General features: G+C 63.8%; 55 protein-coding genes (1 of these 55 cut by a window edge). 25 read left to right on the top strand and 30 right to left on the bottom strand.

All coding sequences use genetic code 11. The annotated features are described in order from the left end of the window. On the bottom strand, positions 1–266 hold the 5' portion of the coding sequence (locus tag HX613_RS09285) for an acetate--CoA ligase (RefSeq protein ID WP_235345064.1). Its footprint begins 1,666 nt before the window's first position; 266 of the gene's 1,932 nt are visible here — the first part of the coding sequence; the start codon lies at positions 264–266; its stop codon lies beyond the left edge, outside the window. A gap of 297 nt (positions 267–563) precedes the next feature. On the opposite strand from HX613_RS09285, the gene HX613_RS09280 reads away from it, so the two are divergent. Next, positions 564–1,418: a hypothetical protein gene (locus tag HX613_RS09280; RefSeq protein WP_235345063.1), complete on the top strand. Its 855-nt coding sequence runs from the start codon at positions 564–566 to the stop codon at positions 1,416–1,418. Positions 1,419–1,425: 7 nt separating this feature from the next. On the opposite strand, the gene HX613_RS09275 is transcribed toward HX613_RS09280, so the two are convergent. The 4 genes from HX613_RS09275 to HX613_RS09260 all read right to left on the bottom strand — a co-directional run bounded on the left by HX613_RS09275 (position 1,426) and on the right by HX613_RS09260 (position 7,415). Beyond that, positions 1,426–2,394, bottom strand: coding sequence for an NAD-dependent epimerase/dehydratase family protein (locus tag HX613_RS09275; RefSeq protein ID WP_235345062.1), 969 nt, complete (start codon positions 2,392–2,394; stop codon positions 1,426–1,428). 24 nt (positions 2,395–2,418) lie between these two features. Then, on the bottom strand, positions 2,419–5,157 hold the full coding sequence (locus HX613_RS09270; RefSeq protein ID WP_235345061.1) for an alpha/beta fold hydrolase: 2,739 nt from the start codon (positions 5,155–5,157) through the stop codon (positions 2,419–2,421). Positions 5,158–5,164: 7 nt separating this feature from the next. Next, complete coding sequence (locus HX613_RS09265; protein ID WP_235345060.1) at positions 5,165–6,193, bottom strand: 3-oxoacyl-ACP synthase III; 1,029 nt, start codon at positions 6,191–6,193, stop codon at positions 5,165–5,167. Between the two features lie 127 nt (positions 6,194–6,320). Next, positions 6,321–7,415, bottom strand: a complete 1,095-nt coding sequence (locus HX613_RS09260) for a hypothetical protein (RefSeq protein ID WP_235345059.1) — start codon at positions 7,413–7,415, stop codon at positions 6,321–6,323. A 214-nt stretch (positions 7,416–7,629) separates the two neighbouring features. On the opposite strand from HX613_RS09260, the gene HX613_RS09255 reads away from it, so the two are divergent. Then, positions 7,630–8,433, top strand: coding sequence for a 3-oxoacyl-ACP reductase (locus tag HX613_RS09255; RefSeq protein ID WP_222103671.1), 804 nt, complete (start codon positions 7,630–7,632; stop codon positions 8,431–8,433). A 125-nt stretch (positions 8,434–8,558) separates the two neighbouring features. Here the strand turns inward: HX613_RS09255 and HX613_RS09250 are convergent, their stop codons facing one another. The 4 genes from HX613_RS09250 to HX613_RS09235 form a co-directional block, all read right to left on the bottom strand. Continuing rightward, positions 8,559–9,482 carry a hypothetical protein gene (locus tag HX613_RS09250; protein ID WP_235345058.1) on the bottom strand — a complete coding sequence of 308 codons (924 nt, stop codon included), beginning with the start codon at positions 9,480–9,482 and terminating at the stop codon, positions 8,559–8,561. 371 nt (positions 9,483–9,853) lie between these two features. Then, positions 9,854–10,423, bottom strand: coding sequence for a dienelactone hydrolase family protein (locus HX613_RS09245; RefSeq protein WP_235345057.1), 570 nt, complete (start codon positions 10,421–10,423; stop codon positions 9,854–9,856). A 55-nt stretch (positions 10,424–10,478) separates the two neighbouring features. Continuing rightward, positions 10,479–12,044: an FMN-binding glutamate synthase family protein gene (locus tag HX613_RS09240; RefSeq protein WP_235345056.1), complete on the bottom strand. Its 1,566-nt coding sequence runs from the start codon at positions 12,042–12,044 to the stop codon at positions 10,479–10,481. A gap of 107 nt (positions 12,045–12,151) precedes the next feature. Beyond that, positions 12,152–12,592, bottom strand: a complete 441-nt coding sequence (locus HX613_RS09235) for a TM2 domain-containing protein (protein WP_235345055.1) — start codon at positions 12,590–12,592, stop codon at positions 12,152–12,154. 174 nt (positions 12,593–12,766) lie between these two features. Here HX613_RS09235 and HX613_RS09230 point away from each other — a divergent pair, with 174 nt between their 5' ends. Both HX613_RS09230 and HX613_RS09225 read left to right on the top strand, forming a co-directional pair. Beyond that, on the top strand, positions 12,767–14,068 hold the full coding sequence (locus HX613_RS09230; RefSeq protein ID WP_235345054.1) for an MFS transporter: 1,302 nt from the start codon (positions 12,767–12,769) through the stop codon (positions 14,066–14,068). A 32-nt stretch (positions 14,069–14,100) separates the two neighbouring features. Further along, positions 14,101–14,955, top strand: coding sequence for an enoyl-CoA hydratase-related protein (locus HX613_RS09225; protein WP_235345053.1), 855 nt, complete (start codon positions 14,101–14,103; stop codon positions 14,953–14,955). Between the two features lie 79 nt (positions 14,956–15,034). Here the strand turns inward: HX613_RS09225 and HX613_RS09220 are convergent, their stop codons facing one another. Next, positions 15,035–15,841 (bottom strand): NUDIX hydrolase, encoded by an 807-nt coding sequence (locus HX613_RS09220; protein WP_235345052.1) that lies wholly within the window; start codon positions 15,839–15,841, stop codon positions 15,035–15,037. A gap of 126 nt (positions 15,842–15,967) precedes the next feature. Here HX613_RS09220 and cls point away from each other — a divergent pair, with 126 nt between their 5' ends. After that, positions 15,968–17,464 (top strand): cardiolipin synthase, encoded by a 1,497-nt coding sequence (gene cls, locus HX613_RS09215; protein WP_235345051.1) that lies wholly within the window; start codon positions 15,968–15,970, stop codon positions 17,462–17,464. Between the two features lie 91 nt (positions 17,465–17,555). On the opposite strand, the gene HX613_RS09210 is transcribed toward cls, so the two are convergent. Then, positions 17,556–17,960 carry a YtxH domain-containing protein gene (locus tag HX613_RS09210; protein ID WP_235345050.1) on the bottom strand — a complete coding sequence of 135 codons (405 nt, stop codon included), beginning with the start codon at positions 17,958–17,960 and terminating at the stop codon, positions 17,556–17,558. A 182-nt stretch (positions 17,961–18,142) separates the two neighbouring features. Then, positions 18,143–19,165, bottom strand: a complete 1,023-nt coding sequence (locus tag HX613_RS09205; protein ID WP_235345049.1) for an agmatine deiminase family protein — start codon at positions 19,163–19,165, stop codon at positions 18,143–18,145. Between the two features lie 259 nt (positions 19,166–19,424). Between HX613_RS09205 and HX613_RS09200 the strand changes: the two genes are divergently transcribed. The 3 genes from HX613_RS09200 (at position 19,425) to HX613_RS09190 (ending at position 22,826) form a co-directional block, all read left to right on the top strand. Further along, complete coding sequence (locus tag HX613_RS09200) at positions 19,425–20,600, top strand: CaiB/BaiF CoA transferase family protein (RefSeq protein WP_235345048.1); 1,176 nt, start codon at positions 19,425–19,427, stop codon at positions 20,598–20,600. Between the two features lie 287 nt (positions 20,601–20,887). Next, entirely contained in the window at positions 20,888–21,679 is a 792-nt protein-coding gene (locus HX613_RS09195; protein ID WP_235345047.1) for a DUF5819 family protein, read from the top strand. Continuing rightward, entirely contained in the window at positions 21,669–22,826 is a 1,158-nt protein-coding gene (locus tag HX613_RS09190) for an HTTM domain-containing protein (protein ID WP_235345046.1), read from the top strand. The genes HX613_RS09195 and HX613_RS09190 overlap by 11 nt, the downstream gene beginning before the upstream one ends. 165 nt (positions 22,827–22,991) lie before the next feature. On the opposite strand, the gene clpB is transcribed toward HX613_RS09190, so the two are convergent. Together clpB and HX613_RS09180 are read right to left on the bottom strand one after the other, a co-directional pair. Continuing rightward, the gene (gene clpB, locus HX613_RS09185) at positions 22,992–25,592 is read right to left on the bottom strand and encodes an ATP-dependent chaperone ClpB (protein ID WP_235345045.1); all 2,601 of its coding nucleotides are present in this window, start codon (positions 25,590–25,592) and stop codon (positions 22,992–22,994) included. Between the two features lie 122 nt (positions 25,593–25,714). After that, positions 25,715–27,292, bottom strand: coding sequence for a Na+/H+ antiporter (locus tag HX613_RS09180; RefSeq protein ID WP_235345044.1), 1,578 nt, complete (start codon positions 27,290–27,292; stop codon positions 25,715–25,717). Positions 27,293–27,449: 157 nt separating this feature from the next. On the opposite strand from HX613_RS09180, the gene HX613_RS09175 reads away from it, so the two are divergent. Together HX613_RS09175 and HX613_RS09170 are read left to right on the top strand one after the other, a co-directional pair. Next, a complete protein-coding gene (locus HX613_RS09175; protein ID WP_235345043.1) occupies positions 27,450–28,229 on the top strand; it encodes an enoyl-CoA hydratase in 780 nt (259 codons plus the stop codon). A 77-nt stretch (positions 28,230–28,306) separates the two neighbouring features. Further along, positions 28,307–29,239, top strand: a complete 933-nt coding sequence (locus tag HX613_RS09170) for an NAD-dependent epimerase/dehydratase family protein (RefSeq protein WP_235345042.1) — start codon at positions 28,307–28,309, stop codon at positions 29,237–29,239. A 141-nt stretch (positions 29,240–29,380) separates the two neighbouring features. Here the strand turns inward: HX613_RS09170 and HX613_RS09165 are convergent, their stop codons facing one another. The 8 genes from HX613_RS09165 to HX613_RS09130 all read right to left on the bottom strand — a co-directional run bounded on the left by HX613_RS09165 (position 29,381) and on the right by HX613_RS09130 (position 39,678). Next, the gene (locus HX613_RS09165; protein ID WP_235345041.1) at positions 29,381–30,193 is read right to left on the bottom strand and encodes an SDR family oxidoreductase; all 813 of its coding nucleotides are present in this window, start codon (positions 30,191–30,193) and stop codon (positions 29,381–29,383) included. Between the two features lie 2 nt (positions 30,194–30,195). Continuing rightward, positions 30,196–32,013 carry an FAD-binding dehydrogenase gene (locus HX613_RS09160; protein WP_235345040.1) on the bottom strand — a complete coding sequence of 606 codons (1,818 nt, stop codon included), beginning with the start codon at positions 32,011–32,013 and terminating at the stop codon, positions 30,196–30,198. Between the two features lie 227 nt (positions 32,014–32,240). After that, positions 32,241–33,179, bottom strand: a complete 939-nt coding sequence (gene pheA / locus HX613_RS09155) for a prephenate dehydratase (RefSeq protein WP_235345039.1) — start codon at positions 33,177–33,179, stop codon at positions 32,241–32,243. After that, a complete protein-coding gene (locus tag HX613_RS09150; RefSeq protein ID WP_235345038.1) occupies positions 33,176–33,976 on the bottom strand; it encodes a glycosyltransferase family 2 protein in 801 nt (266 codons plus the stop codon). The genes pheA and HX613_RS09150 overlap by 4 nt, the downstream gene beginning before the upstream one ends. Before the next feature lie 75 nt (positions 33,977–34,051). After that, positions 34,052–34,930 (bottom strand): DUF5926 family protein, encoded by an 879-nt coding sequence (locus HX613_RS09145; protein ID WP_235345037.1) that lies wholly within the window; start codon positions 34,928–34,930, stop codon positions 34,052–34,054. A gap of 57 nt (positions 34,931–34,987) precedes the next feature. After that, complete coding sequence (locus tag HX613_RS09140; protein ID WP_235345036.1) at positions 34,988–35,905, bottom strand: GTP pyrophosphokinase; 918 nt, start codon at positions 35,903–35,905, stop codon at positions 34,988–34,990. A 120-nt stretch (positions 35,906–36,025) separates the two neighbouring features. Next, entirely contained in the window at positions 36,026–38,506 is a 2,481-nt protein-coding gene (locus tag HX613_RS09135) for a response regulator transcription factor (RefSeq protein ID WP_235345035.1), read from the bottom strand. A gap of 377 nt (positions 38,507–38,883) precedes the next feature. Further along, positions 38,884–39,678 carry an exodeoxyribonuclease III gene (locus tag HX613_RS09130; protein ID WP_235345034.1) on the bottom strand — a complete coding sequence of 265 codons (795 nt, stop codon included), beginning with the start codon at positions 39,676–39,678 and terminating at the stop codon, positions 38,884–38,886. Between the two features lie 117 nt (positions 39,679–39,795). On the opposite strand from HX613_RS09130, the gene HX613_RS09125 reads away from it, so the two are divergent. Further along, positions 39,796–40,620 carry a thioesterase family protein gene (locus tag HX613_RS09125; protein WP_235345033.1) on the top strand — a complete coding sequence of 275 codons (825 nt, stop codon included), beginning with the start codon at positions 39,796–39,798 and terminating at the stop codon, positions 40,618–40,620. Next, complete coding sequence (locus HX613_RS09120; RefSeq protein WP_235345032.1) at positions 40,617–41,390, top strand: SDR family NAD(P)-dependent oxidoreductase; 774 nt, start codon at positions 40,617–40,619, stop codon at positions 41,388–41,390. The genes HX613_RS09125 and HX613_RS09120 overlap by 4 nt, the downstream gene beginning before the upstream one ends. A gap of 294 nt (positions 41,391–41,684) precedes the next feature. Here the strand turns inward: HX613_RS09120 and amaP are convergent, their stop codons facing one another. Genes amaP through HX613_RS09095 form a run of 5 tightly spaced genes read right to left on the bottom strand, consistent with a single transcriptional unit; the run spans position 41,685 to position 43,878 of the window. Further along, positions 41,685–42,278 carry an alkaline shock response membrane anchor protein AmaP gene (amaP, locus tag HX613_RS09115; RefSeq protein ID WP_235345031.1) on the bottom strand — a complete coding sequence of 198 codons (594 nt, stop codon included), beginning with the start codon at positions 42,276–42,278 and terminating at the stop codon, positions 41,685–41,687. Further along, on the bottom strand, positions 42,275–42,844 hold the full coding sequence (locus HX613_RS09110) for a DUF6286 domain-containing protein (protein ID WP_235345030.1): 570 nt from the start codon (positions 42,842–42,844) through the stop codon (positions 42,275–42,277). Before HX613_RS09110 ends, amaP begins: the two co-directional genes overlap by 4 nt. After that, the gene (locus tag HX613_RS09105; RefSeq protein WP_235345029.1) at positions 42,841–43,185 is read right to left on the bottom strand and encodes an Asp23/Gls24 family envelope stress response protein; all 345 of its coding nucleotides are present in this window, start codon (positions 43,183–43,185) and stop codon (positions 42,841–42,843) included. The genes HX613_RS09110 and HX613_RS09105 overlap by 4 nt, the downstream gene beginning before the upstream one ends. Positions 43,186–43,213: 28 nt before the next feature. Then, a complete protein-coding gene (locus tag HX613_RS09100; protein ID WP_143920952.1) occupies positions 43,214–43,396 on the bottom strand; it encodes a DUF2273 domain-containing protein in 183 nt (60 codons plus the stop codon). Between the two features lie 14 nt (positions 43,397–43,410). Further along, positions 43,411–43,878 carry an Asp23/Gls24 family envelope stress response protein gene (locus HX613_RS09095; RefSeq protein WP_204233413.1) on the bottom strand — a complete coding sequence of 156 codons (468 nt, stop codon included), beginning with the start codon at positions 43,876–43,878 and terminating at the stop codon, positions 43,411–43,413. A gap of 194 nt (positions 43,879–44,072) precedes the next feature. Here HX613_RS09095 and HX613_RS09090 point away from each other — a divergent pair, with 194 nt between their 5' ends. The 3 genes from HX613_RS09090 to HX613_RS09080 are packed head-to-tail and all read left to right on the top strand — an operon-like array spanning position 44,073 to position 45,533. Then, positions 44,073–44,636, top strand: coding sequence for an RNA polymerase sigma factor (locus HX613_RS09090; protein ID WP_235345028.1), 564 nt, complete (start codon positions 44,073–44,075; stop codon positions 44,634–44,636). After that, a complete protein-coding gene (locus HX613_RS09085; RefSeq protein WP_235345027.1) occupies positions 44,633–45,127 on the top strand; it encodes a hypothetical protein in 495 nt (164 codons plus the stop codon). Before HX613_RS09090 ends, HX613_RS09085 begins: the two co-directional genes overlap by 4 nt. Then, positions 45,120–45,533 carry a hypothetical protein gene (locus HX613_RS09080; RefSeq protein WP_235345026.1) on the top strand — a complete coding sequence of 138 codons (414 nt, stop codon included), beginning with the start codon at positions 45,120–45,122 and terminating at the stop codon, positions 45,531–45,533. Before HX613_RS09085 ends, HX613_RS09080 begins: the two co-directional genes overlap by 8 nt. A 166-nt stretch (positions 45,534–45,699) precedes the next feature. On the opposite strand, the gene HX613_RS09075 is transcribed toward HX613_RS09080, so the two are convergent. Continuing rightward, positions 45,700–45,978, bottom strand: a complete 279-nt coding sequence (locus HX613_RS09075; protein WP_143920947.1) for a GlsB/YeaQ/YmgE family stress response membrane protein — start codon at positions 45,976–45,978, stop codon at positions 45,700–45,702. Positions 45,979–46,334: 356 nt separating this feature from the next. Here HX613_RS09075 and pyrE point away from each other — a divergent pair, with 356 nt between their 5' ends. The 4 genes from pyrE (at position 46,335) to HX613_RS09055 (ending at position 50,219) form a co-directional block, all read left to right on the top strand. Next, positions 46,335–46,901, top strand: coding sequence for an orotate phosphoribosyltransferase (gene pyrE / locus HX613_RS09070; RefSeq protein WP_235345025.1), 567 nt, complete (start codon positions 46,335–46,337; stop codon positions 46,899–46,901). Positions 46,902–47,068: 167 nt separating this feature from the next. Beyond that, positions 47,069–47,950 carry an ABC transporter ATP-binding protein gene (locus HX613_RS09065; RefSeq protein WP_235345024.1) on the top strand — a complete coding sequence of 294 codons (882 nt, stop codon included), beginning with the start codon at positions 47,069–47,071 and terminating at the stop codon, positions 47,948–47,950. After that, a complete protein-coding gene (locus tag HX613_RS09060) occupies positions 47,950–49,578 on the top strand; it encodes an ABC transporter permease (RefSeq protein ID WP_235345386.1) in 1,629 nt (542 codons plus the stop codon). The genes HX613_RS09065 and HX613_RS09060 overlap by 1 nt, the downstream gene beginning before the upstream one ends. Continuing rightward, positions 49,575–50,219 (top strand): TrmH family RNA methyltransferase, encoded by a 645-nt coding sequence (locus HX613_RS09055; protein WP_235345023.1) that lies wholly within the window; start codon positions 49,575–49,577, stop codon positions 50,217–50,219. Before HX613_RS09060 ends, HX613_RS09055 begins: the two co-directional genes overlap by 4 nt. A 448-nt stretch (positions 50,220–50,667) precedes the next feature. Here the strand turns inward: HX613_RS09055 and HX613_RS09050 are convergent, their stop codons facing one another. Further along, positions 50,668–51,816: an acyl-CoA dehydrogenase family protein gene (locus HX613_RS09050; protein WP_235345022.1), complete on the bottom strand. Its 1,149-nt coding sequence runs from the start codon at positions 51,814–51,816 to the stop codon at positions 50,668–50,670. A 39-nt stretch (positions 51,817–51,855) separates the two neighbouring features. Further along, positions 51,856–53,049 carry an acyl-CoA dehydrogenase family protein gene (locus HX613_RS09045; protein WP_235345021.1) on the bottom strand — a complete coding sequence of 398 codons (1,194 nt, stop codon included), beginning with the start codon at positions 53,047–53,049 and terminating at the stop codon, positions 51,856–51,858. A gap of 962 nt (positions 53,050–54,011) precedes the next feature. Between HX613_RS09045 and HX613_RS22160 the strand changes: the two genes are divergently transcribed. Genes HX613_RS22160 through HX613_RS09025 form a run of 6 tightly spaced genes read left to right on the top strand, consistent with a single transcriptional unit; the run spans position 54,012 to position 56,391 of the window. Beyond that, complete coding sequence (locus HX613_RS22160) at positions 54,012–54,437, top strand: acyl-CoA dehydrogenase family protein (RefSeq protein WP_268826739.1); 426 nt, start codon at positions 54,012–54,014, stop codon at positions 54,435–54,437. Then, positions 54,341–54,817: an acyl-CoA dehydrogenase family protein gene (locus tag HX613_RS22155; RefSeq protein WP_328284944.1), complete on the top strand. Its 477-nt coding sequence runs from the start codon at positions 54,341–54,343 to the stop codon at positions 54,815–54,817. The genes HX613_RS22160 and HX613_RS22155 overlap by 97 nt, the downstream gene beginning before the upstream one ends. Next, positions 54,804–55,208: an acyl-CoA dehydrogenase family protein gene (locus tag HX613_RS22150; protein WP_328284943.1), complete on the top strand. Its 405-nt coding sequence runs from the start codon at positions 54,804–54,806 to the stop codon at positions 55,206–55,208. The genes HX613_RS22155 and HX613_RS22150 overlap by 14 nt, the downstream gene beginning before the upstream one ends. Before the next feature lie 39 nt (positions 55,209–55,247). After that, positions 55,248–55,985 carry a hypothetical protein gene (locus HX613_RS23045; RefSeq protein WP_442862599.1) on the top strand — a complete coding sequence of 246 codons (738 nt, stop codon included), beginning with the start codon at positions 55,248–55,250 and terminating at the stop codon, positions 55,983–55,985. After that, positions 55,949–56,254 carry a hypothetical protein gene (locus tag HX613_RS09030; protein ID WP_328284937.1) on the top strand — a complete coding sequence of 102 codons (306 nt, stop codon included), beginning with the start codon at positions 55,949–55,951 and terminating at the stop codon, positions 56,252–56,254. Before HX613_RS23045 ends, HX613_RS09030 begins: the two co-directional genes overlap by 37 nt. Further along, complete coding sequence (locus tag HX613_RS09025; RefSeq protein ID WP_235345020.1) at positions 56,233–56,391, top strand: hypothetical protein; 159 nt, start codon at positions 56,233–56,235, stop codon at positions 56,389–56,391. The genes HX613_RS09030 and HX613_RS09025 overlap by 22 nt, the downstream gene beginning before the upstream one ends. Positions 56,392–56,983: the final 592 nt, after the last annotated feature.

Below are 56,983 nucleotides of genomic sequence, written 5' to 3'. Positions count from 1 at the left end.
GTGACAGGCGAGTCATAGATGATGGCCGCCTGATCTCCGCGTCCGGCCGCCACATGGCGGTCGACGGCGTTGAAGCACACATTGAGCTCGCCGTCGGGGAACCAGCGGTAGATGGGGGCGTTCGCGTTGTCGACGGCGTGAGTCGGTTCGGTGACCCAGTCGATGTGTCTCTTAGCCTGGTCGAGCCAGAATTCTTCAGGATCGGCATCGATGCGTGCGATGACATCGTCGTAGCTGGGGGATTGGTCCTGTGCGATCGTGTTCATGGTTCCATTGTGACCCATGGCACAGATCCGCACAGGGGTGGGGCGGGTCGATTTGGTGGTCCCCGATGGTTGCGCGCGAGTCGTTGAAGGGCTATGACGACAGCGTTTCCTGGCTGTGAGAGCGCCTCCCGAGCTTCGTCCGGAATCGGCGCGGCCACAGCCGCAGCGCTCGCGCAGGACGGCTGGCAGGTCATCGTCGCTGCTCGCCGCTCAGAATTCGTGCGAACTCGCACTCATCACGATAGGTATTGTGCCGACATCACCTGATTGCGTTCGCAGACAAGGCACAATGGGAACATGAGATATCTTGTTGCTCTGATCATCGGCATCGGCGCTCTTTTCGGCATCAACGCCTTCGCCGGCCTCTTCTCGATGCCGCGTCCGTGGGGTTCGCTGCTGATGGGCGCCACCGTCGGAATCACGATGGTCGTCGTTCTCCTGATCTGGGAGCTCGTCAAGCCCAGCAATAAAGGTGGCGCTCCGGCGAAGCCGGCGATGAGTGAGGAGGAGCGTGCGAAGGCACGCGCTGAACGTCGCTCCCAATTGGCCGCCGAGGCGGGTGTGAGTCTCGATGACACCGAAGCCGGCAACACCGAGGCGGGGGACACCGAAGCTGGCGACACCGAAGACGGCGACACCGAAGACGGCAACACCGTCGCGCCGCCGGAGACAGAAGACAAGGACACCGGGACGAAGGGTGACTTCAAGGCCGCCGAGTCGAACGAGTCGAAGACTGAAGGTCACACCGCTGTGCCAGCTGCGCAGCCAGCCGATGACACTCCTGTGGCATCGGCCCCTCCGATGCGCTCGGCGGGCGAGGACGACACGGCACCGGAGGCCGATGAGTCCTCGATCGAGGCAGAGCCGGAGGACGGCGACGATTCGCGGGACCAGCAGAAGGCGAGTGACGTCGCACAGGATGAGCCTGGGACTCCTGACGAGCCCAAGACTGTGGACGAGCCGGAGACCCTGGCCCCCGACGAGTACGACGAAGGGGCCACAGGTTCATCCCTGGAGAGCCCTCCGACCGGAGAGCCGGGAATCTCCGTCGATGCTCTGGAAGACGCAGAGTCGGCAGACACCGATGGTGCCTCGGATGATGATCCCTTCGGCGACGAACCCGCGTCCGAAGAACCCGACTCGAAGCGCTGAGTGTTGCCTACTTCGCGTAGTGAGCGGCGAGGAGCGCTAGCCCCTCCTCGATGCTGACCCGCGGCTTCCACCAGAGGACTTCCTGGGTGCGGCGCTGGTCGAACCAGTGCGCCGTTGAGAGCTGCTCGGCCAAGAACCTCGTCAGGGGTGGCTCATCATCATGCTCGCCCAGATCCCACAACTTCTCCACGACCGAACCGGCCGCCAGCGCGGGACCCACGGGAACACGCAGCTTCGGCACCCCGGCGCCGCCGGCGATGGCGATGCGTGACATCAGCTCCCCGATGGGGCGCGGCTGACCGTTCGTCACCACCAGCGACTCACCGTGCGTGGACGCGACGGCGTCGACGGCGGCGACGATCGCCTCGACCGCATTGTCGACGAATAGGGCATCGACAAGTGGTGCACCCGACCCCAGCACCGGCATCCGGCCGGCCCGCGCGCGATCGATGACGCGTTCCGTCAGTTGGGTGTCGCCTGGCCCCCACATGAGGTGTGGGCGCAGGACGAGGACCTTGAAGTCCTCGGAGTCGGCGTCCAGGGCGATGAGTTCTCCGGCGGCCTTCGTTCGCGCGTACTCACCGTGCGCCAGTTCGGGGGAGGCCGGGCCCGCGCCCTCGCCGATGATCGAGTCCCCGGTGTGCGCTACCGAGGGGGAGGAGATGTGGATCAGCCGCTGCACACCTGCGGCCACAGCGGCATCGACGAGAGTGCGCGTGCCGCCGATGTTCACGGCTTCGAACTCACTGGGGTCGCCCATCATCGACACCTTCGCAGCCAAGTGCACAACAGCCTCGGTGCCGGTGAGGGCTTCGGCGACACTGCTCGGATCGGTGACCGACCCGATGACATCATGGACGCCAGCCACCGAGGAGGGGCGACGCTGCAGAGTCGTGACCTCGTGGCCGCCTGCCACCAGTGCGCGAGCGACGGACGAACCCAGAAGCCCGGAGGCCCCGGTGACGGTGATCTTCATGAGGACTCCTCAGACAGTCGGGATTCAGACCTTGGTCCGCACCGAACCGCCGGATAGGACGTGATCGGCCCAGGTGGCCAACCGGGATCGGTCGATCTTCGAATTGTGGCGGATGTCGGTCGGGAACGTGGGAGCGACGAGCACCGCGGTGAGGTCGTGTCCGAGAACCTCGGCAACCAGCTCCCGCAGTCTCGACGTCAGGTCCAACGGTGCCAGGCCAGGGGAGAGATAGGTCCCTTCGGCATCGAGGACAGCCACCAGAGACTGTGTCCCGGTCGGGCCGATGCCCACGATCGAACTGCGGCTGACCTGCTCGTCGGAATCGATGAGCGCCTCGAGACCACCGGGGCCCACCGGCCCGCGAGGTGTGGTGACCACATGCTGCAGGCGGCCTTCGAGCCAGACTCGCCCCTCGGCGTCGATGTGACCGATGTCGTTCGTCCGGTGCCAGGTCCGACCGTCGAGGTCATCCCGCGCCGAGGCTGCGGTGGTGGCCCAGAGGTTGTCGTAGCCGGACTTGATGTGGGCGGCGCTGACAACGAATTCACCCAAGCGGCCCTGCGCGGCAGTACCCTGTTCGAGCACGTCTGCGGAGGCACCTGAGTCGTCGATCGGGGCCAGAGCCAATTCGACGCCGTCGATGGGTCGGCCCACGCACACGCCGAGATTGGACGTGGCAGCTGCCGCGGTGACACCGGCGCGGTCGATGTCGGTGAGGAGGAGACCCTCGGTCATCCCATACGGCGAGTGGATGCTCGCGTTCGGGAACACCTCGGCGATGGAATCCATCAGATCCAGCGGTACGGGAGCCCCAGCCGAGAGTACGAGCTCGACCCGTGCGCATGCGGCCTTCTGCTCTTCATCCAGGTCAGAGGCGGTGGCGGCGACATTCTTGTACGCCGCGGGTGAGGCGAAGACCATCGTGGAATGACCGGCGATGATCGCATCGGAGATGGCGCTGGCCGTCAGTGTCTTCGGTTTGGTCACGGACATGTCCGGAGTCACCGAGGTGGCCCCGATGGCCGGTCCCAGGAGAGCGAAGGGCGGGAAGCCGGCGACCAGGCCGGTGCCTTCGTGCACGTCGAAGACTCGGGTCAGGACTGCTGCAAGGGCGGAGATGTCGCCGTGGGTGTAGCGCACGCCCTTGGCCGGTCCCGTCGACCCGGAGGTGAAGAGGATCACGGCATCGTCGGTGGCTGCCGGGGTGGGCAGCTGCGCGTGGTGTGTGGTGCGCGAAAGCGCGGTCAGGCTGGTCTCGACCTTGAACAGTTTGGCCTGCACCGGTCCCAGAGGAGACACGGAGATGCGCCGGCCGGGCCAGTTGAAGGCACGGGCGAGGCCGAGTCCAGGCAGTTCCCCGATGATCCACTGCGGATCCGCCGAGGTGGTCGCCCGGGTCATGCCCTTCGGCCCCAGTCCGGCATCGGCGACGACCGCGACGGCACCGATCTTCAGACACGCGTAGAGGGCTGCAGTGAGGTTGTTGCCGGGAGGCACGAGCATGGAGACCCGATCGCCGGGGCGCACGCCGAGTTCGAGCAGCCCGCCTGCGATGCTCGTCGTCACATGCCAGAGATGACGCCAGGTGATCTGTTGCGCCGGATTCTGTGCGAAGTCCACCGAGGCAATGGATTCGTCGTCGTGGCGTGCGTCGAGGATCGCGGTGACTCCACGCGCAGGGGCTGCCGCAGTCGTGTTCTCGGCAGCGGATGTGCCGGAGGCGGCGATTGCTCCAGCATCGTCGACGGGGAACAGTGTATTCAGCCAGTCGGTGACGACGCCGGCCACGTCGTAGTCCTCGCTGACCAAGTGGGATCCCAGTTCGAAGCGGTGCACGTCGGCCTGGGGAAGGCGCTGACGCAGGTCACGCAGATAGCGTTCGAGGAAGACCGGGTCCTTCGGTCCCCGCACCAGGAGGGCAGGGTGCTCGTAGGCTGCGATATCGGCGCCCACGCGCTGCAGCTCCGAGTAGGACGGGTGGTTCTCGTTGACGGGGATGTCGGCGACGAAGCCGCCGATCCCGTGTCGCTGTGAGGCGTTCGCATACGGGGAACGGAAGGCGTCCTTGATCTCTGGATCGAGATCGCCGAGGCTCATCGTCACCCGCAGGAATCCGTCGGTGACCACGGTGGCAGTCGGCAGCATGGGTCCGGCCAAGGTTGCCCGCAGAGGTGCCGGTATCGGGGCATCCTCGGGTTGGTGGACGGCCGTGTTGAGGCTGATCGAGGCGGAGACGAGATCGGTGTTGCGTGCCGCCCACCCAAGAGACAGGACGCCGCCCCAGTCATGTCCGATCGTCACGATCGGATGTTCGGCCGACGCGGCTGCGTCGTTGGGTGCAGAACTGCCGGTCACCTCGGCGAGAAGAGACGTGACGACGGCGTCGAAGTCATCGATGCGCTGGGACATCCGGCGCACCTCGGCGCCGTGGGGAGTCGGAAGCGATTCATGCGCCAGCCGCTCCGAGAAGCCCATGTCGAGCTGGTCGGGGGCGATGAGGCGCCACACGCGTCCGCCGGAACGGGCAGCGTCCACCGTTGCCTGGGCGAGGTGTCGCCACAGGTATGACCAGGTCGGATTGCCGTGCAGGGCAAGGATCGTGCCGCTGGGTTCGAGGCCTTCGGCGCGCAGCACCTCGAGGGTGTCGAGGACGTGGAAGGAATGCGGCCCGTCGGGTGTCTTGGCCTCGACGATTCGGGACCAGGCGGGGTCCCACTCGGGCAGCTTCGGGGGAGCCTGAGCCGGCCGTGCAGGAAATCTCATTGAACCTCTACCACTCGATTTCGGTCATTGCGGTGTTGAGTCCCGACCCGACTCCCATGCACAGGATGCGGTCGCCGGGTTTGAGGTGTGATGCCTCGCGGCTGAGCGTGATCGGCAGGGAGGCCGGCCCCACATTGCCGAGTTCGGGATAGGTGACCGGAATTCGATCGGGATCGAGGTTCGCGGCCTTCGTGATCGAGTTGACGTGCACGTCGGAGACCTGGTGCATGACGTAGCGATCCATCTCGCGCCAGTTCCAGCCGTCCTCGTGGGCTTCTTCCCACGCGGCGACGACGAGTTCCATGCCGCCGGCCAGCAGACCCTTGGTGTCGGTGAACATTCCGTTGTGATCGCCCACGCACAGTTCGTGATGCTGGGTCGCGGCGCGGGTGATGCCGCCGAGGATGCGGTGGCCTTCCGGGTGTTTGTCGGCTGGCCCGAGGACGGCGGCGGAGGCGCCGGATCCCAGTGTCAGGGAGGCGAACTCGTTGAGGTACTCCTCGCGGCTGATGCCAGGGCGGGTCAGGCGGCGCAGTGTGGCCTCTTGGACGCGGGAGGCATCCTCGCCGGCGACGACGAGGGCGTATTCGATCTGACCGGCGTCGATCATGTTCGCGGCCAGGGTCATTCCGTTGACGAAGCCCAGGCAGGCGTTGGCGATATCGAAGTTCATCGCCTGGGAGCCCAGGCCGATGCCGGCGTGCACGCCGACGGCCACAGAGGGCTCGAGGTGCTCGCGCGTGACCGAGGTGTTGACCATCAGTCCGATCGAGTCGGGGGAGACCCCCGAGTCGGCGAGAGCCTTCTTGCCAGCGGCGATCGCACCGTCGGCGAACTGATTCGGCTGATCCCAGTTGCGTCGCGCGTAGACTCCCGCGACGCGCTGCAGCAGCCCGGTCGGCAGGTTGAGCATGGAGAGGGTATCGGCGAGGCGTTCGTCGAATTCTTGAGAGGTCACTTCGTTCGGGGCGAGGATCTCAGTCAGGCCGAGAAGCGCCACGTTCGAGTGCCGGAATGTTGCGTTGCCATTCGCCAATTGAGGTTCTCATCCCTTTGCGGGTCGTTCGTCGTCGTCTGCTGAAGGCCGATGCGACGCACTCCTGAAGCGCGCCACGACGGGGAAGTCCGGAGACTATCTTATATCCCTCAGGCTGAATTGTTTCTCAGCGAGTGAACCAGGTGAATCCGTCATAGGCCATTCCGGTCGCGCAGAGGACCGCGATCCCGGCCAGAATGATCGACGTCACGGTGTGCGAAACCTTCGAAGACTGGAAGCGAACGGCACGCGAATGGGACATGGGGCGGTCGGTGACGAAGCGTCCGAACTGGACGAAGATGCGCCAGTCCATGACGTCGATGAGTGACTTGGCCGCCAGAGTGAAGACGATGATGCAGCCGACGCCCATGAGGATCAGGAAGATGAAGCCCATGAACCCGAATTCGCGGAAGAATTCGACGACGCGATCGGCGATGGCGGTGGCGAAGCCGGTGAATCCTTCGCTGAAGGGCAGTGCGGCGAAGGAATCGGTGATGCGGCCCAACGTGAATCCGTCGCGTTCGGTCTGCTCGGCGCCGATGAACATGGCGACGGAGGCAGCCAGGGCCACGAGGAGATTGATGATGGTGATCGTCGAATTGTCCGGCCAGAATTCGAGGGACTTCAGCGTGTAGGTCGATGCCAACGCCACACAGATGATCGCACCGGCCAGTGCGCCGACCGTAGCGGGGAGGAGGAGATTGTTGAAGAACACGAACGCGATGACGGCGATGAGGGCAGCGCCGAAGATATACGTGAACACCGCCAGCGTGTCACCGTTGGAGGAGGTGGCCGCGCGACGGTTCGTCTCGACCATCTGCCCCGACTGGCCGATGTTGTCTCTGAGCTCAGCCTTAGTGGCCCGCGAATCGGTGTCGGCCCCGGTCGCAGGCAGCACACGAGTCTCGTCCTCGCTCATACCGTAGACGCGTTCGGGCTGCTGAGGATAGGCGCGGGTCGTCTGATCGTAGGCCTGCGTCGGCTGATTGTAGGCACGCGTCGACTGGTCGTAGGAGCCGCCTCGCGGTCGCGCGCCGGGCGCGTGGCCCTGCTGACCGTAGCCACCGGGGCCGTACCCAGGCTGCTGAGACGCCTGTCCGCCCTGGGGTCGACGCTGCGGAGCCGGCTGCCATCGTCCGATTCGCGACGCGATCAGGTAGATGATGAGAACGACGAGTGCTGCGAGGACTCCGATTGAGATGCTGGCGCCGAGCTCGCTCATGAGGGACTTCCTGGGGATGGACAACGATGGTCGTGTGCTCAGTCTAAGGAGGATCGGCCAGGTAATCACGTTTGAGCGCCGCAACACCCCCGGCGACCGGTGAAGACGCACCCGAGAATGGCATCGGTGCCCCAGCGCGCGGGTAGGGTGAGATCACGACCGGATATGACCTCGGCACCACCGAGGACCGCCCAGCATTCGAAGGAGAATCGCGATGAGCAACGCCCAGGCATTCACGACATCGGCCATGCCCTTGGACCAGCAGATCGTCCTCGTCACCGGGGCCGGCCGCGGGGTCGGATCATCCATCGCGAAAGCCTTTGCCCATGAGGGATCGGCGCTCGTCATCAACTATCGCTACTCTGCCGAGGCCGCGGAGGAGCTCGCCGAGGCCATCCGTGCTCGCGGTGGTCGTGCAGTGGCCATCGAGGCCGATGTCACCGACTCCCGCGCAGTCGACGCCATGCTCGCAGCCGCGCACGCCGAGTTCGGGGCGCCCGTGTCGACGGTGGTCAACAACGCTCTTGTCGACTTCTCCTTCAACGGCGAGGAGCGGCAGCCGGCCGATGAGATCGACTTTTCCGACTTCACCGACCAGTTCCGAGGTGCCGTCGGTGCCGCCCTCAACACCGTCCAGGCGGCAATGAGCGGATTCCGCGAGATCGGCTCGGGGCGGGTCATCAACATCGGATCCAACCTCGTGCAGAACCCCGTTGTGCCTTACCACGACTACACCGCGGCGAAGGCAGCCCTGCTGTCCTTGACGAGGACCTTCGCCAAGGACCTCGGGCCAGCGGGAGTCAGAGTGAATATGGTCTCCGGTGGGCTGCTGCGCACGACCGATGCCTCCTCGGCGACTCCGGAAGAGGTCTTCGACCAGATCGCGGCCCAGACTCCGCTGGGTCACGTGACGACTCCGGAGGAATTCGCCTCGGCGGTGGTGTTCTTCGCATCACCGGCCTCACGCGCGGTGACGGGCCAGAACCTCGTCGTCGACAATGGACTGGTGATGGGCTGAGGCGCCAACGGCAAGCCCAACACATTCAACTGAGCCGTCGCCGCGAGCCGACCCCACCGCCGAGAGCAGACTCTGACGTTGAGAGCCGACTCCAGCGGCGGCGGGCGACTTCAGGGAGTCGGCCCTCAACGGTGTGGTCGGCTTTCGGCAATGTGTTTCTTGATGGCAGAAAACATGTCGCTGCGGAAGAGGTCGGCCCAGACCAAATTGAATACCGCGAACCCGGCATTGGTAAGCCGCATGTGCCGAGCGTGGTTGTCCTTGCTTGCTCGATCCGGTCCATTCTCATTGAGGTAGTACTTGCCCAGGCCGTGGAACTCCACGATCAGCGGAAGTCGTGCGTGCTTGAAGTCGCACCTGCCGAGAAACTTCCCAGTGCGATCGTGCACCGCTACCTGCGGAAGCATCTCTGCAATCGAGAATCTGTGGAACTTCACTGCACAGAGTGACTCGCCCTGGGATTCGTGCAGCGGATCGGACAGCTCGAGGCCCTGTTTCGCAACTCTGCACCCTCTTCGCCGAATCTTCATCTGATCGAGAAGCTCGGGCTTGCTGATGTTGCCGATCCGAAGGCCGTCGGAAATCATCGGAACCGAAACCTCCAACGGGTAGTCATGAGCGATGTCGGAAAGTGTGCGCGACAGACCTGTGGCCGGAAAATCGCCGACGGTGGCCCGGTCCGCCAAGGGAACCGTGCGGTCATAGATGCGCAAAGTAGAGAAGTTCTCGTGGTATCCGGTGCCGATGATCTCGGCCTGGTCGGTTGCCGGGAACGGCGGGCGAATGCCGTGAATCAGTGCAGCAGAGATGTGCGAGTAGACATCATCGGAGCGGAGCTCGAACAGTCGCGAACGAATCAATGGCTTGAGGTTTTCGCTCCGGTCTCGGATGTCGCCAAAAGTCTTGGGATAAGAGATCGGCTCGGCAGCACCAGGCGAGTGCAGAACGGCATGTTGCGGTGAACTGCAAGGGCGGACCACGGCATAGTGCCCACGCCGAATTCTTCGCAGGCAACACTGCTGCGCTCGGCGGACATCGTCATCGGTCAAGCCGAATCTGAGCAGGTCCTGCTTGATATAAACCTGAACCATTTAACGATAATTGCATCAAAACACACCAAACGCAATGAAACTATACAAAAAAACGCCAAGACGCCCACAGGCCCCCTCCACCGATAGCCCGAAATCGTCGAGAGCAGACCGGAGCGCCGTCGGGCGACTTCAGGGAGTCGGCCTTGGCCGGTGCGGTCGGCTCTCGGCGCCGCGGTCTGCCTTCGACGATTGTTGGGTGAGAGATGGGATTGGTGGGCGATTGGTTTGGTGGCTTGGGGGTTCGTTGAGGTAGGAACGAGCATCGGGAGTCAGTTCCGGAGTCAGATCCGGAGCCGGAACCTGAGCCAGACCCGGCGTCAGACTCTGAGTCAGAGCCTGTTGAGGAACGCCAGACTGCGGTCGAGGAGCAGCCGTGCGCTGTCCTCTCGGTAGTCAGCGACCAGCGGATCGCTGAAGAGATGACTCCCGCCCGGGTAGAGGAAGCACTCCGCCTGAGCGCCCGCTCGGGCGGCTGATTCTAGGAGGTTCGTCTGGTTGCCGGCATCGCGCCAGGTGTCGTCGACGGAGAAATGGATCTGCACGGGCACATTCCTCTGCCATCGCGTGGGCTTGGGGAAGCCGCCGCCGTGGAAGAGGAGCGCGCCTCGTGCCCGCGCGTCGTTCTTGCCCATCTGCTGGGCGATGCCGGCACCGAGGGAGAGCCCGGCGAAGACGATCTCACCAGTCAGGTCAGCACAGGCCGCGGCAGCCCGATCGACGAGCTGAGAGAACCCGACGTCCTGCGAGTGGCCGACCCCGGCCTCGGCGGTGGTGAATGTGCGTCCCTCGTAGACATCGGGAGCGAGCACGGTGTGCCCGGCGGCTCTGTAGCGATCGGCGATCGTTTCGATGCCGGGAGTCTTGCCCAGCGCGGAATGGAGAAGAACGAGGGTTGCCATGGAGATCTCCTGGTGTCTCAGTTGAATACAGCTCTGCCGAGGCTCGAGGTATGTCTCAGCGGCTGCGGCCGTGCGGGATGGCGAAGGAGTCGGCCTGTGCCGTCTCCCAATCGGCAGCCCAGTCATCGGGAGCGCCGTTGAGCAGTTCGCCGGGCTTGAGCCATTCGTAGAGCCGAGCGTAGGACCAGGACTCAGACTCCGAGACATTGCGACGCAGCATCGTCGGTTCCAACTCATCCGGATGGGCCACACCCATCGAAGCCATCAGGCGCACGGCCTCGGTGACAGTGCCGTCGTGGTAGTTCTTCACGCGAGTCGACTTGTCGGGAACATCGATGGCGCGAGCTCGACGAGGATCCTGCGTGGCCACGCCGACGGGGCACTTGCCTGTGTGGCAGACCTGAGCCTGAATGCAGCCGACGGCCATCATCATGGCACGAGCTGCCATCGTGAAGTCGGCACCCTGGATGAGTCGCTTGACGATGTCGGAACCGGCCGCGATCTTCCCTGCCGCACCGATCTTGATGCGATCACGCAGTCCCGCACCCATGAGCGCGTTGTGCACGATCATCAGGCCCTGCGTCAGGGGCAGGCCGACGTGGTTCTCGAATTCGAGGGGTGCCGCTCCCGTGCCGCCTTCAGAGCCGTCGACGATGATGAAGTCGGGAGTGATGCCGGTCTCGACCATTGCCTTGCAGATACCGAGGAATTCGGTGCGCGAACCCACACAGAGCTTGAAACCGGCAGGCTTGCCGCCGGAGAGCTTTCGCATCTGCTCGATGAACTGCAGTAGCTCGATCGGCGTCGAGAACACGGTGTGGTTGGGTGGGCTGACACAGGTCTTGCCGACGGGGATGCCGCGGATCTCTGAGATCTCTTCGGTGACCTTCGGGCCGGGCAGGACGCCGCCGAGGCCGGGCTTGGCACCCTGGGAAAGCTTGAGTGAGACCATCTTGACCTGTGGGTCCCGTGCCTTCTGCGCGAAGACGTCTGGAGCGAATTCGCCCTCGGGGGTTCGGCAGCCGAAGTAGCCGGTGCCGATCTCCCAGATCAGGTCGCCGCCGAACTCCTGGTGGTAGGGCGTGATCGACCCTTCTCCGGTGTCCTGGGCGAACCCACCCAGGGCGGCGCCCTTGTTGAGCGAGCGCACCGCATTGTCACTCAGCGATCCGAAGCTCATGGCCGAGACGTTGAGGAGCGAGATGTCATAGGGCTGTGTGCATTCCGCACCGCCGACACGGATCCGCGGGGGAGTCGGGGAGCTCGTGATCGGAACCGTGGAATGCATGAGGGCCTCGTAGCCCGTGCGATTGACATCGCGTTCAGTGCCGAAGGCGCTTTCGGAGTGCTTGCCTTTGGCGCGTTCGTAGATTATTGCGCGAGTGTTGCGATTGTACGGACGGCCATCCCAGTTCCGCTCGATGAAGTACTGCTGGATCTCTGGGCGAATCGACTCGAGCAGATACCGTGCGTGACCGGCGACCGGATAGTTGCGCAGGATCGAATGCTTCTTCTGGGTCACATCCCAGGCGGCGAGGGCGCCGAGGCCGAGCGCTGAGACGGCGGCAGCGGCCTGAGCCACGCGCTTTCCTGTTGAGTCTCCTCCGAGCTGGCTGACCATGGGGTACCGACCTTTCCTTGAACTTCTTCGGCCTGTGCTTGATGCGAGCCTAGACCGAGAACACGGGGAATTCAGGAAAGGGTGGGCTAAATTTCCGCCCGTCTGGCTCAGAACAGTCGTGTGAGCAGCACCTGGACCAGTTCATCGAGCTGGAGGGAGTAGCCGATGATGAGGAGGAACCCCGTGGCAATCCACGCGACTTCCTTCCAGGAGTCGTAACCGCTGAGGGGACGGTTGTCGTAGCGAAGTCCGCCGGCCATGACGATGACGAGGTCGATGATCCACCACAGGCCCAGTCCGCCGAGGCTGACCAGCTTGAGCCCGCCGGTGAGGAAACGTCCCGTGTAGAGGCGGTCGGCACCGAGGAATCCCAGCAGGAGCGACAGGAGCCAGGTGACGAAGAAGGAGCGGTTGGGATGGTTGTGCTCAGCCTCATTGTCGGAGTTCGGTCGTTTCACGGAACCCGGACGTTCAAGGGAATCAAGGGAATTGAGGGAGTCGAAGGGGTCGATGGAGGGCAGTTCGGGGACCAGAGGCGACACGGACACGGTGTTCTCCTTCTCTTGCGTCGCCGCTCTCCGTGGAGCGGTCGACGTGATGTGATCGACGTGCCGCGGAGAACCGGGGGATGGGCGTCAGGTGGGGGACCTGAGTACAGCCTAGGAAACACGTGAGTGTTCGCGCATTGGGGTTTTCCCCAGTATCGGCATAGCGTTGGGTCTATGAGTACTGGTGAGCCGAGCGCGACGAGTACTCGGCGAACCATCGTCGCGGTGTTCTTGGCCGGAGTCTCGGTCTTCCTCGTGCTCTATGAGACGCAGGGACTGCTCCCCGCCATCCGCGGCGCCTACGGCATCGACGCTCCCACAGCGAGCCTGACGGTCTCCGCCACCAACGTTGCCATGGCCGTCTTCCTCATCCCGTTCTCCATGCTCGCCCCGCGCATCGGGCATGCCAGGCAGATCGCCGGCGGCGTGGTCCTGGCCGCGCTCCTCGCGCTCATCCTGCCGTTCATGCCGAGCCCCGAACTGCTCATCGCCGTCCGCTTCCTCCAAGGCGTGGCGATCGCCTCGGTGCCTGCCACCGCAATGGCCTATCTGTCGCTGCGGCTGCCGGCGAAGGCGCTGCCCGGCGCGATCGGCGTCTACATCGCCGGCAACACGATCGGCGGACTCTCCTCCCGGCTTCTGACCGGTCTTGCTGCGGAGGGCCTCGGCTGGCACGGCGGCCTGGCGTTCACCGCGGCAGTCTCTCTAGTCTTCGGGCTCATCGTGGTCTGGCTGCTCCGCCACGATCTCTTCACCACCTCACGAGTGATCGCCGCCCGCGAATCGTCGGCGACCGCGCCGGAACCGTCGGCGACCGCGCCGGAACCGTCGGCGACCGAGCAGGAGTCGGCGACCGATACGGGTTCCTCGGCGACTGCGGACACCGCACAGCCACCTCGGCGGGCGATCATTCCGCTGAGATCGGGGCTGTGGCGGATCTACCTCACCGGCTTTCTGTGCATGATCGTCTTCGGCGGGTCCTTCACGATGCTCGGCACTCGGCTGCAGCATGATCCCTGGCGACTGAGTGAAGGCGCGGTCGCACTGTTCTTCCTCATCTATCTCGTCGGCACCGTCGTCACCACGTATTACGGTCGGTTGGCCACGAGGCTCTCGCGCACCTCGTTGACATTGATCGGGATGGTCACAGCACTTGTCGGCGCCGGACTCACTCTCGTCGACAATCTGCCGGTGATCGTCATCGGCATGTCCCTGCTCACCGGCGGCTTCTTCCTCGGCCACACGGGCGCATCCGCGTCAGCCAGCGCCTCACGGCCCGGGGTCGACTCCACCCGATCGGCGGCCATCTACCTCACCGTCTACTATCTGGGCACCAGCCTGGGCGCCTGGCTATCGGCGGTTCTGTTCACCGATTTCGCGTGGCCGGGCGTGGTCGTCATGTGCATGACCTCATTGTTCGCCGTTCTGATCTTGACGTTGACCGGGGCTTCGATAGGGTTCAAGAAACGCAGCTGATCATTCGTTCAGCTTTGGAACCGGAGGACTTCATGCTCCACGCAGCACATTCGAACGTCACCTATACGATCAACCGGGGCGTCGCCCATGTGGAGATCGACCGCGCCGAGAAGCTCAATTCACTGACCAGAGAGGTGTTCGAGGACCTCGTCGAGGTCGGCCTCACGCTCAGGGAATCGACTGAGGTCAGGGCCGTCGTGCTCTCCGGCCGCGGACGGGCGTTCAGTGCTGGCCTGGACTTCACCGAGATGTCCAGGCTCGCGGAGGAAGGCACCGCGACGACCTCCGCCGAGGCGGGTGCGGGGTCCGAGTCATCGACAGCAGGCGCCGTCGACGTGGGTGAGCGGCTCGGGTCCGCTCGGGCACTGGCGCAGAAGGCCGTGCACGTGTGGTCCCTGATCGAGGTTCCGGTCATCGCCGGGCTCAGGGGTCCGGCGCTCGGCGGCGGGATGCAGATCGCACTGGGCACGGACATCCGCATCGCCGGACCCGACGTCCAGCTTTCGCTGATGGAGATCAAATGGGGGATCATCCCGGACATGTGCGGAACTCAGCTGCTGCCGCGCCTGGTCGGGCCCGGAACGGCGAAGAAGCTCATCGCCACAGGCGAGGCCATCGGCGCCGAGGAGGCGCTGCGGATCGGTCTCGTCGAAGAGCTGGCCGATGACCCGGTAGAGCGAGCTCTCGAACTTGCCGCCGACATCGCGGGGAAATCACGCTCGGCACTCGTGTGGGCGAAGAAGCTCGTCGACCTTTCCTATGAGGCCGACCTGGCCACGGGCCTCGATGCGGAGCAGGACGCGCTGGCTTCCCTGATCGGCACCGACGAGCAGCGCGAGGTCGTCACGGAACGGCTGGCGCGCATGGCCAAACGGTCGAAGGGCTGAGGCGCAGCGACGCAGTTGTGATGTGCGAACGGCTCAGCTGACGGCCCTTCGCGGTTCAGCCGTGACTGGCCGGCGCGGCTCAGCCGTGCCTGCCGGGGAACTCCGGGCGGACCGGGTCGATGCTCCGGTCGGATCCGACCACCTCGGCGACGGTGTCGAACGTGTCGAGCTCGCGCATGAGCACGAGTGTCGGGCGCATCAGCTTCAGACGCTCCTCGGCTTCGGCGGTCAGGATCTGGGCCACCGACATCCATTCACTCGAATGCGCCTCGGTGGTCTGATGATGGGCCGACTCAAGGTCGCCGGCCGAGAGCGCGTAGAAGTAGGTGTCGAATCGCTTCGGGCGCCCCGCCGGGGTCACCCAGTTCGCCCACGGCTTCAGCCCTGCCGGGTCGAGCACGGCTCCTGTCTCCTCTTCGACCTCACGCACAGCGGTGGCGAGCAGAATGCGCCAGCCATCGGCCACCTCGGCGATGGTGGAGTCCTCCCACGCTGCCTGATGACTCTGCGGATCGGGAACCGCGATGGAGGCCGCGGTCCGCTCATCGATGGGATCGACGCGGCCGCCGGGGAAGACGACGACGCCGGCGGCGAAGTCCATCGTCGACACCCGATGCTGGACGAAGACCTCGAGGCCGGTGGCACCGTCGCGGATCATGAGCACGCTGACGGCGGGCTTGATCGGCACGGCCGAGGGGTCGGGCACATCGGGCCCGCGGCTGGAGGAATCGGCGAGGTCCGAACGGTCGGACCCCTCGGGGGAGATATCTCGAATCACTGTCAGCACCTTCGCCTCTGTGTCTGGTCGTCGCCTTCCATTATGACTGTGACTGTTGTCCTCGGCGGAGGCGGGGTGGGCCGCTGGGGCGATCTCCTTGGGAATCATGCGGCAGGATACGATGGTGCCAGACGAGACCGACGGCGAACTTCTCAAGACAGCTTGAGCTCTGATGCCTGGGAGTCTGAGCGCGGCTCCCGGCGTTGACGGCCCGCAGACCGGAAGAGTAAGGACATGACCGGATTGGAGAACTATCTTTTCTTTTCAATCGATCAGGCGTGGCCGAACTGGCTGATATTCACACTTCTGGCCATCGACTTGATCATCCGCATCGTTGCGCTGGGCTGGATTCCGCACAACCGCAGACCATCTGTCGCGCTCGGCTGGCTGCTCGCAATCTTCCTCATCCCCTACGTCGGAATCCTCGCGTTCCTGCTGCTCGGCTCAGCGAAGCTGCCGAAGAGGCGGCGGGACAAACAGGTGCTCGTCAACGACATCTTCCGGGACCAGACCGATGATCGGGCGATCATCGGCGACTCCGCCCACATGCCCGAACCGCTGAGCACTGCAGCACAGCTGAACTTCGATCTGGGCGCGCTGCCGATGACGCACGGCAACGCCTTCGACCTGCAGATCGACAACCATGCGTGCATGGAGGCGATGGCCGACCAGATCGATGCGGCCACCCGGTTCGTCCACTTCGAGTTCTACATCGTCGCCATCGATGACACGACGAGGCGGCTCTTCGAATCGCTGCTGGCCGCGCACGAGCGCGGGGTGGAGGTGAGAATCCTCATCGACCATCTGGGCTCACTGGGATATCCCGGCTACTCGGAGTTGGTCAAGCGGCTCAACTCATCGGGAGTGGCGTGGCGCCGAGCTCTGCCGATCCGTCCCTGGAAGGGCGAATACCAGCGACCCGACCTGCGCAACCACCGGAAGATCCTCGTCGTCGACGGCGAGGTCGCCTACACCGGGTCGCAGAACATCATCGACCGGTCCTACAACAAGCGACGCAACCTGCGGAAGGGCTTCCAATGGATGGACCTGTCGCTGAAGTGCACCGGCCCAGTCGTCGATGAACTCGATGCGGTCTTCATCACGGATTGGTATTCGGAGACGGGGGAACTCTTCGACGAAGCCTCGCAGGGGGAACTGCGGGCACCGCAGAACGGCGGCATCCAGGCGCAGGTGGTGCCCTCGGGGCCAGGGTTCGAAGACGAGAACAATCTGCGTCTGTTCAACCACCTCATCTACAACGCGAACCGCAGCGTCGTCGTCTGCTCACCGTACTTCGTGCCCGACGAATCGCTCATGCACGCGCTCACGACAGAGGCCCGGTCCGGAGTCGACGTGCGTCTGTATGTGGGGGAGACGAGCGACCATTGGGTGACGCAACGGGCCCAGCAGTCCTACTACGCCGATCTGGTGCGAGCTGGTGTCCGGATCTTCCTGTACCACGCCCCGACCGTTCTGCATTCGAAGTTCCTCATGATCGACGATGAAGTCTCGATCATCGGATCCTCGAACATGGATGAACGATCGTTCGCGATGAACATGGAGGTCACCATGTTCATCGTCGACAAGGAGTTCACCCAGCGGATGTACGACCTCGAAGCGCAGCGGTACGCGCCGAACTCCGTCGAGCTCGACGCCGAACGCTGGAACGATCGGCCTCTGCTGCACAAGTATGTGGAGAACGTCGCCAGGCTCACGAGCTCGCTGCTCTGAACTGCCACGATCTCGCTGCTCTGAACTGCGCCGGATATGACAACGCTCCCGCACACTGATCAGTGTGCGGGAGCGTTGTCCTCGAAGAGCCTCAGGCGTCTTCGGAGAGTCCGGATGGGCCTTCGTCATCGAGATCGCGCATGGGGTCTGCCATGACATCGTCCTTAACCTCAGGGGTGCCCGTGGACGTGGCACCTGGGGTCCCAGCGGACTTGCTGCCAGTGGAGGCTGCGCCGGCTCCGGCGGCACCGGTGCCTGCTGCACCGGCTCCTGCGGCGGAGTTGACCTTGTCGGCTGCTGTCTGCACGGCATCGGCGACGGCCGGTGACTTCTCGCGGATCGACTGGTTGGCCTTCTCGACGGTGTCCTGCACTCGCGGGTCGGCCCAGAGATCCTGTGCCTGGGCCTTGAGCTTTTCGTAGCTCTGACGTCCGGTGCGTGATCCGAGCACGTAACCGACTCCCAGACCTGCCAGGAGAATCAATCGCTTCTTCATTTTCCTGCTCTCCTTCTCAGCTTGCCGTGGCTGCATGCAACACGTGTGAGTGCGCAGACCGACGATGATCGACGATCGTGCGCATCGGCACTGTGCCCTGGTTCACCACCTTATACTGCCGATGGTTCCACAGTGAAAGGATATCGTCTCAGATTTGTGGAGAAGATACAGTTCTTCGCCGTTCAGTTCACCGTGGGCTGCTGCTGGGTGATGCAGTGGATCCCACCGCCGCGGGCGTAGAGTTCGCGTGCATCGACGCCGACGACCTTGCGCCCTGGGTACACCTTCTCGAGCACGGCCACCGCTTCGGCGTCCATCGGATCGTCGAAGGTGCAGGCGATGACCCCGTCATTGGTGACCAAATGGTTGACGTAGGAGTAGTCGACCCAGTCGTCATCATCGCGCAGCACCTCGGGGGCCGGGATCGGCACGACGTCGAAGGGCTGGCCTTCGGCAGTGGTCTCGGCGGTGAATCGGGTCTTGAGGTGCTGAGAGAATTCGAAGTCCGGGTGCTCGGGATTGCGCTGATCGTGGATGAGGATGACGCCCGGGCTGGGCATGGCCGCGACGATGTCGACATGGCCGCGCGTGCCGAAGGTCTGGTTGTCGCGGTAGAGGCCGTGGTCGAGCCAGATGACCTTCTTCGCCCCGATGGTACGGGCGAATTCGGCCTCCACCTCGGCCTCGGTCAGGTCGGGATTGCGGCCCGGATCCAGCTGCACGCTGCGCGTGGCCAACACGGTGCCCTGCCCGTCGACGTGGATGCCGCCGCCCTCATTGCGCAGCTGGGAATCCACGATCGGGACGCCTGCCTGGTTCGCGACGAAGCGGCCGATGTGCTGATCGTGATCCCACTTTGCCCACTCCTGGGCACCCCAGCCGTTGAACACCCAGTCCACCGCGTGCAGTGCACCGTTGTCGTCGACGACGAAGCTCGGTCCGATATCGCGCATCCACGCGTCGTCGAGTTCGGCATTGACCACAGTGATCGGATGGCTGATCCCCTCGCCGAGGTGGCGGCGGGCATTGTCCGTCTGCAAGGTCGAGACGACGACGGTCACCGGAGTGAACTCGCTGGCGGCACGCGCCACCGCTGCCCAGGTGCGGCGTGCGGCTTCGGCCTCGTCCTCGGTGTCGCCCAAGGCATAGCCGGAGGATGGGAACGCCATCCAGATGCGGTCATGGGCAGCGGTTTCCGCGGGCATGTGAAACGTCATCGTTCATCCCTTCGAGTCTGGCTGACTGTTGAGCCTCGTGGTCGGTTGAGCTTCGCACCGCAGTGAACTCTCCCCGGTGCTGCAGGCAGCAGTTGGCTTGTCCCGAGTGTAGCGAGGTTCGGCTCTTGGGGGTCAACTGATTCCGTACCTCCCGGGACCCGTCTGCGGCGGGAGGAGTCCGTATAGTCTGGCGTGGAAGACAGGACGCCTGGATATCAGGGTTCGAACGCGCCATGGGAGGCAGCACGTGGAACAGCAGGATCTGCAGGAATTGTTCGGTCGGTCCGGGACCGGTCCGTTGGCAGGAGTGGTCGTCGCCGACTTCTCGCGTGTGCTGGCGGGGCCCTACGCGACGATGATGCTTGCCGACCTCGGGGCCACAGTGATCAAGGTCGAGGGCAGGACCGGTGACGATACACGGCACTGGGCGCCACCTCGGCGAGGCGATGATGCGACGTATTTCCTCACGGCGAATCGGAACAAGCATTCCGTGGTCCTTGACTTCAAGGACGATGAGGAGCTGGGCCTGGCGCAGGAGCTGGCCAGACGGGCCGACATTCTGGTGGAGAATTTCAAAGCCGGCGGGCTGGCGAAGTACGGGCTCGACTACGACACCGTCAAGGTCGAGAATCCGGGCATCATCTACGCCTCGGTGACTGGATTCGGCAGGGACAACCCGCAGCCCGGCTACGATCTGCTCATCCAGGGACTGTCCGGTTTCATGAGCGTGACCGGTTCGCAGGAGTCGGGCCCGGTCAAGGCAGGGGTCGCCGTCGTCGACGTGTTCACCGGCTTGCACACGACCGTCGGGATCCTCGCCGCGCTCGCCCACCGCAAGGACACCGGTGAAGGGCAGCTGGTGGAGACGAACCTCCTGTCCTCGGCACTTTCGGGGTTGGCGAACCAGACCTCGGCGTACGTGGCCGGCGGTGTCGTCCCGCAGGCCATGGGCAACGCTCACCCGAGCCTGTACCCCTACCAGCCGATGCCCACCGCCGAGGGGCAGATCATCATCGCCGTGGGCAACGACAACCAGTTTCGGTCCCTGGCTGGGGTGCTGGGCCATCCCGAGTGGGCCGAGGATGAACGCTTCGCGAACTTCTCCGACCGCAATGAGAACCGGGCCGAACTCGAGCCCGAACTCATCGCTGCGCTGAGTGAGAAGACGAATCAGGAATGGTTCGACATCCTGACGGCAGCCGGTCTGCCGTGCGCTCCGATCAACACGATCGCCCAGGGCGTCGACATGGCGACCTCGCTGGGTCTCGAGCCCGTCGCCGAGGCGGGGGCCGGGGAACGTGTGATCCCGACGGTGGCCAATCCGATCCGTCTGTCCCAGACCCCGCCCAGCTACGATCTCGCGCCCCCGCAGCTGGGGGAGAGTACGGAGGCAGTCAAGGACTGGCTGCGCGGCCTGCGCTGAGAGCAGTCATTTCGCCGTCATTGTTCGGGTCATACCCGGAGTCATACCCGGAGTCATGCCCAGTGCTGCCCGTGTGTCGGCGCCGGCTGATGTCAGTCATGCGTTCCCTCAGCTGTTCTGGCAGGTCGGGTTCGTGAAACACCGGGGATGCTCGGGCTGAACTTCCGGATTCACTGACGTACCCTAGAGTCTGTATGAATGCACCCTAGCCACTGGGGAGATCCTGAGCAGTCCAGTTCTGGTCAAGGCGGATTTCGCAAAGTGGCGCACCAGATTCCAGGACTGAGATGGACACAGACAAGACTGAGACGAAGGCCGCCAAGCGGCCGGTCGTCAAACGCGTGCTGATGGTTGTGGCCATGCTGCTGACAGCGTTTCACCTGCTCGCAAGCTTCCTTTGGATAGCTCCGTCGTCGACGGCGCGGGAGGTCTTCCCGGGGAACCTCCTCTCCGAGTACATGATTCCGTTGTGGGGCCAGTCGTGGAGCGTCTTCGCTCCCGAGCCGATCAATGGCGACTACTACTTCGATGTTCGCGCGGTCGTGAAGACTCCCGACGGTGGAGAAGAGGTCACCGATTGGGTGCGCGCCACCGATGTCGAACTCGACCATTCGACCTACAAGCTCTTCCCCCCACGCTCGGCGGGACTGGGCATCGGGGTCGCCTCCGACATCAAGGGATCGTGGGAGGACCTGCCCAACGACCAGAAGGCGATCGTCAAGCTCGACTACTTCAAAGGTGCTGATTCCGTCGACCGGTTGACGACGAAGTTGGGAGAGTACGACGATCCCGACGGCGCCGTGGACGGATATCTGGAGAGCGAGCACCTGGCCACGGCCTATGCGACTCAGGTGGCCAAAGCGATCTGGGGTGAGGACGTCCAGCGCGTCCAGTACCAGGCGTCGAGACAGAATGTTGTGCCGTTCGCACAGCGCAACGACGACGGTGCCGAACGTCCGAGCGTCCAGCCGGTTCCGGTCGGCTGGCGAGCACTGGTGTCCGAACCACACCAGTCCGATGAGGAGTTCGCGAAGTACTTCTGTGCCTCCGACGAAGTGAGGTGCGCAGATGAGCAGTGACAAGGACATCCGCGTCAAGGGTGAGGAAGTCGAGGGTGAAGACATCGGCGTGCACGGATCGAAGTCCGGGAAGGCAGCGCCGACGAAGACTGCAGCGTCGACGGCAGCGGATTCGAACGAGCATATTCCGATCTCTTCCCGCGTCCTTGGGAGTATCTCGCGGGGCTGGAACTGGCTGGAGGAGATGCTGACCGGCCGCTATCACGCGACATATGGCCTCGCGGTGACTCGTATCCTCATCGGTGTGACCGGACTCGGCCTGCTGCTGACGAACTTCAATGCCAGGCACTATGCCTTTGGCGTGGGCAGCGCCTGGAACGGGGAGATCGCCGAACCCAAGAGCGACTTCCCAGACATCTGGCTGTTCTCGCTCTTCCACAGAGCGGTGACCAACCCGCCGCTGTTCACCGCCATGATCATCGGTCTGGCCATTCTCGCCGTCGTCATTATCCTTGGATGGCGGACCCGCATCGTTCTGCCGTTCTACCTGGTCCTGTGGGTGAGCTTCATCGAGCTCAACGACGGTGCCGGCGATCAGGGCGACAACGCCTATCGCATGTTCATGATTGCGATGCTCTTCGCCGACACCACACGGCGGTGGTCGCTGGACGCCAGGCGCAAGAGACAGCAGAACCCGGAGTTCCCCGAGACCGACGGCGGCAGCTACCGCTGGGCACTCATCATGGCCAACAACCTCGCGATCGTCGTGCTGGCCTTCCAAGTCTGTGCGATCTACATGTCGGGTGGACTGTACAAGGCAGGCGGGGCCGCTTGGCAGCACGGATTCGCGGTGTACAACCCGCTGCACACCCAGCAGTTCGGAACCTGGCCGGTGCTCTCCGACCTGCTCACGGCCTGGGGGCCGATGGTCGTCGCCGTCTCGTGGGCCTCGGTCCTGTTCCAGTGCGCGTTCCCGTTCATGCTGTTCAACCGGTACACGCGAATCGTGGGCCTGGTGGGCATCCTCTCCTTCCACCTGGGAATCGCCCTGCTGATGGGATTGCCCTGGTTCTCGCTGACGATGATCGCCGTCGACGCCATCTTCATCCGCGACCGCAGCTTCGAAAAGCTCCACAAGCTGGTGGGACGCTGGTGGGCGTCGACGACCGACGGCATGGAACGCGCGAAGGCGAAGTCCGCGCGCTGACCGCTTAAATGTCGCTCCGGAGGCCAAGTGCTGGGACTGCGCACGTAGTGTGCGCTGATACAGGTCGCGGCGAGGAGCGGTCCGGGGATGACTCAGGTTAGGGAACAGTACACAGGTTGCAACCCATGTACTGTTCCCTAACCTGAACATCCTCACCGATGCGCGTCACCGCTTCGGGCGCAGCTCCAGGCCGGTGGTTTCCGGATCCTCGGGCAGGCCGATGACGATGTCGTCGCCGTCGGCCACGTCGCCGGACAGCAGCCCGCGGGCCAACTTGTCTCCGATCTCGCGTTGGACCAGCCTGCGCAGGGGGCGGGCGCCGAAGGCAGGGTCGTAGCCTTCTAGGGCGAGCCAGTCCTCGGCGGCATCGGTGACCTCGAGCGTGATCCTCCGCTCGGTCAGGCGAGACGCCAGTCGCTGGATCTGCAGGTCGACGATCGAGGACAGTTCCTCTGTGCTCAGTGCGTCGAAGAGCACAATGTCGTCGAGGCGGTTGAGGAACTCGGGTTTGAACGTCGAATGCACGACGCCCAGCACCGCATCCTTCTGCTCCTGGGCACTCAGCGATTTGTCGACGAGGAACTGCGAGCCCAGGTTCGAGGTCAGGATGAGGATCGTGTTCCGGAAGTCGACCGTGCGTCCCTGACCATCGGTGAGGCGACCGTCGTCGAGGACCTGGAGCAGGATGTCGAAGACGCTCGGGTGCGCCTTCTCCACCTCGTCGAGGAGGACGACGGAGTAGGGGCGACGCCGCACAGCCTCGGTGAGCTGACCGCCTTCGTCATAGCCGACGTAGCCCGGAGGCGCACCGACGAGACGTGAGACAGTGTGCTTCTCCCCGTACTCACTCATATCGATCCTGATCAGGGCCTTCTCATCGTCGAAGAGGAAGTCCGCGAGGGACTTCGCGAGCTCCGTCTTGCCGACGCCCGTGGGGCCGAGGAACAGGAACGAGCCCGTCGGGCGGTCAGGGTCGGCGATGCCGGCACGTGAGCGACGGATCGCATCGGAGACCGTGCTCACGGCACTCTTCTGGCCGATGAGACGCTTGCCGAGCACATCCTCGGCACCCAGCAGCTTCTCGACCTCGCCTTGGAGCAGACGACCTGCGGGGATGCCCGTCCAGGACGCGACGACCTCGGCGATGTCGTTGCTCGAGACACGGTCGCTGACCATCGGATCGGTCTCGGATTCGGCATTCGCCTCCTCCGCCTCGGCGAGGTCGATCTCCTTCTGCACTGCGGGGATCTCCCCGTAGAGCAGGCGCGAAGCCGTCTCCAGGTCGGTGTCGCGCTGAGCCCGGTCCGCCTGGGAGCGCAGCTCGTCGAGCTTCGTCTTGAGCTCACCGACACGGTTGAGGCCGGCACGCTGGGATTCCCAGGTGGCCTCGAGTCCGTGCAGCTCCTCCTCTCGATCGGCCAGATCGGCACGCAGGGCGCCGAGGCGCTCCTTCGATGCCGTGTCCGTTTCCTTGGACAGGGCCATGTCCTCCATCTTCAGGCGGTCGACGGTGCGGCGGAGCTCATCGATCTCGACCGGGGCCGAGTCGATCTCCATGCGCAGCCGGGATGCGGCTTCGTCGACGAGGTCGATAGCCTTGTCCGGCAGCTGGCGGCCGGTGATGTAGCGATTGGACATCGTTGCCGCGGCGACGAGTGCACCGTCGTTGATCGAAACCTTGTGGTGGGCTTCGTAGCGTTCCTTGAGTCCACGCAGGATCGCGACCGTGTCCTCGACGCTGGGTTCTCCGACGTAGACCTGCTGGAACCTGCGTTCCAGAGCCGGGTCCTTCTCGATGTTCTCACGATACTCGTCGAGCGTGGTCGCGCCGACGAGGCGCAGCTCACCACGGGCGAGCATCGGCTTGAGCATATTGCCAGCGTCCATCGCGGAGTCTCCGGTGGCGCCGGCACCGACGACGGTGTGAAGCTCATCGATGAAGGTGATGATCTGACCATCGGCGTTCTTGATCTCCTCGAGGACGGCCTTGAAACGCTCCTCGAATTCGCCGCGGTACTTCGCGCCGGCGACCATCGCGGACAGGTCGAGGCTGATCAGCGTCTTGTTGCGCAGGGATTCGGGCACGTCTCCGGCCACGATCCGCTGGGCCAGCCCTTCGACCACGGCGGTCTTGCCGACGCCGGGCTCGCCGATGAGGACAGGGTTGTTCTTCGTCCTGCGTGAGAGGACCTGGATGACCCGGCGGATCTCCTTGTCGCGTCCGATGACCGGGTCGAGTTTGGCCTCGCGTGCGGTGGCCGTGAGGTCGACGCCGTACTTCTCCAGCGACTGCATCGTGTCCTCGGGATTCTCCGAGGTGACCTTCTTGCCTCCGCGCAGCTCTGGCAGAGCGGCCAGCAGGGCATCGCGACCGGCACCATTGCGGCGCAGGGCGTCACCTGCCCCGTCCTTGCCTGCGGCGGCCGCGAGCAGAAGGTGCTCTGTCGACACGAACTGGTCGCCGAGGCTGGTCATCTCCTCCTGCGCAAGATTCATCATCTCGAGTCCGGCCCGTGACAGCCCCGGCTGGGACACGGTTTGACCGCTGACGGTGGGGAGGCCGTCGATTGCCGAGCGGACCGCTGCCAGCACGGTTCGTGTGTCGGCACCGACCTTCGTCACCAGGTTCGAGGCCAGCGAGTCCGGCTGTTCCAGCAGGGCAGCGACCAGGTGGGCGGGCTCGATCTGATTGTTTCGCCGAGCCACGACGTCATTGATGGCCGATTGCACCGTCTCGCGTGATTTGGTTGTCAGCTGTGCGTCCATGCGCATCTCCTTCACAGATGTTCTTCGCAGCTGTTCTGTGAACAGCAGTTGCTCTCGAAGAGTTCAACACCAACAAAGTTGAGTCTATTCCACTCAACTTTGAAAAAGCGAGTGGGTCTGCCTCACCTCAGCAGCACTGACTGGAGGTCGAAGCGGCGCAGCACCCTGTCGGCGATCTCCGGATCGGTACCGCGTTCGCGTCGGGCCTTGAGCACCTCCGTGCGGGCGGACTGCAGCGCCTTGGTCTGCACCTTCGCCATCGCCTCGCGGTTCTCCTTCAGCGTCGTCGCCTGCTCCGAGCTGACCTGGTCGTCAGAGGTCCCCAACAGCTGCGAGTAGAGGACCTTGAAGCGTGCGCGCAGAGGCTCGGCCACCTCGTCGGGCAGGCTGTCGTCGTTCTTGATCTGGAGAAGTGCGGCCTTGTACGCGCGGCGTGCGATCTCCGCGGTGTCCGCTCGCTCCTTATCCGCCTCGTCGTCGATGCCGAGGACGTTGACGATGGTGGGGAAGGTGAGCCCGGCCAGCACCAAGGTGACCAGCAGGATCACGGCGGCCGCGACGAGGATGTAGGAGCGGCCGGGGAACGGCTCGCCGGTCGCGGTGGTTGCCGGAATCGACAGAGCCAGGGCGATCGTCGCCAAGCCGCGCATTCCGCCCCAGGTCATGAGGGTGGCATCCCTGATATTCAGTGGTGCGGCATCCGGATCCTCCTCCCGGCGCTTGTTCTCCAGCACGGTTCCGATGAGCAGCCAGCCGAACCGCACGGCAATGACGATGAGCGCGATGCCCAGCCCCACAAGCACCGCTCGACCCAGGTCGGCATGCTCTGATTCGACGACCATGCGCAGGTCGAGGCCGATGAGGCCGAAGGCGATGCCGGTGATGAGCATCTCCAGGACCTGCCATGTCGAGGCCTGGGTGACGCGTTCGGCTGAGTTGGCCTCGACGTCGCGTCGGCGCACCTCGAGAGCGGCTACGACGACGGCGATGACACCGCTGGCATGGAGGTGCTCGGCGATGAGGTAGACGCCGAAGGGCAGCATGAGCATGAGTGAGGAGCGGGCGATCGTATGGTCGATCTTCTCCATCACCCACCACACGATGAACACGACGACGAGGCCGACCGTGATGGCGATGATCGCAGAGATGAGGAAGGACAGGGCCAGCTGCCCGAAGTCCACCTCGGTGTCGGCCATGGCCGCCGCCATCGCGGTCTGGAAGATCACGAGTGACGCGGCATCATTGAACAGCCCCTCGCTCTGCAAGGTCGACATGATCCGCCGAGGTATCGACACGGTTCCTGCGACCGCATCGACGGCGACGGGGTCGGGTGGGGCGAGCATGGCTCCCAGCGCCACCGCAGCGGCGATGGTGATTCCGGGAATGAGGAGCACCGCGGTCCCGGCTACGGCCGCCACCGTCACGCCGACCAGGGCGACTGCCATGCCCAGGATCGTGCGCCAGCGGATGGCGAAGAGCGCCCATGACGTCTTCTGTGCTGCCGCGAACAGCAGCGGGGGCAGGAACAGGGGCAGGATGAGCTCGGGCTCGATGGTGATCTCGGCGAACGTGGGAATGAATGCACCTGCGATGCCGATGACCACCATCAGCGCGGGCCAGGGGAGGCGCAGCTTCTGGCCCAGGCCGACGACCACGCTGGTTGCGGCACCGAATCCGATGATCATCAGCAGGGTTGTCATGGCAGTCTCCCTCGGTATGGTGGCATGTCTGCGCACCGGAACTAACGCATCGATGTCAGTCAGCATCGTCTGCACGAGGGGTGCCAACTGAGGACCTCGAAGGAAATCCACGTCAGGTTTCCGCGCCGGACCAACGATATTTTGGCAGAATGCTGTTATGTCTGACTCAATTGTATTCTCTCTGGCCGAGGACGCAGTCGCGACGATTTCGATCAACGAACCGGAGACTCGGAACGCGCTGTCGCGCTCCGTGATGAATGACCTCATCGCCACCCTCGCCGAGGTGGGGAAGCGCACCGACGTCCGTGCAGTGATCCTGTCCACCGCAGGACACGTATTCAGCTCCGGCCATAATCTCAAGGAGATCAGCGGGGCGAAGCTGGAGTCGCAGCAGGAGACCTTCGCCGTCTGTTCTGAACTCATGCAGCTGATTCAGTCGATCCCACAGCCGGTCATCGCGCAGGTCCAAGGGGTGGCGACCGCAGCTGGGTGCCAGCTTGTCGCCAGCTGCGACCTGGCGGTGGCTGCGCAGTCGGCCCGATTCGCCACGCCGGGGGTGAAGATCGGCCTGTTCTGCTCTACTCCCATGGTGGCGCTGACTCGGGCAGTGCCGGCGAAGACGGCGCTGCGGATGCTTCTGACCGGAGACTTTCTCAGTGCGGCCGATGCACTGACATTCGGACTGGTCTCCGATGTGGTTGCCGATGACGAACTCGAGACAGCGACTGCCGAGCTGGCGCGGAAAGTCGCGTCAGCCTCGTCGGCTACAGTGGCAGTAGGCAAAGCAGCGTTCTACGAACAGCGTGATCTGCCTCTGGCAGACGCCTATGCGCACATGTCGGAGGTGATGGCGCACAACGCCGTCGCAGCCGATGCACAAGAGGGAATCGACGCATTTCTGCACAAGAGAGAACCTCAGTGGCAGCATCGGGACTGACAGTGTGATTTCCTATGACTGTGAACTTGTTCGGATGAACCGGATGAGACGCTTCAGACGATGATGGAGGATCAGACGTGGCGGTAATCGTGACCGGAGCCAGCGGCTTCATCGGTGGCGCCATCGCCCGTGCCCTGGCGACCAGGGACGAGACGGTCTATGCCCTGGGGCGGCGCGATCCTGAGATCCTAGGTGTGAATTTCCAAGAGTGGGATATCACGGAACCCGCGGACGGTGCGGTGGAGTCTCTGGCGAAGAAGGCCACCGCGGTCTTCCACTGCGCGGGCATCTCGAAGGTCAATGCCGATGACGATGAGCTCTACGCTGTGAAGGTCACCGGCACCAGAAACGTGCTCGACGCATTCCCCAAGGCTCGGATCGTACACATCTCCTCGACGACGGTCTATTCCTCGAACGTGCATCATGCGGACCTGTGGGAAGAGGCCGGCCCCAAAGACCCGAACGATTTCCACGATGCCTACTCCAGGACGCACGCTCTGGCTGAGCAGCTCGTGACGCGGATCCGACCCGATGCGGCGATCCTCAGGCCGGCTGCGATCTACGGCCCCGGCGAGTCGATGCTCATGCCGTATCTGAGCCGAGTGGCGAAGAAGGGGGTCCTGCGACTTCCCGGCGGCGGCAGGCAGAAGCTCACCCTGACCCACATCGACAACCTCGTGCGAGCGGCGATCGCCTGCGTCGATGTGCCTTCGGCCTCGGGTCCGTTCAACATCGGCGATCCGACCCCGTACAAGCTCAAGGACGCCGTGTCCACTCACTTCGCGCGCATGGAGTACGACCCAGTCGTCATCGAGGCGATCGCCAAGGACAAGGCGCTCTTCGCTGCGAAGCTGGGGCTGAAGATCAAGACATTCTTCAAACGCGGCAACAGCACCGAGTTGTTCCTCGTCGAGTACCTCCAGCACGATCGCACCTACAATCTCACTCGTCAGCAGCGGGTGCTGGGAATCTCGACGACGCAGTTCCTCCTGCCCTCACGATTCCAGTAGCAGCTCTCGGGTCAACTTCCGCTCTCGGTGAGCAGCCTCAGCAGCTCTCGGTGAGTAGCCTCAACAGCTCAGCAGCTCAGCAGCTCAGCAGCTCAGCGTGACCTCAGCGCCGCGAGCCAGGGCCGTGGGATCGTGGGGAACTCACCGCTTGAGCCCGTGCTGGCCGGCGATGATCCGCGACACCACGCTCCGCGGAAGTGCTCGTTTGAGCAGGAACGGCAGCGGCGACCTGCTGCCCACAGCATAGAACTCGCGGGGTCTTGCTGTGTCGATGGCCTTAACGATGGTTGCGGCGACGGTCTCGGGCGAGATTCCCTGCCGCTCGTTGTCATCGAGGTGTTCCAGCATCGTGGTCACATCGTCGGTGTAGACGGAGCCGGGGTCGAGGTACTTCGTGCGCCGGTTGCCGATGCCGGTGGCGATGGACCCGGGCTCGACGACGCTGATCCACACCCCGAACGGTGAGAGCTCTTGGCGCGCGGCTGTGGCGAATCCGCGCAGGGCGGCCTTGGCCGCCACGTAGGAGCTGCGATGCGCCAGGGGGAAGCTGGCGAGCATGGAACCGACCATGATGATCCGGCCGCGACGCCGTTTGCGCATGCCGGGCAGGGCGAGTTGGCTCAGCCGCACAGGTCCGAAGACATTCGTGCGGAACAGTCGGTCGACGGCCTCGGGCGGAAGCTCCTCGAAAGGACCGGACTGACTCTCGCCGGCGTTGTTGACGAGAACGTCGATGTCGGCGACCTCGTTTCCAAGAGCCTCGACGCTGTCGGGATCGGCGAGGTCCAATTGCAGATAGCGCACGCCGGGGACCCGCTCGGACTTCTCGATCCGCTCAGGGTCTCGGCTCGTGGTCAGGACCGTGCAGCCTCTGTCTGCCAGCACTCTGACCAGCGCGGCGCCGATGCCGGAGGTGCCGCCGGTGACAAGCACCGTGAGGTTCGTGTTCACCATGGTCAGCGCTCCGCTCGATCCCCGTCAGACGTATCGCTCTCGTACCAGACCGCGGTCGGGCCGGCCTCCGAGCTTCCTGCCACGGCCCGTCCGGCGCGCATTCCGGAGAAGATGCACCCGCCCAGGAACGTCCCTTCGAGCGCGTTGTAGCCGTGCATCCCTCCGCCCCCGAACCCCGTGACCTCACCGGCGGCGTAGAGTCCGGAAATCGGTGTGCCGTTTCCCCCGATCACCTGGGCGTCGAGGTTCGTCTCCAACCCGCCCAGCGTCTTGCGTGAGAGCAGACTCAGACGTACCGCGATGAGTGGTCCGTGGGCGGGGTCGAGGATCTTGTGCGGTTTCTGCACCCGCACGATCTTGTCGCCGAGGTAGTTCCTGGCATTGTGGATCGCCTGCACCTGCGCGTCCTTGGAGAACGTGTGATCCATCTGGCGATCACGTTCGACGATCTGTTCGACGAGGTGGTCATGATCGATGACGGGGCCCCGTGAGCGTTCATTCATCCCGGCGACCAGCTCTTCGGTGGTGTCGGCGACGACGAAGTCGGGACCGAACTGTTTGAACGCTTCGACCGGGCCGGGCGCATCGGAGGACCGGGCACGGTCGAGAGTCAGGCGCCAGTCCTTCTTCGTGATGTCGGGATTCTGCTCCGAGCCTGAGAGTGCGAACTCCTTGCGGATGATCGACTCATTGAGCACGAACCACGAGTAGTCGTGGCCGGTCGAGATAATGGTCTTCATGGTCCGGTTGGTGTCGAACCCGGGATAGTTCGGTGCGGGGAAGCGATTGCCCTCGGCGTCGAACCACAGTGACGAGGGTCCTGGAATGATGCGGATCCCGTGGTTCGGCCAGACCGGATTCCAATTCTCTATGCCCTCCGTATAGGCCCAGATCCGGTCCCGATTGATCAGCCTCGCACCCGCGTCCTCGGCGATGGAGAGCATGCGACCGTCGACATGGGCAGGCACTCCGGCGAGCATCCTCTGCGGAAATTCGCCGAGGCGCTCGACCGGCCAGTACTGGCGCATGAGTTCGAAATTGTGTCCGATGCCGCCGCTGGTGACGATGACTGCGGGAGCACGGAATTCGAAGTCTCCGAGCTCCACGCGGTTTGAGGCGACCCCTCTGCCGGTGTGGCTGGGGGCAAGTGTTCGTCCGCGAACCCCGACGACACCGCTGCCGTCGCCATGGCCACCGTCCTCACCGGTGCCGCGGTCCTCGACGATCAGCTCATCGACTCGATGCCGGAAGCCCATCGTCACGAGGCCTGCGGATTCCGCCCGCTCCACTGGTTCGCGGAAGACCCGGACCACCTCGGGGCCGGTGCCCCAGGTGAGGTGGAACCTCGGCACGGAGTTCCCATGTTCGGAGGCACCGGACCCGCCTCTTTCTGCCCACCCGACGATCGGTGTCAGGCGCAGTCCCAGATCATGCAGGTAGCGGCGCTTGTCTCCGGCGGCGAACTCAAGATATGCCTCGGCCCACTGCCGTGGCCAGTGATCCTCGTCCCGGTCGAAGCCCGCCGAGGTGGCCCAATCCTGGCGCGCCAGGTCGAGCGAGTCGTGGACACCGAGTCGGCGCTGTTCGGGAGAGTCGACGAGGAACAGTCCACCGAGGGACCAGAAGGCCTGACCGCCGAGGCTGGCCCGATTCTCCTGGTCGAGGATGAGCACTCTGTTCCCGGCGAGACTGAGCTCATAGGCGGCGACGAGTCCCGCCAGGCCGGCCCCGACGACGATTGCGTCGTAAGCCTCGGTGCCGCCGTGCGCGCTGTTGGTGCCGGTCGCTTCTGAACCGGTGGCCGGTGAAGTGATTCCCATGGGCGACTCCTTCGTCGATGTGTGGGCCGTGCGACCCGTGCATACTCAGACTACTGTTCTCCGGGCCGGCAGAACCCCCACGCACAAGGATTGAAAGTGGACTCCCGTTCGATATCAGCAAGGATTTCGAACGGGAGTCCACAATCACGGCGGCTACGCGAAGCTCGGCACAATCACGGCGGCTACGCGAAGCTCGGCACGATCGCGGCGGCTCGAACTCAGCGGCTTCAGGCGTTCAGCGTCGAGTCCAGCCAGGCGGAGGCGGCCGCGAATGAGTCGTCCGTGGTCGTCGGATCGAGGGGCACCGTGGTCTTCGAAGCACTGGGATAGCTGCCGAGGAAGCTCAGACTGCGGGTCACTCGGTGGACTCCCTGCAGGGCATCGGCCATTCTGGCCTCGTGCACATGGCCCAACAAGTCAATGGAGAATTGGTAGAGTCCGAGCCCGTCACCAGTGGGCCGAGATTCGATGCGCGACATGTTCACACCACGGCTGGAGAACTGTTCGAGCATCTCCAGCAGAGCACCGGCGCGGTCGGAGCGCAGTGAGGCTACCACCGTGGTTTTGTCCGACCCCGTCGGCGGGGGAATGGTGCCGGGACGGGTGACGACGACGAACCGGGTCTCGGCGTCCTGGCGTTCCCCGATGTCGTTGGCGAGGATCTCGAGGCCGTAGCGTTCGGCGGCGATGGCAGGGCATACGGCTGCCACATGGTCGGCGGCGTCGTTGGCCAGATCCCGTGCGGCCGCGGCAGTCGAGGAGGTCGGGAGGTAGACGGCATCGGGGAAGTTCGCAGCCATGAACGTGCGCACCTGAGCCTCACCGTGCGGGTGGGACCCGAACGAAGTCAGCGTGCTGGGATCGGTCCCCGGCTTCACCGCCAGGACGAAGCGAACGGGCACGACCACCTCGGCGACGATCTGCAGCCGACCATGATCGGTCAGGGCGTCGATGGTGGCGGGAACACCGCCCTCGATGGAGTTCTCGATCGGCACCACAGCAGCCAGGCAATCGCCGTCGAGGACGGCCTCCAAGGCTGCGGTTCCATTGCGCATGGGCTGGGTCAACGCGCTCGAGCGCAGGTCGTGGGAGTCGAGATACTGCAGGAGTGCTGCCTCGGTGAATGTGGCCTCGGGGCCCAGGTAGGCGTAGCGATCGGCGCTCATATCGAGGCTTCCTTCTTGTCGCGCAGCTTCTTGGCGCGCAGCCTGCGCACGAAGATCGCACGCGCGACGTCGCGGTACTGGGCCGCACGGTGCATCTGTGCTTTGAGGCCCTTGCCGGTGACTCGATGGTAGAGGTCGCATTCGACCTCCTCGACCCGCAGCCCGGCATTGACGACGTCGATCGTCATGGCTGTCTCAACGCCCCAGCCGGCGGCGAAGGGCAGCGCTGCGTCGAAGGCCTCACGGCTCAGGCAGCGCATGCCCGACAGCGGCTGAGTCGCTTCGAATCCGCTGAGTTCGGCGATGCCCTTCTTCGCGAGCCCGACGACGAAGCCGAACCCTCCGCCCTTGCGCTTCTGCGCGGGCAGGATCGCAATCGTCATATCGGCTTCACCGGCGAGAACCGGCGCGGCGAGCGGGGCCGTGTTGAGTGCTGAATCCTCCAGATCTCCGTCGATGAAGAGGAGAGCGCGATGGTGCGGGTGCTGGTCGGGATCCGAATCGGAGATCTCACGATTGCGGATCGCGAACGCGCCGGTCATCATCGCCGCGGCCTTGCCTTTGTTCTTGCGGTGAGTGACCACCTCGGCGCCGGCCCTGCGAGCGCGGGCACCGGTGTCATCGGAAGAACCGTCATCGACGACCATGATGATGTCGACACCGGGAATCTGCTTGGCGCTGCGCACCGTCGCTGCAATCCGATCGGCTTCGTTCATCGCGGGGATGATGGCAGCGATCGCGCGCGGAGCAGTCGCCGAGGAGGCATCCGAGTGTGCGGGATTCGACTGTTCGGGCATGGAAACTCTTCTCCTGTCCGGCTCACGCACCGGCGGAGTCGCATGGACTCTCGCCGGTGGCCGTGGCGACGGAACTCAGTGGATGGTCAGCTGGCGAGCAATGATGCCCGAGCGTGCACGGCGTGCCTCGGTGCTGAGAGGTTCACTCGTGTTCATCGCGTCTTCGATGCGCTTGCCGAATTCGCCGATGGGCTCTTCGATGTCATCGACCTGTGTGCCGAATTCGAGTTCCCAGACGGGCACGACGATGCCGTGCGCGCGGAAATAGCCCAGGAAGGTTCCGGGGCCGCCGAGGTCGTTGAGGCCCTCGACCTGAAGACGGGCGAGAGCGTCGACGAGTGCGTCCTCGCCCTCTGGTCGTGCCCAGCGCACGTAGGTGCGGCCGGACATCTCGGTCCAGTACGCGGACTTCACCGAGGCGAGCTTCTCCGTGGGGGAGATGGAGTCATTGGCCTGTTCGAGTGCCGCTGCGACATCGGAGTCCGTCTCGGCTTCTGGCAGCTTCCAGTATTCGAAGGTCTCGAGCACGCGGATCTCGAACGGGTGGTCGGTGTCGAGGATGTCCTGGAGACGCGGACCCTGACCGGGTTCGGTGGTCGCCTCGATCGTGGTCCCCGGCTGCGCCTCGACTGCGGCGAGGATGCCGTGCGCGACATCGCGGGAGGCATCGGTGGATGACACAGGAACCTGCATGCCGGCCAGGATCTGGCCGTCCTCGCGGTGCCAGGCCTGCCACGCGGCGGGCAGCAGAGAGGTGACCGTGATCTCCTGACCACCGAACTCCTCTTTCAGCTTCGCCGAGGCGGTCGCCGCCGGCACCAGCTCGCGCAGGCAGATGAGGTCCGCCTCGAACGGCAGACCCTCGAACGGACGCGCAACGAAAGCCGTGGCCTCTGCACGTGCCAGACGTTTGGCAATGACATCTTCTTTGGATCGCTTCGACTTCTTACCCATGGAAAACAAGTCTAGTCGGTCTGGCGACTCAGGACGCATCCCGTTCACCGGGACGAATCAGCGCTGCACGGCCACCGGGATGAAGTAGCGGGTGGTGTTCGACTCGTCCATCGTCACCTGCAGTTTGTCGCCTGGGCTCGGGAAGGCCGATCTCTCGGGGTTCTCCGGAGTGAGTCCCAGGTTCTCCAGACGGATGATCCCGTGCCGACCGACCTCGTCGGCGGCGAGGACATAGGAATGATTGAGCTCGCGGATGGTGACCTCTATCGACGGGACCTCGGCCGCGGCATCGACATCCGTCACGGTCCGAGGTGGTGAGGCGTTCCCCATCCCCAGATAGGCGCCGACATCGTCAGCGATATAGCCGGCAACCACATCGGCCTGGGCAAGAAGCCCGGAGAGGACGACTGAGAGCCGCTCCTGCTGGGCATCCGATTTCAGTGCCTGACCGGGCTTGAACAGATGCTCCTCGGCGAGCACGCACCACGCATCCTGCATGATCGTGCGCAGCTGCAGCTCAACGAGCACGGATGGTTCGGTGTCGAAGGGAACTTCGATGATGAGATGGCGCCCGCGATAACCGGAGGGCTTAGGCTGGGCGGAGTAGTCCCGCACCTCGGCGACGGAGAGATTCGATTCGTCATTGCTGTCGGTGAGCAGATCCCACAGCGCCGTCTGTTCACGCTCGGTGCGGCACACGGCACGGGCACCGACGACATCGATGACCTGGTTCTCGACCTCGACGGCCTCATGGATCTCGTCATTGGCATCGGCGAGTTTGCGGCGCAGCTTCTCCCCGGCTCGGAGTCGGTCCTTGATCCGTCCGCGGCCGACAGTGACTCTCTCACCCGACAACAGCGCGGAGCCCGAGCACGCGGCCTCGACCCAATCGTTGACCGTCTCCAGGGCGGCCCTCCACGTCGACTCGCGCCTCTCGTAGGCTTCGTCGACCAGTTCGCGGACTGTTGCTGACATCCTCGTCACCTTCCTAGCTCCTGTTTCAACTTCACCAGAAGACGAGGTGGATGTCCATGCTTTCCGCGCGAAGCTTTCTGCGTGAAGATGTGTGCTGTGCTTTGGGCGACGACTCAGCTGTCAGCGATCGGTGGGGAGGTACCCGTATTCGTAGCCGCGAGCCAGCGCATCCCGACGATTGCGGACTCCGAGGCGCGCGTAGAGATTCGACAGTTTGTTCTTGACAGTACCTTCGACAAGGCTCAGCTCAGCCGCGATGGCGGACACCGACGACTGGGTATCCAGCAGGGCCAGGAGTTGCCTCTGCGAGGGGCTGAGCAGGGTGTGACCGGCGCGGATGCGAAGTGTCTCCCCGAGGCTCAGCAGCCGCTGACGAAGTTGCTCCCCGGCACCGAGTCCGCCGGGTCCGCCGATGGCACCGTCGCCGAAGCGGGCCTGGCCCACGCGGAGGTCCTCAACTGATCCGGGTCCGTCAGTCGAGCTTGGGTCGGCAACTGATCCGGGTCCGCCGGTCGGTCCGGGTCCGTCAGCCGAACCAGAGTCGACAACCGTTCCGGGTCCGGTCGGAAAGACCGGTGCGATCAGATCCCACTCGGCGGCGCTGGAACTGCGCTCGATCAGCTGATCACGCAGGGACTTGGGAACCATCGCAACGGGGATGAGGCTGGCAGCGATCCTGCAGTATTCGAGCGCATCGACGAACGCGGAATCTGACTCGACCAGCTCACCCTTGCCCAACAGGCCGGCGGCCTGAACCGCCCGGGCAGCGGCCTTGGCGTGCAGATCGAGTGGATTCTGAGACAGAACTCTGTTCGCCAGGTGCGCCGCGGTCCCGTGTTCGCCGATGGTCAGATGGAGCTGAGCTCTGGCCAGGATGATGTACGGCGATTCGGTCTCGGCATCAAGCAGAACGTTTTGGGCGAGGTGGGTCTGCCCCTGAGCCAGGTGGAGGCAGACCAGAGTGAGCTGCAGAGTATGCAGCAGGAGTCCGTCAGCCGGCAGGGATGAGCGGTTGGCGTCGATTGCCTGCTGCAGCCGTTTGCCCTCGATCCCGACATCGCTGCGCAGAATGCCGAACAGTGACCTGTACCGAACGACTCCGAGCCACGAGTGATGACCCAGAGCGGGGTCGGCCAGACGTGTCGAGTACTGACTTGCCTCGTCGAGGTCCAGGGCGTCCATGGCACGAATCATGCGAGCCAGAGAGTAGGCGGTGAGCGTGTGGGGGCTGGTGAAGCGGGCCCGGTCCTTGAGCTCGTCGAAGTGGCGCAGGTGCACGTCACTCGATGGCCCGTTTCCGAGCATCGCGTGTGCCAGGGCGCTGTAGGCGTGCGCCGGGAGTAGGAGATAAGGGGAGGATGCGGAGGCGAGCTCTGTGAGGATGATCGACCGACGCAGCAGTTGGGCACTGCCTGTGAGATCGCCGACGAACATGCTGGTGATCCCATATTCGAGGTGAAATCGTGCTTCGCAGAGTGGGGTTGCTGCCGACTGGAGATGCCGGGTGTCGTTGATGAGTTCCTGGGCCGCTCGGGCGATGTGGAGGCCCTGGTCCGACCGGCCGAGCAGCTTCTGGCGCCGCATCGAAGCGATGGCCATGATCATGATGTCATCGACGGTGAAGTCGCCGTCCTTGATCCGTTCCAGCTGCGAGTCGAGCGTCGGGACTGCCGCATGCTCGAAGTTGACCTCCTTGAGGACGGTCAGGGCGTCGTTGACTCCGAGGCGCCGTCTGACTTCGTCGACCTGCAGGCAGTCGCCCAGGGCCTCGGCCAAAACTGCAGAGTTGTGAGCCTGGGCCTCAGGGACCTTCGAGAATGCCTCGAGCGTGGCGTCGAAATGGTCGACCATGAGTGCATGGCCCCGGTTTGCCCAGAGTTCGGTCAGTGCGTTCCACTCTCCGGCCTCCGCGACGCGCAGCAGAGCTTCGTCGAAGCCCTCGGAATGATATGCGGCCGGGGCCTGAAGCCATTCGGCGGCGCTTGCACCAAGTGCTCGGCGGGACCGTGATTCGCTGTGTCGATCTCTGGCGTCGTAGAGGCGTCGCAAGATCGTCCTCACGACAGGAGCAATCGTGTGGTGGCCGGTGCGGTCCAGAACTGGGAGCAGCAGGCCGTCTTCGTTCAGGTGCGCTGAGAGGTCAGAGACGTCGAATGGACGTGTGCCTTCTGGCGCATTGGGAATGGAAAACGATCCCAGATGGGGCATGGCGCCGGCGGCGATTGCGAGGGTGTCGGCATTGATGTCGCGCATGAATGACAGCAGGTGGGCAAACCTCAGCTCGGGGCTGTCCGGTGCCTGACGTCGGATCTGCGTCAGAACGTCGGCGGACGGAAGATCCGAGTAGTGATCGGCATCGACTGCCGAGAGGTCATATCCCATTGAGTCAGCGCCCTGCAGAACGGCCTGGCCTGCCAGGAGGTGGCCAGACGTCTGTTGGAACAGACTCTTCCACACTGCGTCGGGCAGTTGGGGTGCGATGTCGGCGAGGCCAGTCGCGAAGGAGCGGACCGTCGTCGCGCGCTCGCCGGGAAAGACGCCTTCACCGGGCGAGGGAGCCGTCGGGGAAACGGGACCGCTCTGGTCAGCGGAATCATACATGGGTGGGGACCTCTGCAGTGGGGATGCGGGGATTATCTACCACTAAGTAATCTATCCGATCTCCGTGATCGAATTCTGCTTACTCAATGTCATTGCTATGTGATTTTCACTAATCTTGTGTTCAAAGATTCCTGCGTGCTGTTTCGGGGGGGTGAACAGCGACACATTTTCTTTAAGGATCACCTTTGAAGTGACGTTTCGTCAATACGGATCAGCGTTGAGAGGGATCTGCATCGGCGCCGAGCATCTCCGTGGCGGCAGCGGCGTGCAGCTGAGCGGGCGCTGCGGTGGGAAAAGCTGCGGGGTGCGGAGGGCGCTGCAGTGGGTGAAACTCTGGGTGAAGCTGTGGGGCGAGGTGGCGGTGTGAAGCGGCCGCTTCACACCTCGAAGTCGACGATGACGGGAGCGTGATCGGACGCGCCCTTGCCCTTGCGTTCCTCGCGGTCGATCTCCGCGCCGGTGGCCTGCGCGGCCAAGGACGGTGAGGCGAGTTCGAAGTCGATGCGCATGCCCTTCTTCTTCGGGAAGGCCAGTCTCTGGTAATCCCAGAAGGTGTAGACCCCTGGGCCAGGTGTGAACTGCCTGGTGACCTCGCTGAGCCCCGCGTCAAGGAGGGTGTTGAAGGCCTGGCGCTCTCGTTCGGACACGTGGGTGAGGCCGTCGAACTCAGCCATGTCCCAGACGTCCTCATCCAGAGGCGCGACATTGAAGTCGCCGCACAGGACGAGCTTCTTATCGGGAGTATCGCGCAGCTGCGCAGAGATATCGGCAGTCAGCGCCCGATACCATTCGAGCTTATAGGTGTAGTGAGGGTGGTCGAGTTCGCGACCGTTGGGGACGTAGAGCGAATACACTCTGACTCCGCCGCAGGTGGCTGACAGGGCACGAGCCTCGACCACGGGGTCTTCGTCGCCGAACGAGGGAATGTCCGCGAATCCGATCTCGGGGTCCTCGAGGCCCACTCGAGAAGCGATTGCCACGCCATTCCACTGGTTGAGGCCGTGGAAGCTGACTTCATAGCCTCGGGAGGTGAACAGATCCTTCGGGAACTGTTCGTCCTTGCATTTGAGTTCCTGGATGGCCAGGACGTCGACGTCGGAGCGATCCAGCCAAGCACCGATTCTGTCGTGTCGGGCGCGGATCGAGTTCACATTCCAGCTCGCGATTCTCACTCTCCCACCCTAAGCTGTCCCGGCCGCAGGCCCAAGCTCAACGGGCAGAACAAGCCGGCAGACGCACTCGCTGGCCCCATCGCCTCGGCTCCGGTCCGATACCGATAATCTGGGGTCATGCCTGAAGCACTCAACGAACATCTCGGCCATGATGGTGCCGCCTGCCCCGATTCCTACTATGTGCGCACGGCACCGGAGGCCTTCGTCTCGACGCTGCACAGCCAGGGCGCGTGGCAGCCGGGCGAACAGCATCTGGCCCCGGCCGCAGGGCTGGTGTTGGCGGAGATCGAACGCCGGCTGCCTTCTGACAAGCTGGTCTCGCGGGTCAGCTTCGACATACTCGGTGTCATCCATTCCGGCGAATTCACCATCGACGTCAACGTCATCCGGCCTGGTCGGACCATCGAGCTCATCGAGGCCAGCATGCGCCACGGTGAGCGCACGAGCGTCCACGCCAGAGTCTGGCGCCTGCTGCCGGGCGACACCGCAAGCGTCGTCGGCGACGAATGGCCGACTCTGCCTGAGCCCGAAGAAGCCCCAGCCGTCCCATTCACCGGCCGCTGGGGCGGAGGCTTCATCGCTTCGCTGGACGGCGGTCAGTTCGCCGACGCCCATCCCGGATCCGCCCGTTCCTGGATCAGGTCCCCCTATCCGCTCGTCGACGGGGAGGACGATCCCGCGACCGCGGCCTTCGTGAAACTCGTCGACACCGCCAATGGGCTGGCCGTGAGAGAAGACCCGAAGACGACGTTCTTCCCCAACGTCGACCTCACCATCCACCTCACCCGAGTCCCCGAACCAGGTTGGGTCGGCTTCGAGACGAAGGTTGCGTTCGGCCCCACAGGGATCGGTGAGACCACAAGCGTCCTCAGCGACGTCAACGGGCCGATCGGCACCGCCGCGCAGTCGCTGACGGTGCGCGTGGGCCAAGGCGCGAAGTGACGAGGCCGCGCGCACTCGTCACCGGTGCCAGCTCAGGGCTGGGGCGCGGGTATGCACTTGCCCTCGCCGCCGACCAGTACGACCTGGTCCTCGTAGCCCGTGATGAGGTCCGTCTGCAGGAGCTGGCGACGAGCATCGAAAACGACAGCGGCACCCACGCCGAGGTGGTTGTGGCCGATCTGTCGACCCGAGCCGGCATCGACGTGGTCAGGACCGTGATCGAGACCTCGCGGATCGATCTGCTCATCAACAACGCCGGATACGGACTCAAGCAGGGTCTGCTCGAGTCGGAGATCTCGGAGCTCGAGGACCAGGATATGGTGCTCACCGGCGCGGTGCGCGAACTCTCTCTGGCCGCGGTCAGGCAGATGCGCGAGTGTGGTCGCGGCGGCCTGATCAACGTCTCGTCCATGGCGGCGCTGACGACGATGGGCCAGTATGCGGCCTCGAAGATGTCGACCGTGGTCTTCACCGAAGCTCTCGCCGGTGAGCTGCGCGGAACTCCGGTGACGGCCACCGTCGTGCTGCCCGGATTCATTCGCACCAGGTTCCACGAGCGACTCGGCGTCGACCGACCGGGGCCCGGGTGGATCTGGCTGAGCGTGGAGCAGGTCGTCGCCGCATCCTTGCGCGATGCGCGACGCGGCAAGGTGGTCTCGATCCCTGGGGCGAGCTATGGGCTGGCGGCTCGAGTCGCTCGCTTCGTTCCCCGCTCTCTGGTGCGCTGGGGGTCGACCGGTTTCTCTCTCAGCAGGCGAGACGATCACTGAGGTCGCAGCAGTGACATTGCGACCCGCCGCATGAAGTTGAGTCTTGAATTATTTTCAGTGAACCCTGTGACCTGGGATTTTATCGGGTGTCAGGGGTCTGTGGAACGGCCAAGCGCGATTCAGGCAGGGCAGAACAATCTTTACAAGTGGGATCGATGTGTGATCCAATAATGGTGTTCGCCCGGTGGGGATCGGGTGGACACAACGGACGTATGGGGATGCGTCCGGGTACTCGAGGGGAGTGCTGCGAGGACCCCGGGATGTCGCGATTACGCGCCCCGGGGTCTTTGTCATTCACAGCTGAACACTGCGCTGCCTCCTTTGACGTGACCGGGCGATTCCGATCTCCACACCCACAGCGGACAGCGGAACGCCAAGGGCGTGACTGGCGTTGCGGGTCACGCGATCTGCGATGTCGGCGACGACCGCATCGACGTCGGCACGTTCGTCGACATCGACATGGAGGACGAGCTCCGGTCGTCGCGCCGTTCCGCGCAGAATGGCCTGCGCATCGACGACTTCAGGAGTGTCTTCGAGGTCATCTTCCACGGCATCGGCAATCACGTTCGCCGTCACCGTGGTCACGCCGCTCCGAGCATCTTCCTGCATGCGCAGGGGTTTGGCGGAACCCTTTCGCGGGACCTGGGCAGCGAGCCAACGCACACCGATGATCGCCAGGATGAGAGCTGCCACCAGCGCGATGACAGCGGAGAACGGCAATGCGAACACCGCGGCGATGGGCTGCAGCTTCGCATCGGGGGTCAGGCCGGGCGCCACCGCTGCTGCCAAGCCGAAGCTGAGCGCGAGCACGGCGAGTCCGGCCACGAGGAAGATCAGCCCGACGATGATGAGACCGGTGCGATTGGCACCTGCTGCCAGTCGTTTCATGCCGGTCTCCTCTGTGCGCGAACCTTGACGGTGGGTGTGCGGTCGAACGCGATCGAGGCGAAGCGCTGAGTGACTGCGGCATCGACATCGTGGCGAATTTCGTCAGTGTCACGTACCGGGGTGGAGAAGGTGACATTCGTCGACGAGGCATTGGACGCGGCACGCACGCTCGACACTCCGTCGACGGAGTCCGCAGCCGCGGCTGCCAGGTTCGACAAGGCTGAGGTCGGCAGAACCACCTCGAAGCGTTCGATGTGCTCTGGTGCCTGCGCACGGTAGCCGATGTTGCGCTTGGCTCCCGGCGAGATCCCGATGATGAGGAAGATCAGCCCGAGGACCGCGATGACGGCACCAGCGGTGATGATCGCCGCCGCGGCCCACGTCATTGTTCCGAGAGTCGCGAATCCGGAGAATCCGGACGACAGCGCCGAGCTCCCAGACCCGTCGGAGACGATGGCGGCAATGGCCGCCCAGCCGAGGGCGACGGCGATGGCCAGGATGAGGATCGCGAGGATGACAGCGGGCACCACGCGTGCCGGGCGTGCCCGAAACAGTCGTGTGCTCATTGCAGATTCCTCACTGATCTTCCGGTTCCTGAAGCGTTGGGTTTGAGCCATTTCACGTCGACGTCGACCTGACGGACGCTGACTCCGGTGAGCGCTTCGACATCTGCACTCAGGCGACGACGGACCGATTCGGTCGCCTCGGTGATGGGGGAGGGATACGCCAGCCCCAGCTGAACCTCGAGGGTGCAGCTGCGACCCGAGAGGGTCACGTCCACGCTGGGACGGCTGTCGAGGTCGGCATTCGAACCGAACCCGAACAGGCCCGACTTCGCGCCGCCGACCCCGGGTAGACCCTTGAGGATCTGGGAGGCCGTCTTCTCGATGACTCGGTCAGCGATCATGAGGCCACCACGTGATGAAGCCACAATGCTACCTCCGGGTCGTCGAGCGCGAACTCAGCGCGCTGAGATCGAGGCGTCCGTCAAGGACGAGGCCGATGACCAGTCCGAGCCCGCCGCAGATGGCGACGATGAGGAACGCAAGGAAACCACCGAAGAACGCAACGATGCCCAGCGTCAGTCCGACGAGCAGACCGATGAGTGTTTTCGACATGTCAGTCCTTCGTCTCAGTTGAGTTCGACGGTGTCGTTGGTGTTCTGCTGATCATCGTCGTCGCCGGGGAGATGGACGTCAGTGACCTCGATGTTGACCTCGACGACCTGGAGGCCGGTGCCCTGCTCGACGGCACGGATCACGTTGCGACGGATCGCCTCGGCGACGTCGACGATCGACGTTCCGTACTCCACGACGATGGTGAGGTCGATCGCAGTCTGCTTCTCACCCTTCTCGACGGAGACTCCTCCGGAGACATTCGTCTGGGAGCCGGGGATGCGTTCGGCGAGGGCGTCGAAGGTGCGGCGTGCGGCATTGCCCATCCCGAACACGCCGGGGACCTCACGGGCGGCAATGCCGGAGAGCTTGGCGACGACGTTCTCAGCGATCGTGGTATTGCCCATGTCGGTCACGAGAGGGCTGCGAACCGAATCGTCGGTCCTGGACTGCTGGGAAACGGTGGACTGCTTGTCTTCTGGCATCTGTCTTCCTTTTCGCTTCGACGATCCTGTTGCGAGAACAGGCTAGTTATGAGTACAGACGCGCATGACCGGCAAACCTCACGCATGATTGCGAAAGAATCTTCTCGCCGGTGAAAATCTTCTTGCCGGTGAAACAGGTTCGTCCCGACGTGGCGAACATGCTCACGGCGATTGCGGTCGCATACGATGTGGATATGACAAGGCACGATGATCACTTCGATATCGTCACCCTCGTCGTGCGCGCGAGAGAGGGCGATATCGACGCCTTCGAGGCGTTGGTTGACCGGTATGAGACGAAGCTCCTGCGATTCTGCCTGCGCACGCTCGGTGACCGGCAGGACGCGGAAGACGTCGTGCAGGACACGCTGGTGCAGGCGTGGAAATCGATGAGCGCTCTGACCGAACCGGCCGCTTTCGGCACGTGGATCTACCGACTGGCATCGAACAAGTGCACCGACCTGCTGCGCAGGAGGATGGCCAGACCTTCGGACGCGCAGGATCCCGACGATATGAGCATCCACGCGGATGGGCGGGCTTCGGTTGAGAAGTCCGTCGAGGCGCGTACAGCTCTGCAGCATTTCTCAGACGTTCTCCAGACGCTCTCATCAGAACAGCGGGTAACGTGGGTACTCCACCAGATGGAAGGCCTCAGCTACGCCGAGGTGGCGACAACTCTGGGCATCAGTGAAGGCAGTGTGCGCGGCCGAATTCACCGAGCCCGCACTGCCATCATGGAGGGGATGGAAGGATGGACGTGAACGAGCATGTCGGCTCCGGCGCTGAACCCGACCAGACGAGTGCCGATTCCCAGCGGGAGTCAGACGCCCAGCTTCGCGGTGTCATCGACGAATACATGAGCACGTTCCAACCCGAGCCCGAAGATACGGCCGGAGTGCGTGAGCGCATCCTTCAGTTGGTCAGAGACGATTTGTACCGGGGGCCCTCGACCAGTCTGCAGACACAGCAGGGACACCCGTTCTCGATCTCGACCGCTTCGGTGCGCTCGATTGTGCGCAATGCCGTTGATGCGGTGGATGGGATCCGAGCTCGCAGCGTCGACGTCGAACCTGCCGGGGATCCGGAAGGGAGTGCGGCGACCGTGTCGCTGACGGTGGCCATGCGCGCCGGCATCTCCTTCGCCTCCACCGCCGAGGCGATCCGACGTTCCGTATCCGCCGAGGTCCTGGCCGAATTGGGGATCCCCGCGGCCCGGATCGATATCAATGCTGAGGATGTGTACGTTGACTGATCGTGGCGAGTCGAAGGACTCCAATCTCGTGTACAGCGGCAATGGCTCTGTCAACGGCAGCGGCTCTGTCAACGGCAGCGGTAAAGAGGTCGTGGAGTCGGCCCGGCTGGCTGACTCCGTGACCTCGATCGCCGGGGTCAGAGCCCTGGCACCGGGACTGCGTGATCTGGTCGCCACCGCCACGGCCAAGGTGCTGCGCCGCACCGGCGATGAGCCCGTGGGCGTTGACGTGACCCGGGGCGGTGACGGTGTGAAGGTGAGGATCGACGCTCACCTTGACCACACCCGTGCGGTCGCCGAGGTCGTCGATGAGATCTTCTCCGTCGTCGAGGCCGACATCGCTCGCGGGGCCGTGGAGGTCAGCGGACGGCTCGACATCGACCTTCGCGTCGTCAGCCGGGGGTAGTCGCGCGCCCAGCCGTCGGCGACGGTGGGTGCGTCAGCGATGGTGGCTGACAGCTAGGACTGCTGGTGAATGTGAAGAGGCTCGGAATCCAGTGCTGGATTCCGAGCCTCTTCACACGCTGGACGTGACTCGACAAGGGTCGAATCGTGCCTGCGTCAGATCATGATCAGGCTGCTTTGTCCTTCTTGCCCATCTTGCTGGTGATGAAGCCCCAGATGATGAGGACGATCAGCGCGCCGCCGATCGCACACAGCCAGGAGGACAGCGAGAAGAACGCATCCATCTGGACTCCGAAGAGTGCGCCTCCTATCCAACCTCCGAGCATGGCTCCGATGACGCCGATGATGAGTGTGGCGATGATGCCGCCGCCTTGCTTGCCCGGCAGAATCGCCTTGGCAATGGCGCCGGCAATGAGTCCGAGAATCAAATATGCGATGAAACCCATGAGGTTCACATCCCTTCTGAAGTAGCTGATGATCGGGCTTGGCGAGTCGATCTGTACTCAATCGATCTGTACTCAATGGTAGATCCGATTCTCACGGAACGTACAGCTCAGCCCCATTCTTTATGACATTGGTACAGACGTTCGCTCGGTGGAAACCTCACGTACGGATTCGATTCGAATGCCGTGATCCCCATCACCACCTCGGCGTGGGCAGTCGGAGCTCATGACCACCTCGGCGGGGGAGACCCTCCGATGGGAGGCGTGGGGGCCCGTGGCGGCCTCGATGAAAAGAGCCCCCTGGGCGTGTGTGACGGCCCTGGTCTGCGCAACGGCACTGGCCGTTTAGACTTGGGGGCATGACCGATAGTGCAGACATCCGCCGACAGTTGCTCGACCTCATCGACGAACTCGCCGTTGTTCGCGGCAAGGTGACCCTCTCATCTGGCAGGGAAGCTGACTACTATCTGGATCTGCGCAGGGTCACTCTCGACCATCGCTCCGCACCACTGATCGGTGATGTGGTGCTCGATCTTCTGGATGCCGAAGGGCTGCTCGACAAGGTCGACGCCGTGGGCGGGCTGACGATGGGCGCCGATCCGGTCGGAACCGCCGTCATGCACCGCTCAGTGGTTCGCGGCACTCCGGTGGACTCCTTCGTCGTTCGCAAGGAGGCGAAGAAGCACGGGATGTCTCGTCGCGTTGAGGGTCCGGACGTCAAGGGCAAGCGCGTCGTCGCGGTCGAGGACACCTCGACGACTGGCGGTTCCGTGCTCACCGCGGTCGAAGCCCTCAAGGAGGCCGGCGCCGAGGTGGTGGCCGTGGCCGTCGTCATGGACCGAGACACGGGCGCCAAGGAGCGCGTCGAGGCAACAGGCATTCCGTATCTCACGGCGTTGACGACAAGCGATCTTGGGTTGGATTGAGACGTTCGTCGGAGCTTCACGGGCGGATCCCCACCCGTCGATCACCAGCTGGGACTCGACTGGCAATTCTGTCGTAATCGGGGTCCTGGTTTGAAACATCGTGGTCGATTCAACACGATAGATGAGACACTCCCACAGTACTGCTTCAGGAAAAGTAAGGATGACGCGTGCTCACACTGAAAGAGGTTTCCCTGCGCAAGGGAAAGCGAACTTATCTCGACGAGGTGAGTTTCACCGCGCAGGCAGGCCGGATCACCGCAATCGTCGGAACCCGTTCGGCCGGCCGGACCGAGCTGGTTCGCGTCATCATGGGGCTGATCTCGCCCGATGAGGGCACCGTCAAGCTCGAGGACTTCGAGCTCGACTTCGGCGATCGTCAGAACTTCGGATATCTGCCCGCCGAGCGCGGCGGCTACCCGAACATGCGTGTGATCGATCAGATCGTCTACCTGGCGCGTCTGCACGGCATCACCCTCGGGGCCGCAGAGCGCAATGCGCTGACTCTGCTCTCGCGCCTCGAGCTCGCCGATCGCGGGTATGCACCGCTGAAGAACCTCAGCGGCACGGAGATCGCCCGCGTCGACATCGCAGCGACACTGGCCGCCGACCCCGATGTCGTCGTCATCGACGACCCCTTCTCCGGGCTCGACTCACAGTCAACCGAACTTGTGATGTCTCTGCTGCGCGCCCACGCCGCCTCCGGGGTGCCCGTCATCCTGGCCACCGACAATTGGGAGGCCGCGCAGACCCATGCCGACGATGTCATCGTCCTCAGCCAGGGCCGGACCAGCGTGTCCGGCAGCGTGCAGGAACTGCGCTCGGACGTGAAATACCGTGTGGAGCTTGACGACGCCGAGGCGGCCGCTAAGTCATTGGAGAGCCGCGCGGGCATCAGCGACGTTGCGGTTCTCGATTCCGCAGACAACATCGTCAGCTTCCGGGCAGCCGATGCAGGCTCCGCCGCACAGACCGTGGCAGCACTGAATGGTGTGAAGAGTTTCGAGAGTGTTCGCCCGACATTGGCCGAGCAGTACAAGGAGGCTTTGTGATGGCAGGCAAGGACGAAGGCCAGGACGGGGACTCCCCGGAGCCGCAGGTGTCGAAGGGCACTGCGGGAGAGAGCATCGATGATCTGGGCACATCCGTCGGCGATGACGTCACGGTGACCGAAAAAGGTGCCGACTCAGCACAGGGCGCCAAGCCTGCTGCGGCTGCCGACGATAAAGCTGCCGATGTGAGCGACACAGCTGACGCCAGCGATGCTGACGCCAGCGATGCTGACGCAACGGCGGCCGACGACGGACTCGATGAGGTTCCGTTCGAACTTGCCGAGGACCGGCCCTCGGCCGATGAGCTTCCCGAGACCGGTCTGGTCTCCGAGTTCGTCGACGTGAACAAGCGTCAGGCCGCCTGGCTGGTATCGAACCGGGAGAGCACGACCGCATTGCGCAGTCCGTTCTTCCTGGTCACCGGCGCAGTCATCGTGCTCGGAATCCTCGCTGCGATCATCTCGGGCGTCGTCGCTGGATCAGACTCGAAGTCGGGTACTCCGAGCATGGCTATGGTCGGTGTGGGTGAGCAGGCTGCCATGTACGAGCAGCAGCTGGGCGTGAAGATCACCGACGCCAAGGACGCTCAAACCGCAGAGAAGCTGGTCAAGGAAGGCAAGGTCGACGCGGCCTTCATCCAGGACCCCAGCGGACAGGCACAGCCGACGATCATCGCCTTGGACGAACAGCCCGAGGAGCTGCTGGAGAAGCTGGCACCGAAGACTGAGGCCACTCTGCTGAACTCGCCGGCGGTCGGCGACGAGGTCGCCACTCCGCTGCTGTGGGCCATGGCAGTGTTCGCACTGCTCGTGGTGGCCACGCTCGGCACCGCGCTCTATCAGAACCTGCGTCTGGAGAAGCGCAACCGGATCACCGAGATCATCGCCGCCACGATCCCACCTCGCGGCTCGGCGTCGGGTCGGATCACGGGCATGTTGTCTCTGACAGCTGTCCACCTTGTCGTCGCGATCGTTGTGGCCGAACTCGGACTCTCCATCACAGGCAAGACCTCACTGGCATTCGCCATGCTGCCCGGCCTGGGCTGGTTCGCACTGACGCTGCTGTTCACCGCGTGGGCGATCTACGCGCTCCTCGTCTGGGCATCGACGGTGTCCGGCAGCAAGGCGCGCAAGACCTTCGTCTCGATCATCGGCGTCATCACCGTTGCCGGCTTCATCGCACCCGTCATCGTGGGAGCATCGGGAACGGTCGCCAAGGTGCTGTCGTGGACTCCGTTCACCTCGCCGCTGGGAATTGCCGGACGCTTCTTCGGCAGCCCACCCGCATGGTGGGAGGGCCTCGTCGCCGCAGCCATTGCTGCCCTGGTTGCCCTCATCATCCACTCCTTGGCCAGCAGCGCCTACGTTCGCGCGGTGCTCACCGGCGGAGGACGCGGCGGCAAGACCGTGAAGATGAGCAAGCGTGCGCAGAAGGTCTCCGTCGGCTCAGCCGGCAAGAAGGCTGATTCTAAGGACTCTGCCGCGGACTCGGGCTCCGACGCTGATTCGGGCGCGAAATCCGACGACGTGATCGATTCGGACTCCGACGACACCTCGGACTCCGACGACACCTCGGCGAAGGCAGCGAAGGTTGACGAGTCGGCGGATGAAACCGATGACAAGAAGTGACTGAAGACAGCGCGTTGCAGGCAGACGCGCCACAGGTAGGGGTCGGTCCGTGGACCGGCCCCTGGCCTGTGTCTGAGCATTTTGATCCCGAGCTGCTGCGTGACGGTGATCGTCGCAATGTCGTCGACAGATATCGTTACTGGAAGCTCGACGCGATCGTCGCCGATCTCGACACGACGCGGCACGAGTTCCACGTCGGTGTGGAGAACTGGCAGCACGACCTCAACATCGGGTCGGTGGTCAGGACAGCCAACGCCTTCAACGCCGCCGCGGTGCACATCGTGGGCAGGCGGCGGTGGAATCGGCGCGGGGCGATGGTCACCGACCGGTACCAGCACATCATCCACCACCCGAGCATCGACGACCTCCTGCAGTGGTGCACCGACAATTCCGTACCGCTGATCGGAATCGACAACTTCCCGGACTCGGTGCCGTTGGAGACCTATGACCTGCCGCGACGCAGCCTGCTGCTCTTCGGGCAGGAAGGGCCGGGTCTGAGCGAGGAAGCGCACCAGGCGAGCACAGCGGTGCTGTCGATCGCACAGTACGGTTCAACCCGGTCGATGAACGCGGCCGCGGCTGCGGCGATCACCATGCACTCCTGGGTTCGCCGCCACGTCTACGACCAGCCGGTGGACTGAATCCTGCCAACGTGATGAGGGTGGCCGACGGGTGCTCAACAGCCCGTGTGTCGAACGTCGACGGGTACTCAGCAGCCCGTGCGCCGAGCGCCGACGGGTGGGCAGGGCTCTACTGTGCCCCCGCCGGCACTTTTGGCCCCAACGGTTGGTAAGTCCTGGTCGATCGCAGCCCTGGGATCGACCAGGACTTACCAACTGTCCGGTGGTTCGTCGATGCTGCTGGGGCAAAAGTGCAGGAAAGGACGAAGAAGGGGCGTCCCGCGTTGCTTCCGGTATGGAAGAACACGGAACGCCCCTTCTCTTCTGCAGAGATTTCGACGCCCGACAGAGACTTCGACGCCCGACGTCATCGAATGCTCGTCGTCGCGCTGTGGCCTCAGCTCAGGTCGGCAGCCTGTGGCTCGCTGCGGCCTCAGTTCAGGTCGGCAGCCTGTGGCTCGCTGCGGCCTCAGTTCAGGTCGGCAGCCTGTGGCTCGATGAGCCCACCGATCTCTGCCAGCTCGGCAGTCAGCGAATCGGCATCGTCGAAGGTGCGCGAGATGACGGTCAGGCGCTTTGCGTAATGACCGATCGGGTACTCCATCGTCATGCCGATGCCGCCGTGCATCTGAATCGACTCCTGGCTGATGGTGCGAGCCGACTGATCGATGATGATCTTGGCCGCGATGACATCACGGTGGCGGTCCTTCTCGGAGCCGGCTTCCTCGTTGGTGACAGCAAGTCGTGAGTACAGGGCCATGCTGCGCGCATACTCGAGGTCCGCGTAGAGGTCGGCCGCACGGTGCTGCAGGGCCTGGTTCGCACCGATCGGGGCGCCGAACTGCTCACGGGTCTTGAGGTACTCGGCGGTCATGGTCAGCGAGGCTTCCATGACACCGACTGCTTCGGCCATGATCGCAGCGTTCGCGGTGTCGAGCACCTCGGCGACGACGGCATGCGCATCGGCGGCGCCGAGGCGCTGGGCCGGTGCGTTGTCGAACTTCACGCTGGCGCTTCCCTGGCCGTCGGCCTGACGGTGTGTGACGCGGGAGACTCCGGTTGCCGTCGCGGCGACCAGGAACAATCCGAGTTCGCCGTTCTCCGAGGCTGTGACGATGAACTGGTCGGCGACGTCGCCGCCGAGCACGCCGTTCTTCTCGCCGCTGATCGTGAAGGCACCGTCAGCGCCCGTCGAGGCGGTGGTGGACGGAGTATCGACCGCGTAGCGCAGACCGGGCTCGAGGGCCGCAAATGCGAGGAAGGTCTGGCCCTCGCACACGGAGGGCAGGATCTCCTGCTTCTGCTCTTCGCTGCCGGCGGCGGCGATCGCATTGGCGCCCAGCACTGCTGTGGCCAGGAACGGCTCGAGCACGAGTGAACGGCCGAATGCTTCCAAGACCACAGCAACCTCGGCGAAGGTCATTTCTGCTCCACCGTAGTTCTCCGGGATTGCCAGGCCGAGCAGGCCCATCTCTGCGAACGCCTCCCACTTCTCGCGGGAGATGCCCTCTTCGCTGTGCAGAATGGCTTCGCGGGCCTGGGTGTCGTACTCGCTGCGCAGGTACTTGTTCAGGGTGCTGGCGAGTTCTTGCTGAATGTCGTTGAGTTCAAGATCCATTGTTGTCCTCTTCTTAAGTGTTCTGGGGTTGCGGAGACCTCAGAGACCAAGCAGTGCTTTCGAGATGATTCCGCGCTGCACCTCGGACGAGCCGCCGTAGATGGTGACCTTGCGGGTGTTGAAGTACGCGGGAAGGGCGTCGACTGCTCCGAGCGGAAGGTCCGAGAGTCCCTCGCCCTGAGCACGGTCGGTGACGAAGTCCAGGCCCTGGGGACCGAGGACGTCGACGAGCAGCTCGCTGATGTCTTCCTGCAGCTGTGAGCCCTTGAGCTTGAGCACGGAGGAGCGTGGATCCGGCTTGTCAGATCCGGCGGCCTGAGTCGAGAGGATCCGCAGCTGGGTCATCTCGAGTGCCGTGAGCTCGGCTTCGATCCTAGTCAGGCGGGCGGAGAACAGCGGATCGTCGAGCAAGGTGCCGCGTGCCGTCTTCGTCACCGCGGCGTATGCCTTGGCACGGGCCAGGTTGACCTTCGAGCCGCCGATCCGGGCGATGCCTGTTCGCTCATTGCCGAGCAGGAATTTCGCGTAGGTCCATCCCTTGTTCTCTTCGCCGACGAGGTTCTCGACGGGAACCTCGACATTGTCGAAGAAGACTTCGTTGACCTCATGGCCGCCGTCGATGAGCTGGATCGGGCGAACCGTGACTCCGGGCGTCTTCATGTCGATGAGCAGGAACGAGATGCCGGCCTGCTTCTTCACATTCGGGTCGGTGCGGACCAGGTTGAACATCCAGTCGCCGTACTGGCCCAGGGTCGTCCAGGTCTTCTGTCCGTTGACGATGTACTTGTCGCCGTCACGTACCGCGGAGGTCTTCAGCGATGCGAGGTCAGAGCCGGCATCGGGTTCGGAGAAGCCCTGTGACCACCAGATGTCGATATTGGCGGTGGCGGGAAGGAAGCGCTCCTTGATCTCCTGGCTGCCGAAGGTCGCGATGACCGGGCCGACCATGGAGACGTTGAAGGGCAGCGGCTGTGGAACGCAGGCCAGCTGCATCTCTTCAAGCCAGATGTGGCGCTGTACCGGAGTCCAGTCCTGGCCGCCCCATTCGACGGGCCAGTTGGGTACGGCGTAACCGTGCTGATTGAGGATCCGCTGCGAAGTGACCATGTCCTCCTTGGTCAGCTCCTGGCCGGTGGCGACCTTGAAGCGCAGCTCCTCGGGGATCTCCGTGCGATAGAACTGACGCATCTTCTGAGCGAACTCGCGCTCCTCTGCATTCAGCAAGGTGTCCATGAAAACTCCTGATTGATCGTTCGGTAACTTAGCTCCAATAGTACGGTTCGGTGTTCGGGCTCACAAGTGGGGCGAGCTGACCCGAGGGGCCGGAGCCAGGCTGCATCTAGTTTCAGGTTCCACCAACATCACGATTGCTTAACATTATTTCAAAAGTGACATACCACAAATACGCTGAGTGGTAAGACATTGATAGGCGCTTGATAGTCTTGGTCGGCGGCCTGAATATTATTCATTGGTGTTCCGATGACGACGCACACCTCTTCTTGACTCAGTTGAGACGCTCGGGAACGGAAAGCTGAGATTCTTGGACATGCAGGGATATCCGGCGTCGCATTCAACTTCTTCGCGGCAGATATTCGGATACGAGTCCGAACTGTCGACTGTGGTCGGTTCGTTCGCTGACCCTGCCTGTTGCGGCGTCCTTCTAGTGGGGCCTGCCGGCGTCGGTAAGACCACAGTCATCAATGCAACGCTGGCTGGCCCAGCGGCGACGATTATGATTGTGGTCGGACCGACGCCGGAAGCGGAACAGAAGGACTCCGCTCAGGCAGGGTCAGCGAACGAACCGACCACAGTCGACAGTTCGGACTCGTATCCGAATATCTGCCCGCGAAGAAGTTGAATGCGACGCCGGATATCCCTGCATGTCCAAGAATCTCAGCTTTCCGTTCCCGAGCGTCTCAACTGAGTCAAGAAGAGGTGTGCGTCGTCATCGGAACACAATGAATAATATTCAGGCCGCCGACCAAGACTATCAAGCGCCTATCAATGTCTTACCACTCAGCGTATTTTGTGTATGTCACTTTTGAAATAATGTTAAGCAATCGTGATGTTTGGTGAACCTGAAACTAGATGCAGCCTGGCTCCCGGCCCCTCGGGTCAGCTCGCCCCACTTGTGAGCCCGAACACCGAACCGTACTATTGGAGCTAAGTTACCGAACGATCAATCAGGAGTTTTCATGGACACCTTGCTGAATGCAGAGGAGCGCGAGTTCGCTCAGAAGATGCGTCAGTTCTATCGCACGGAGATCCCCGAGGAGCTGCGCTTCAAGGTCGCCACCGGCCAGGAGCTGACCAAGGAGGACATGGTCACTTCGCAGCGGATCCTCAATCAGCACGGTTACGCCGTACCCAACTGGCCCGTCGAATGGGGCGGCCAGGACTGGACTCCGGTACAGCGCCACATCTGGCTTGAAGAGATGCAGCTGGCCTGCGTTCCACAGCCGCTGCCCTTCAACGTCTCCATGGTCGGCCCGGTCATCGCGACCTTCGGCAGCCAGGAAAGGAGATCAAGGAGCGCTTCCTTCCCGCCACCGCCAATATCGACATCTGGTGGTCACAGGGCTTCTCCGAACCCGATGCCGGCTCTGACCTCGCATCGCTGAAGACCTCCGCGGTACGTGACGGCGACAAGTACATCGTCAACGGACAGAAGACCTGGACGACCCTGGGCCAGTACGGCGACTGGATGTTCAACCTGGTCCGCACCGACCCGAATGTGAAGAAGCAGGCCGGCATCTCGTTCCTGCTCATCGACATGAAGACGCCCGGAGTCACGGTTCGCCCGATCCAGCTCATCGACGGCGGCCATGAGGTCAACGAAGTCTTCTTCGACAATGTCGAGGTTCCCGTCGAGAACCTCGTCGGCGAAGAGAACAAGGATGGACCTACGCGAAATTCCTGCTCGGCAATGAGCGAACAGGCATCGCCCGGATCGGCGGCTCGAAGGTCAACCTGGCCCGTGCCAAGGCATACGCCGCGGTGACGAAGACGGCACGCGGCACCTTGCTCGACGATCCGCTGTTCTCCGCCCCCTGACTAGGATCGAAGCCGAGCTCACGGCACTCGAGATGACCCAGCTGCGGATCCTCTCGACTCAGGCCGCCGGATCTGACAAGCCGGATCCACGCTCCTCCGTGCTCAAGCTCAAGGGCTCACAGCTGCAGGAAGACATCAGCGAGCTGCTCGTCGACGTCCTCGGTCCCCAGGGCCTGGACTTCGTCACCGACCGTGCTCAGGGCGAGGGACTCTCGGACCTTCCGCTCGGAGCAGTCGACGCCCTTCCCGCGTACTTCAACACCCGCAAGGTCACCATCTACGGCGGCTCGTCCGAGGTGCAGCGCGGAATCATCTCGAAAGCACTGCTTGGTCTCTGAGGTCTCCGCAACCCCAGAACACTTAAGAAGAGGACAACAATGGATCTTGAACTCAACGACATTCAGCAAGAACTCGCCAGCACCCTGAACAAGTACCTGCGCAGCGAGTACGACACCCAGGCCCGCGAAGCCATTCTGCACAGCGAAGAGGCATCTCCCGCGAGAAGTGGGAGGCGTTCGCAGAGATGGGCCTGCTCGGCCTGGCAATCCCGGAGAACTACGGTGGAGCAGAAATACCTTCGCCGAGGTTGCTGTGGTCTTGGAAGCATTCGCCGTTCACTCGTGCTCGAGCCGTTCCTGGCCACAGCAGTGCTGGGCGCCAATGCGATCGCCGCCGCCGGCAGCGAAGAGCAGAAGCAGGAGATCCTGCCCTCCGTGTGCGAGGGCCAGACCTTCCTCGCATTTGCGGCCCTCGAGGCCCGGTCTGCGCTACGCGTCGATACTCCGTCCACCACCGCCTCGACGGGCGCTGACGGTGCCTTCACGATCAGCGGCGAGAAGAACGGCGTGCTCGGGCGCGACGTCGCCGACCAGTTCATCGTCACAGCCTCGGAACGGCGAACTCGGATTGTTCCTGGTCGCCGCGACGGCAACCGGAGTCTCCCGCGTCACACACCGTCAGGCCGACGGCCAGGGAAGCGCCAGCGTGAAGTTCGACAACGCACCGGCCCCAGCGCCTCGGCGCCGCCGATGCGCATGCCGTCGTCGCCGAGGTGCTCGACACCGCGAACGCTGCGATCATGGCCGAAGCAGTCGGTGTCATGGAAGCCTCGCTGACCATGACCGCCGAGTACCTCAAGACCCGTGAGCAGTTCGGCGCCCCGATCGTTGCGAACCAGCCCTGCAGCACCGTGCGGCCGACCTCTACGCGGACCTCGAGTATGCGCGCAGCATGGCCCTGTACTCACGACTTGCTGTCACCAACGAGGAAGCCGGCTCCGAGAAGGACCCGCCACCGTGATGTCATCGCGGCCAAGATCATCACGATCAGTCGGCTCGCACCATCAGCCAGGAGTCGATTCAGATGCACGGCGGCATCGGCATGACGATGGAGTACCCGATCGGTCATTACGCAAAGCGCCTGACCGTCATCTCGCGCACCTTCGACGATGCCGATTCGCTGACTGCCGAGCTGGCAGAGATCGGTGGGCTCATCGAGCCACAGGCTGCCGACCTGAACTGAGGCCGCAGCGAGCCACAGGCTGCCGACCTGAACTGAGGCCGCAGCGAGCCACAGGCTGCCGACCTGAGCTGAGGCCACAGCGCGACGACGAGCATTCGATGACGTCGGGCGTCGAAGTCTCTGTCGGGCGTCGAAATCTCTGCAGAAGAGAAGGGGCGTTCCGTGTTCTTCCATACCGGAAGCAACGCGGGACGCCCCTTCTTCGTCCTTTCCTGCACTTTTGCCCCAGCAGCATCGACGAACCACCGGACAGTTGGTAAGTCCTGGTCGATCCCAGGGCTGCGATCGACCAGGACTTACCAACCGTTGGGGCCAAAAGTGCCGGCGGGGGCACAGTAGAGCCCTGCCCACCCGTCGGCGCTCGGCGCACGGGCTGCTGAGTACCCGTCGACGTTCGACACACGGGCTGTTGAGCACCCGTCGGCCCCCTCATCACGTTGGCAGGATTCAGTCCACCGGCTGGTCGTAGACGTGGCGGCGAACCCAGGAGTGCATGGTGATCGCCGCAGCCGCGGCCGCGTTTCATCGACCGGTTGAACCGTACTGTGCGATCGACAGCACCGCTGTGCTCGCCTGGTGCGCTTCCTCGCTC

The organism is Brevibacterium sp. UCMA 11754, from assembly GCF_021532275.1.
Lineage (GTDB): Bacteria > Actinomycetota > Actinomycetes > Actinomycetales > Brevibacteriaceae > Brevibacterium.
This window is presented reverse-complemented; position numbering and strand designations above follow the sequence as displayed.

Coding starts and splice junctions, on each gene's coding strand:
- HX613_RS09150 (WP_235345038.1), bottom strand. CDS start 33,976: ATGCCCGAACAGTCGAATCCCGCACACTCGGATGCCTCCTCGGCGACT.
- pyrE (WP_235345025.1), top strand. CDS start 46,335: ATGACCGATAGTGCAGACATCCGCCGACAGTTGCTCGACCTCATCGAC.
- HX613_RS09175 (WP_235345043.1), top strand. CDS start 27,450: ATGTCTGACTCAATTGTATTCTCTCTGGCCGAGGACGCAGTCGCGACG.
- HX613_RS09220 (WP_235345052.1), bottom strand. CDS start 15,841: ATGATTCCCAAGGAGATCGCCCCAGCGGCCCACCCCGCCTCCGCCGAG.
- HX613_RS09095 (WP_204233413.1), bottom strand. CDS start 43,878: ATGCCAGAAGACAAGCAGTCCACCGTTTCCCAGCAGTCCAGGACCGAC.
- HX613_RS09100 (WP_143920952.1), bottom strand. CDS start 43,396: ATGTCGAAAACACTCATCGGTCTGCTCGTCGGACTGACGCTGGGCATC.
- HX613_RS09025 (WP_235345020.1), top strand. CDS start 56,233: ATGCACGGCGGCATCGGCATGACGATGGAGTACCCGATCGGTCATTAC.
- HX613_RS09050 (WP_235345022.1), bottom strand. CDS start 51,816: ATGGATCTTGAACTCAACGACATTCAGCAAGAACTCGCCAGCACCCTG.
- HX613_RS22160 (WP_268826739.1), top strand. CDS start 54,012: ATGGACACCTTGCTGAATGCAGAGGAGCGCGAGTTCGCTCAGAAGATG.
- HX613_RS09145 (WP_235345037.1), bottom strand. CDS start 34,930: ATGGGTAAGAAGTCGAAGCGATCCAAAGAAGATGTCATTGCCAAACGT.
- HX613_RS09205 (WP_235345049.1), bottom strand. CDS start 19,165: ATGCCCGCGGAAACCGCTGCCCATGACCGCATCTGGATGGCGTTCCCA.
- HX613_RS09190 (WP_235345046.1), top strand. CDS start 21,669: ATGAGCAGTGACAAGGACATCCGCGTCAAGGGTGAGGAAGTCGAGGGT.
- HX613_RS09245 (WP_235345057.1), bottom strand. CDS start 10,423: ATGGCAACCCTCGTTCTTCTCCATTCCGCGCTGGGCAAGACTCCCGGC.
- HX613_RS09125 (WP_235345033.1), top strand. CDS start 39,796: ATGCCTGAAGCACTCAACGAACATCTCGGCCATGATGGTGCCGCCTGC.
- HX613_RS09090 (WP_235345028.1), top strand. CDS start 44,073: ATGACAAGGCACGATGATCACTTCGATATCGTCACCCTCGTCGTGCGC.
- HX613_RS09180 (WP_235345044.1), bottom strand. CDS start 27,292: ATGACAACCCTGCTGATGATCATCGGATTCGGTGCCGCAACCAGCGTG.
- HX613_RS09110 (WP_235345030.1), bottom strand. CDS start 42,844: ATGAGCACACGACTGTTTCGGGCACGCCCGGCACGCGTGGTGCCCGCT.
- HX613_RS09045 (WP_235345021.1), bottom strand. CDS start 53,049: ATGGACACCTTGCTGAATGCAGAGGAGCGCGAGTTCGCTCAGAAGATG.
- HX613_RS09270 (WP_235345061.1), bottom strand. CDS start 5,157: ATGAGATTTCCTGCACGGCCGGCTCAGGCTCCCCCGAAGCTGCCCGAG.
- HX613_RS09275 (WP_235345062.1), bottom strand. CDS start 2,394: ATGAAGATCACCGTCACCGGGGCCTCCGGGCTTCTGGGTTCGTCCGTC.
- HX613_RS09105 (WP_235345029.1), bottom strand. CDS start 43,185: ATGATCGCTGACCGAGTCATCGAGAAGACGGCCTCCCAGATCCTCAAG.
- HX613_RS23045 (WP_442862599.1), top strand. CDS start 55,248: ATGGATCTTGAACTCAACGACATTCAGCAAGAACTCGCCAGCACCCTG.
- HX613_RS09230 (WP_235345054.1), top strand. CDS start 12,767: ATGAGTACTGGTGAGCCGAGCGCGACGAGTACTCGGCGAACCATCGTC.
- amaP (WP_235345031.1), bottom strand. CDS start 42,278: ATGAAACGACTGGCAGCAGGTGCCAATCGCACCGGTCTCATCATCGTC.
- clpB (WP_235345045.1), bottom strand. CDS start 25,592: ATGGACGCACAGCTGACAACCAAATCACGCGAGACGGTGCAATCGGCC.
- HX613_RS09280 (WP_235345063.1), top strand. CDS start 564: ATGAGATATCTTGTTGCTCTGATCATCGGCATCGGCGCTCTTTTCGGC.
- HX613_RS09195 (WP_235345047.1), top strand. CDS start 20,888: ATGGACACAGACAAGACTGAGACGAAGGCCGCCAAGCGGCCGGTCGTC.
- HX613_RS09030 (WP_328284937.1), top strand. CDS start 55,949: ATGGCCGAAGCAGTCGGTGTCATGGAAGCCTCGCTGACCATGACCGCC.
- pheA (WP_235345039.1), bottom strand. CDS start 33,179: ATGAGCGCCGATCGCTACGCCTACCTGGGCCCCGAGGCCACATTCACC.
- HX613_RS09240 (WP_235345056.1), bottom strand. CDS start 12,044: ATGGTCAGCCAGCTCGGAGGAGACTCAACAGGAAAGCGCGTGGCTCAG.
- HX613_RS09135 (WP_235345035.1), bottom strand. CDS start 38,506: ATGTATGATTCCGCTGACCAGAGCGGTCCCGTTTCCCCGACGGCTCCC.
- HX613_RS09165 (WP_235345041.1), bottom strand. CDS start 30,193: ATGGTGAACACGAACCTCACGGTGCTTGTCACCGGCGGCACCTCCGGC.
- HX613_RS09060 (WP_235345386.1), top strand. CDS start 47,950: ATGGCAGGCAAGGACGAAGGCCAGGACGGGGACTCCCCGGAGCCGCAG.
- HX613_RS09255 (WP_222103671.1), top strand. CDS start 7,630: ATGAGCAACGCCCAGGCATTCACGACATCGGCCATGCCCTTGGACCAG.
- HX613_RS09075 (WP_143920947.1), bottom strand. CDS start 45,978: ATGGGTTTCATCGCATATTTGATTCTCGGACTCATTGCCGGCGCCATT.
- HX613_RS09260 (WP_235345059.1), bottom strand. CDS start 7,415: ATGAGCGAGCTCGGCGCCAGCATCTCAATCGGAGTCCTCGCAGCACTC.
- HX613_RS09140 (WP_235345036.1), bottom strand. CDS start 35,905: ATGTCAGCAACAGTCCGCGAACTGGTCGACGAAGCCTACGAGAGGCGC.
- cls (WP_235345051.1), top strand. CDS start 15,968: ATGACCGGATTGGAGAACTATCTTTTCTTTTCAATCGATCAGGCGTGG.
- HX613_RS09225 (WP_235345053.1), top strand. CDS start 14,101: ATGCTCCACGCAGCACATTCGAACGTCACCTATACGATCAACCGGGGC.
- HX613_RS09210 (WP_235345050.1), bottom strand. CDS start 17,960: ATGAAGAAGCGATTGATTCTCCTGGCAGGTCTGGGAGTCGGTTACGTG.
- HX613_RS09160 (WP_235345040.1), bottom strand. CDS start 32,013: ATGGGAATCACTTCACCGGCCACCGGTTCAGAAGCGACCGGCACCAAC.